Origin of the sequence: Actinospica durhamensis (genome assembly GCF_018139695.1) — a bacterium.
Lineage (GTDB): Bacteria > Actinomycetota > Actinomycetes > Streptomycetales > Catenulisporaceae > Actinospica > Actinospica durhamensis.
Map to the genome: position 1 here is coordinate 1 of NZ_JAGSOG010000025.1, position 53,405 is coordinate 53,405.

Consider the following 53,405-nt stretch of genomic DNA (forward strand, 5'->3'; position numbering starts at 1 on the left):
GGCTCCGGCATCCCCACCCCCCGCGTCGCGGACAAGGGCCTGCGCCGCGGCGCCCTCGGCCTGCTCTCGAGCGTGGTCATCGGGGTCGCCTCGACCGCCCCGGCCTACAGCACCGCCGCCACGCTCGGCCTGGTCATCGCCCTGGTCGGGATCCACGGCCCGGGCGTGCTGATCGCCTCGTTCGTCCCGATGCTGTGCATCGCGTTCGCCTTCCGGGAGTGGAACGCGCTCGATCCCGACTGCGGCACGACCTTCACCTGGACCACCCGCGCGTTCGGCCCGTGGGCCGGGTGGATGGGCGGCTGGGGCATCATCGCCGCCTGCGTGGTGGTCATGTCGAGCGTCTCGCAGATCGCCGCGCAGTACACGTTCCTGCTGTTCGGGGCGGACGGCCTGGCCGGGAACCAGGTCTGGGTGACCGTCGGCGGAGTGGCCTTCATCGCCCTGCTGACCGGCGTGTGCTACCTGGGCATCGAGATCTCCGCGCGCCTGCAGTTCGCGCTGCTGGCGATCGAGCTGTTGACGGTGCTCGCGTTCGCGGTCACCGCCCTGGTCAAGGCGTACACCGGGCACGCGCTGCCCGGCGGCTCGCACGCCTCGCTGTCCTGGTTCGACCCGTTCCACGGCTCGTTCACCTCGGTGTCCGACGCGTTCCTGCTCGCGGTGTTCATCTACTGGGGTTGGGACACCGCGCTGAGCGTCAACGAGGAGACCAAGGACTCCACGCGCACGCCCGGACGCGCCGCGGTGATCGCGACCCTGATCCTGGTCGCCGTGTTCGCGCTGGCCGGCACCGCGGTCCTGGCCTTCGCCGGACCGGGCTTCCTCGCGAACAACAGCGGCGACCTGTTCGGCGCGCTCTCCTCCGCGGTGCTCGGCAGCTGGGCCGGCAAGGTACTGATCATCTCGGTGCTGACCTCGGCCGCCGCCTCCACGCAGACCACGATCATGCCCACCGCCCGGGCCACCCTGGCGATGGCCGCGCACGGCGCGCTGCCGGCCCGCTTCTCGCGCGTCCACCCGAAGCTGCGCACCCCGGGCTTCTCCACCGTCGCGATGGGCGTGGTCTCGGCGCTGCTGTTCGTGCTGCTCTCGGCCGTCTCGACGAACGTGCTGTCCGACTCGGCCTCCGCGGTGGGCCTGCTCATCGCCTTCTACTACGGCATCACCGGCTTCGCCTGCACCTGGCACTTCCGCCGTACGCTGCGCGCCAGCCCCCGCAACCTGTGGCTGCGCGGCATCCTCCCGGCTCTCGGCGCGCTGGTGATGCTCGGCGCCTTCGTCTTCTCGGTCACCTCGTACTGGCCCGCGGACAGCAGCAGCTCGAGCTTCGCGGGCATCGGCGGCATCTTCCTGATCGGCGCGGGCTCGCTGCTGCTCGGCGTGGTGCTGATGCTGCTGTGCCGGCTGCGCCTGCCGGACTTCTTCGCCGGCCGCACCCTCAACGCCGCCACCCCCACCCTCGCCGACGCCGAACTCGACGCGATCGCGGTATCCGCCGCGATCCCCGGCGCCGACACCAGCACCAGCACCAGCACCAGCACCACCGTCAGTTCCAGGAGCACACTGTGACCCAGCACCCCGACCTCATCATCCGCGACGGCGCGATCCGCACCATCGACCCCGCCCACCCGCGCGCCGAGGCGATCGCCGTCACCGGCGAGCGCATCACCGCGGTCGGGACGAACGAGGAGATCACCGCGCTGGCCGGGCCCGGCACCGAGACGATCGGCGTCGGCGGCAGGACCGTCATGCCGGGCGTCGTGGACGCGCACAACCACATCCGTCTCGGCGCCAACACCCGCGCCGTACAGCTCGCCGGGGCCGAGACGCTCGACGAGATCCGGGCCCGCATCGCCGCGCACATCGCGGCGCACCCGGACGCCGACTGGATCGAGGGCGAGGGCTGGAACTACGCCGCGATCCCCGGCGGGACGCCCACCGCCGCGATGATCGACGAGGTCTGCCAGGGCCGGCCGGCCTGGCTGTTCTCCTACGACGTGCACACCGTCTGGCTCAACGGCGCGGGGCTGCGCCGCTGGGGCATCCACGCGCAGGGCGACACCGTCCCGTTCGGGCGCCCCGAGTACGGCCCCGACCGCCGCCCGACCGGATTCGTGCGCGACTTCGCCGTCCTCGGCATCCACCCGATCGGGCAGCGGGCGCTGGAGGCCGTGCTGCCCGGCTACGGCAAGGACGCCCAGTACGAGCGCGTGGTGGAGAACCTGCGCGCCGCGGCCCGGTTCGGCATCACCACGATCGTGGAGCCGCAGAACGGGATCGGGGACATCGCGCTGTTCCAGCGCGCCAGGGAGGAGGGCGAGCTGCGCTCCCGGCTGGTCGCCGCGCTCATGTTCTCCCCCGAATCAGACCCCGATGACCTGGACCGGTTCACCGAGGCCAAGCGCGCCTTCGACGACGACCGGCTGCGGGTGGGCCCGGTGAAGCTGTACATCGACGACGTGGTCGAGCCGCACACCGCCGCGCTGCTCGCCCCGTACCACAACCACCCCGGGCACGGGGAGACGTTCTGGGCGCCGAGCGAGTTCGCCGACCTGCTGCTGCGCCTGGAACGCAGGGGGCTGCAGGCCTTCACGCACGCCACCGGGGACCGCGGTATCCGGACCGTGCTCGACGCGGTCGCGCACGCGCGCGAGGTCCACGGCCCGCGCGACGCGCGCCACCAGATCGTGCACGTCGAGTGCCTGCATCCGGACGACATCGGGCGCTTCGCCGAACTCGGCGTGGTCGCGTGCATGCAGCCCCGGCACGCCGGTCCGGACCTGGTCGCCGAGTGGCGCGAGAACATCGGCCCGGAGCGCGAGCGGCTCGCCTGGGCGATGCGCAGCCTGGCCGACGCCGGCGCGGTGCTGGCCTTCTCCAGCGACTGGAACGTGGGCGAGATGGACCCGATGGTCGGCATCTACTCCGCGCTCACCCGCGCCGACCTGACCGGGCAGCACGCGTGGAACGTGGCCGAGACGCTGGACCTGGACCGGACCCTGCGCGCCTACACCGCGGGCAGCGCCCACTCGATCTTCGCCGAGGGCGATCGCGGAACCCTGACACCCGGCCGCTACGCGGACGTCATCACCCTGTCGAACGACCTCGACGAGACCGAGCCGCTCGGCATCCTCGAGACCTCGGTCGAGCTCACCGTCACCGGCGGCGAGATCGTGCACCGCACCCGGCTGTGACGTGAGTACCACCCGGCCGCCGGATCGAGCCAGGTCCGGCGGCCGGGATAGATCCGGCCGGATGGTGAGACGGCCGGCCCATCGGCTTGACTTCGGCCGCGCGCCCACGGGATCGTTCGGGTGTGCGTACGCAGCTTCTCGTACTCTGCGAGCGCGTCGGCTGACCGCGGTCCACCGGACTGCGTGACCATCGAAAGCCGACGCGCTACCCCTCGTTTGCCCTAGGGCACGAGGGGTTTTTTGTTGCCCTGATCCGTGCGGGAAGCCTCCTTCTCCAAGGTTCTCTAAGGAAGATCATGAATCAGTACACTGGTACCCCACCCGGGACGGAGACGATGACCGGGGCACACGCGCTGGTCCGGGCCCTGGAGGCGTTGGGCGCGGACACGGTGTTCGGCATCCCCGGGAGCTCGATCCTGCCCGCCTACGATCCCCTCATGGACTCGGCCGAGGTCCGCCACATCCTGGTCCGGCACGAGCAGGGCGCCGGCCACGCGGCCACCGGGTACGCCCAGGCGACCGGCCGGGTCGGCGTCTGCATGGCCACATCGGGGCTGGGCGCGACGAACCTGGTCACCCCGATCGCCGACGCGTACATGGACTCGGTGCCGATCGTCGCCATCACCGGGCAGGTCTCGTCCCACGCGCTCGGCAGGGACTCGTTCCAGGAGGCCGACATCCGCGGGATGACGATGTCGATCACCAAGCACAGCTACCTGGTCACCGACGCGGCCGACATCGCCCGCACGATCGCAGAGGCCTTCCACATCGCGAGCACCGGGCGCCCCGGCCCGGTGCTCGTCGACATCTGCAAGGACGCCCTGCAGGCCGAGACGGTGTTCCGCTGGCCGGTGGAGCTGCGGCTGCCCGGCTACCGTCCGGCGACCGCGCCGCACGCCAAGCCGATCCACGAGGCCGCCCGGCTGCTGGCCGCGGCGAAGCGGCCGGTCCTGTACGTGGGCGGCGGGGTGATCAAGGCCCGTGCGTCCGCCGAACTGCGTGTGCTGGCCGAGCTGACCGGCGCTCCGGTGGTGACCACGCTGATGGCGCGCGGCGCGTTCCCCGACAGCCACGAGCAGCACCTGGGGATGCCCGGCATGCACGGCTCGGTCACCGCGGTGGCGGCGATGCAGAAGGCTGATCTGCTGCTCGCGCTCGGCGCCCGTTTCGACGACCGGGTCACCGGCCGGGCCGACTCCTTCGCCCCCGAGGCCACGGTGATCCACGCCGACATCGACCCGGCCGAGATCGGCAAGAACCGATCCGTGGCAGTGCCGATCGTCGGCGACGTCCGTGAGATCATCAGTGCGCTGATCCATGCGGTGCGGCGCGAGCGGGAGTCGGCCGAGGACGGCCGGGCCTTCGACCACGCCGACTGGTGGGAACTGCTCGACACCCTGCGCAAGACCTACCCGCTGGGCTGCGACGCCCCCGCCGGGATGCTGACGCCGCAGCAGGTCATCGAGCGGATCGGACGCAGGGCCGGACCCGACGCGATCTACGCGGCCGGAGTGGGCCAGCACCAGATGTGGGCCTCGCAGTTCATCGGCTTCGAGAAGCCGGGCACCTGGCTCAACTCCGGCGGCGCCGGCACGATGGGCTACGCGGTGCCCGCGGCCATGGGTGCGAAGGCCGGGCGGCCGCACGCGGTGGTCTGGGCGATCGACGGCGACGGCTGCTTCCAGATGACCAACCGGGAGCTGGCCACCTGCGCCCTGAACGGGCTCCCGATCAAGGTCGCGATCATCAACAACGGCTCGCTGGGCATGGTCCGCCAGCTGCAGAGCCTGTTCTACAACGAGCGCTACTCGCACACCGCGCTGCACTCCGGCCCGGGTGCGCGCACCGGGCCCGTCGCCGGCACCCGGGTCCCCGACTTCGTGCGGCTGGCCGACGCCATGGGCTGCGTCGGGCTGCGCTGCGAGCGGCCCGAGGACCTCGACGCCGTGATCGACCGGGCGATGGCGATCAACGACCGCCCGGTCGTGATCGACTTCATCGTCCACGAGGACACCATGGTGTGGCCGACGGTCGCGGCCGGCGCGAGCAACGACGAGATCATGGCCGCGCGCGGCATCCGCCCGGACTTCGGCGACCTGTCCGACTGACCCGAACACCGACGAGCCGACCCACCGACGAACCCCTGATCGCACCGAGGCCATCAGCCTCCTGGTACCAGCAGGTCATTCCGGCGCCGCTCACCGGCGAGACTGGAATGACCTTTCTTCTTTCCCCCGCTCCTAGACTGTAGCCGTGAGCATCGCGTTGACCCTGCTGGAGGACGTGCGCTGGCGGGGAACCCCTGTGGTGGGCGAGCGCCCGCAGGCGCTGCTGGCCGCCCTCGCGGCGCACGACTGCCGCCCGGTGGGGTCGGCGGAGCTGATCGCGCTCGTCTGGGGCGACGAGGTGCCGAGCAACGGCGTGAAGAGCCTCCAGGTGCTGGTCTCGCGGGCGCGCAGCGCGTGCGGGGCGGACGCGATCGTGCGGGACCCGGTCGGCTACCGGCTGGGTGCGGCGCCGGACGAGGTGGACAGCGTCCGGCTGGCCGGACTGGCCCGGACGGCGGCGTCCGCGCTCGACGGGGACGCGGCACGGGCCGCCGCGCTGGCACGCGAGGCGCTGGCGCTGGCCGAGGGCCTGACCCGGGTGGCGGACGAGGAGGACGGGCCGCTCGCGCAGGTGCGCCGGGGCGCGGCAGCGGACGCGGCGTCCGCACGGGTGATCTTGGCGCGCGCTTCCAGCCGGACCGGGGCGCACGCGGACGCGCTGCCGGAGCTCGAACTGGCCCACGCCGCGTCCCCGCATGACGAGTCGCTGCTGGCAGACCTGCTGGCCAGCGAGGCGGCCGTGCGCGGCCCTGCCGTGGCACTCGAACGTTACGAACGTTACCGCCGGGAGTTGCGTGACCGGCTCGGCGCGGATCCCGGTGAGCCGCTGCGGCGCGCGCACCGCGGTCTGCTGGCGCAGGACCGCCCGGTGCGCCGCGGGGTGCGCTACGAGGCGACGGAGCTGATCGGCCGGGACGAGGATCTGGACCGGCTGCGTGCCCTGCTGGCCGGCTCGCGGGTGGTGTCCGTCGTCGGCACGGGCGGGCTCGGCAAGACGCGGCTGGCGCACGTGCTCGCCCGGGAGGCGACGCAGCCGATCGTGCACTTCGTCGAACTGGCCGGCATCACGGCCGCCGAGGACGTCGCGGTGGAGGTCGGTTCCGTGCTCGGCGTCCGCGACTCGGTGAGTGGTCGCAGGACTCTGACGCCGCAGCAGCGGGCCGACGTCAGGGCCCGTATCGCGCAGCGGCTCGGGCAGGCGCCGGGGCTGCTGGTGCTGGACAACTGCGAGCACCTGATCGAGGCGGCGGCCGAACTCGTGGTCTTCCTGGTCGCCGCGACGCCCGACCTGCGCGTGCTCACCACCAGCCGGGCGCCGCTGGCGATCGCCGGCGAGCGCGTCTACCCGCTCGGCGAACTCGGCGCGGCCGACGCGGCCGAGCTCTTCCGCGAGCGGGCCATGGCGGCCCGGCCGGACGCGCGGCTGGACGAGCGGGTCCTGGCGCGCATCGTCGACCGGCTCGACGGACTGCCGCTGGCGATCGAGCTCGCCGCGGCCAAGGTCAGGGTCATGGCGGCGGAGGAGATCGACCGGCGGCTCGCGGACCGGTTCGCGCTGCTGCGCGGCGGCGACCGGAGCGCACCGGACCGACACCAGGCGCTGCTCACGGTCATCGAGTGGTCGTGGAACCTGCTCGAACCTGACGAACAACGTGCTCTGCGACGCCTGGCGCCGTTCCACGACGGGTTCACGCTGGAGGCCGCGGAGGCCGTGCTCGGAGCCGGCGCCATCGACGCGGTGCGCGGCCTGGTCGACCAGTCCCTGCTGAACGTGCGCGAGACGCCGGCCGGGGTGCGCTACCGGATGCTCGAGACCGTGCGCGAGTTCGGCCAGATCCAGCTGACTCACGCCGACGAGCAGGTTGCGGCACGCGCCGACGTACGCCGATGGGCCGTCACCTACGCGACCGCACAGTGGCTGCACTTCACCGGTGAGAGCCAGTTCGCCGCGGTCGACGCGCTGGACGCCGAGGAGACCAACCTCGCCGACGAGCTGCGCGGCGCGATCGCGGACGGCGACCGCGCCGCGCTCGTACAGCTGCTCGCGGCCCTCGGCATGCTCTGGACCATGCGCGGCGAGCACCTGCGGCTGCTCGTCCTGGCCGAGGCGGTCTCCGACGCGCTGCGCGACTGGGTGCCGGAGCCGGAGTTCGAGGACGCCGCCCGCGCCGCCGTGGCCATCACCATCAACAATGCCCTGATGATCTCCGGCGACCGCAACGCGTCGCTGCTGGCCCTGTTGCGCCGGCTCGGCCCCGACGACGGCACCTCCGTCTACCTCTCCGGCCTGGTCCGGGTGCTGCTGGCCTACGGCCCGGCCGACGCGCCCGGATTCCCCGGCCGGCTCGCCGAACTCGCCGAGGACCCGGACCGGCACACGGCCGCGGCCGCCAGCCTCTGGCTCAGCCACCAGCGCGAGAACGAGGGCGATCCGATCGGCGCCCGCGTGGCCGCCCAGCGCGTGCTCGACCTGTCCCGGAGCGTCGACGGCCCGTGGCAGCGGGCGATGCCGCACTCCCTGCTGGCCCAGCTGGCCATGCAGATCGGCGATCGGGCCGCCGCACTGGCCCACGCCGAGGCCGCGCTGCCGGTGATGCAGCGGCTCGGCGCCCTCGACGACGAGATGCAGCTGCGCGCGCTGCTCGTGCTCGGCGCCGTCGCCGACGGCCGGCTGGCGGACGCGGAAGAGGATCTCGACCGGATCGAGAGCGTGCACGAGAGCGCGGTGCCGTTCGGCGCGACCGCGTTCCGGTACATCTGCCGGGCCGAACTGCTGCTCGCCTCCGGCGATCCCGCAGGCGGCCTGCGCCTCTACCGCGAATGCGCGGCCCGGCTGCGCGAGATCGAGCTGCCCGGCGTGATCAGGACGGGAACGGAACCGTGGAGCGCGTTCGGCGACGGGCTGACCCTGGCCGCGTACGCCTGGTACGCCACCGACGCCGACGTGGCGCAGGGACATGAGCTGTTCGCCGCCTGCCGGACCAGCGCACTCAAGGTACTGACATCGGATAACGCGCGCCTCGACTTCCCGGCCGTGGGCCTGCTGCTGTTCGCACTCGGCGCCTGGGGCCTGTTGCACGACGCCGCACCGACGCAGGAGGCCGTGCGGCTGCTCGCCCTCGCCGACCGGTTCGCCTACAGCCGGATGGTGCCGACGATGCAGTGGGAGCGGATCACGCCCCGGGCCGAGAAGGCGCTGCCGGGCCGGCTGAGCGAACTGCGGGCCGAATACGCCGACTGCCACGCCCCGGACCTGTTGACGCAGGCCTGGAACGTGGCGGAACGGCTGCCCGTAGGCGAGCGGGGCTAGAGCTGCTTGCGGTAGCTGCGCACTGAGAGCGGCGCGAAGACGAGGATCACGCCGAGGCAGGCCAGCAGCGTCCAGCCCGCCTCGGCGCTCACCACGCCCTGGTTGGCCAGGTCGCGGGTCGCCGAGACCAGGTGCGAGACCGGGTTCACCTTCACGAAGGCGGCGAGCCAGCCCGGCAGGGTGCTGACGGGCACGAAGGCGTTGGACAGGAAAGTCAGCGGGAACAGGATCAGCATCGACATGCCCTGCACCGACTTCGCGCTCTTCGCGATCGTGCCGACCCAGGTGAAGATCCAGGCGAGCGACCAGCCGGTCAGCACCGCCAGCAGGACCGCGCCGAGCACGCCGAAGACGCCTCCGCCGGGCCGGTAGCCGATGATCAGGCCCGTCACGAAGGTCAGCCCGGCCGCGATCACGTAGCGCACCAGGTCCGCGATCATCGGACCGGCCAGCGGGGCGATCCGGGCCATCGGCAGCGCCTTGAACCGGTCGAACACGCCCTTCTCCATGTCCTCGCGCAGCTGCACACCCGTGGCCATGCACGTGGTCAGCACGGTCTGCGCGACGATGCCCGGGATGAGCAGCGGCAGGTAGCTGTGCACGTCGCCGGAGACCGCGCCGCCGAAGAGGTAGGCGAACATCGCGGTGAACAGCAGCGGCTGGACCGTGACGTCCATGAACTGCTCGAGGTTGCGCCGCATCTTCTTCAGCGCGCGCCAGGCCATGATCAGCGTCTGGCTCAGGGTCTCGCCCACGCTGATGTGCGCGCGGGTGGCGGCCACCGCGGCGGCCGGATCCACCGGCCGCAGCGCGAAGTTCGGCGCGGGCGTCACGTCCGCGGTCAGAGTGCTCATCAGACCTCCAGCTTGGTCTTGGTGGTGGTGTCCAGCTTGGTCTTGGTGGTGGCGGCGTTGTCGTCTGTGGCTTCGTGCTCTGATTCGGCTCCGTGGCCGGTGATCGCGAGGAAGACCTCGTCGAGGGTCGGCTGCGCCACGCTGACCGAGATGATCGACACCCCGGCCTGGCGAAAGGCGATCAGCACGTCGGCGGCCCGGTCCGCGGTCTCCAGCGGCACGTTCATCCGCCCCGACTCCGGGGTGAGCACCGGCTCGGTGCCCGCGACCCGCCGCACGACCTGCCGCGCGACCTCCACGTCGGCGCCCGGGGCCAGCCGCAGCTGGAGGGTCGAGTCGCCCACCGAGGCCTTGAGCTCCTCCGGCGTGCCCTCGGCGACCTTGCGGCCCCGGTCGATCACCGCGATCCGGTCGGCGAGCTGGTCCGCCTCGTCCAGGTACTGGGTGGTGAGCAGCACCGTGCAGCCCTCGGCGACCAGGCCGCGGATGGTGTCCCACATCTGGCCGCGGGTGCGCGGGTCGAGGCCGGTGGTGGGCTCGTCCAGGAAGATCAGCGGCGGCCGGGTGATCAGGCTCGCGGCCAGGTCGAGCCGGCGGCGCATACCTCCGGAGAACTGCGAGATCGGCCGGTCCGCGGCCTCCTCGAGGCCGAACTGCTCGAGCAGCCGGCGCGCCGAGGCCCGCGCGTCGCCCGAGCGCAGGCCCTGCAGCCGGCCGAACATCCACAGGTTCTCGGTGGCCGTCAGGTCCTCGTCGACCGAGGCGAACTGCCCGGTGATGCCGATCAACTGGCGCACCCGGTGCGCTTCGCGAGCGACGTCCACCCCGAACACCCGCGCCCGCCCGGCATCGATCGGCAGCAGCGTGGCGAGCATCCGCAGCGCGGTGGTCTTGCCCGCCCCGTTCGGGCCGAGCACCCCGAAGACCTCGCCCTGCCGTACCTCCAGGTCGATCCCGTCGACCGCGCGGAATCGGCCGAACTCCTTCACCAGACCAGTTGCCTCAACGGCGGCGGTGGTTGTCATCTCATCGTGCTCCCTCACAGCGAAAGTGGACTGATGAGGAAGCTATGCGGCCGTGGATTCACCACGGCTACACCGCGGTATCACGCGGATTCGCCGCGAAACCTGCTGGTCAGCGAGCTGGATGGTCTTCGGGGTGTCGATTTCTTCGGCTACGGGATCAGGACGATCCTGCCGAAGACCTCACCGGCGTCCATCTTGTGGTGTGCCAACGCGGCCTGCTCCAGCGGCAGCAGTTCGTGCACGACGGAGTACAGCTCGCCGCTCGCGGCCTTCGCGAACTGTTCCGCGCGTACGGCGAGTCGATCCGACCCGGCCACGGTGTCCGAGCTGAAGGTGGCGAACGACATCGACCTCTGAAACGCCGCCATCAGCTTCATGCCGAAGTCCGCCGGCGGCGGCCCTGCGACGATGCCGACGGCCACCATCCGGCCGTTCGGCTTGAGCCGATCGAAGAACGTGGGCATGTGTGCACCGGCGACCACGTCGATGATGACGTCGTACTCGGCGGGAACGCCCGCTTCCGCTTCCGCGTGCGCCTGGCCGAGGCGGTCCAGCACGTGGGTCGCGCCGAGTTCGCGCAGTCGCTCGCCGCGCTCGGCCGACGAGGTCGTGACCGCCACCACGTCCGCGCCGCCACGGGCTGCGAGCTGGACCGCCATGATCCCGATGCTGCCGGCCGCGCCGCGCACCAGTACCGACTCGCCCGGAGCGAAACGGGCGTGGGCCAGACCGAAGTGGGCCACCACGCCGGAGCTGCCGAGCGTCACGGCGTCGACGGGCGAGAGGACCTCCGGGAGCGGGGCTGTCTCCCCCACCGGCGCGATCGCCTGCTCGACGTAGCCGCCGCTCACCCCGGTCGCCGCCCACACGCGCCGGCCGATCCACGACGCGTCCACGCCGTCGCCGACCGCGGTCACGGTGCCCGCCACCTCGCCGCCGGGGATGTGCCCCTCCTTGAAGCCGTAGGCGGCCAGGGCGCCGCTGCGGATCACCACGTCGACGCCGCCGACGCCGATCGCCTCGGTGGCGATCAGCACCTGACCTGCGGCCGGAACCGGGGTGGGCAGGTCGATCACCGCCAGACCGTCGGGGCTTCCGAACGCCTTGATCGCGACCGCCTTCATCATCGTCTCCTTATTCACGGGGGATCCGTCCACGGCTTCGGGACACCTCGGACGCTAACGGACGCCCCCGTCCGTTTGGCTAAAGTGAGAGTCATGACCGGCCGTTTGCCTCACACCCTGCGCGCCGACGCCCTGGACAACCGGGAACGCATCCTCGACGCGGCCCGCGCAGTCTTCGCCGCCGAGGGCCTCGGCGTGCCGATGCGGGAGATCGCGCGGCGTGCCGGAGTCGGCCCCGCGACGCTCTACCGCCACTTCCCGACCAAGGAGACGCTGGCGGTCGAGGCCTTCCGGGACCAGATGCGCGGGTGCCACGCCATCGTCGAGGAAGGGCTGGCCGACCCGGATCCGTGGCACGGGTTCTGTCTGGTGTTCGAGAAGATCTGCGAGCTGCACGCCCGCGACCGGGGCTTCACCGCGGCCTTCCTCTCGGCGTTCCCGCAGGCCATGGACTTCGCGGCCGACCGCGCGCAGACGCTGGCCGCGGTCGCCGACCTCGCCCGCCGGGCCAAGGACGCGGGACGGCTGCGCCGCGACTTCGTCCTGGACGACCTGATCCTCATGCTCAGCGCGCACGGCGGCATCGAGGCGAACTCGCCGGCCACCCGCCTCAAGGCCTCCCGGCGCTTCGCCGCGCTCGCGATCCAGGCGTTCCAGGCCCCGTCCCCGAGTCACGCGCCGTGACGTGATCGGCCCGGGTACCGCCCCGGTCCGGTCCGGCCGAAAATAGCTCCTTAATGGAGCTAACTATAGACTGGGGCCGTGCGCATCGTCTCCTCCCTCCGCCACCGCAATGCCCGGCTGTACTTCTTCGGGCAGCTCGTCTCCGTGATGGGCACCTGGATGCAGACGGTGGCCCAGTCCTTCCTCGTCCTCGACCTGACCCACAGCGGGACGGTGCTCGGCCTGGCGACCGCGGCCAGGTTCGTGCCGATCCTGCTGTTCGGCCCGGCCGGCGGGCTGTTCGCGGACCGGCGCGACAAGCGGCGCATCCTCTACGTCACGCAGGCGCTGTCCGGACTGCTGGCCGCGGCCCTCGCGATCCTGACCGGCACGCACACCATCCGGATCTGGTCGGTCGTGCTACTGGCCGTGGCCCTCGGATTCGTCAACGTCTTCGACAACCCGGCCCGGCAGAGCTTCATCACGGAGATGGTCCCGGCCGAGGACCTGGCGAACGCGGTGACCCTCAACTCGGTGGCGATGAACCTGGCCCGGGTCTTCGGCGCGGCGCTCGGCGGGATCCTGGTGGCCGGGCTGGGCCTGGCCATGTGCTTCGCCTTCAACGCCGTCTCGTTCGCCGCGGTGCTGGTCTCGCTGGCGGCGATGAACTCCGCCGCGCTGTATCCGTCGCGGCCGGTCAAGGCGCGCAAGGGACAGATCAGGGCCGGGCTGACGTACGTGCGCGGGACGCCCGAGCTGCTCGTGCCGCTGCTGATGGTCGGCCTGGTCGGCATGCTCGCCTGGGAGTTCCCGGTGACGCTGCCCCTGATGGCGAGCCGGATATTCCACGGCGGCGCCGGCACCTACGGCCTGATGACCTCGGTGATGGGGGCCGGGGCCGTCGTGGGCGGGCTCGTGTCCGCCGCCAGGACGAAGCTGCGGGCGCGGGCGCTGTGCGTGGCGGCGATCGGCTGGGGCATCGCGATCACGGTCGCCGCGATCGCCCCGTCCCTGTGGTCCGAACTCGTCGTCCTCGTGTTCGTCGGCTACGGCAGCATCACGTTCAACTCCTACGCCAAGACGACGCTCCAGCTCGCCGCCCTGCCGGAGATGCGCGGCCGAGTGATGGCGCTGTGGGCGCTGGCGTGGCAGGGTTCGACGCCGATAGGCGGCCCGCTCGTCGGCTGGATAGCCCAGGCCGCCGACCCGCGATGGGCCCTGGTCGCGGGCGGCGTGCCGACCCTGCTGTGCGGCATCCTGGCGCTGCCGACCCTCACCCGCATTGACCGCAAGGCCGCCGCGGCGACCCTCACGCTCGAGCGCGCCGCGGCCTGAGATTCTCCCAGCCTCCTGCGACGTTCCGCAGCCTCGACCTCAACGGCGGCGGTTGGCGACGTCCAGCGCGTCCGTGCCGATCTCCCACATGTTGTCCGCGATGTCGACGGTGACACCCGGGGGCACGATCGCGTCGATGCGGTCGAGCACGTCCGTGGTCAGTTCGATCCCGTCGGCGGCGAGATAGCCCTCGAGGTGTTCCATGGTGCGCGGGCCGATGATCGTCGAGGTGACCGCGGGGTGGCGCACGGCGAAGGCGACGGCCATCTGCACGAGCGTCAGCCCGGCTTCGTCGGCGAGCGCGCCGAGCGCGTCGGCGGCGTCCAGCTTGGCCGCGTTCGCGGGGGCTGCGGCATTGAAGCGATCCGGGCCGCGACGCAAGCGCGCTGCCGAGCCCGGCCCGCTGACCTCGCGGCCCTTGCGGTACTTGCCCGAGAGCCAGCCGCCGGCCAGCGGACTGTAGGCCATCACCCCCATGCCGTGCCGTTGGCAGGTGGACAGCAGGTCGTACTCGATCGCCCGGGTCAGCAGCGAGTAAGGGGGCTGCTCGGTGCGGAAACGGCCGTGGCCGCGGCGATCCGCGGTCCACTGCGCCTCGACGATCTGCGATGCGGGGACCTTGGACGCGCCGAACGACCTGATCTTGCCGGCCCGCACCAGGTCGGTCAGGGCACCGAGAGTCTCGTCGAGGTCGGTGCGCGGGTCGGGGACGCCGACCTGGTAGAGGTCGATCCAGTCGGTCCGCAGCCTGCGCAGCGAGCCCTCGACCCCCTCGACGATCCAGCGCCGGGACGCCCCGCGGTGGTTGGGGTCCTGGTCGAAGGGCGGCCCGAACTTGACCGCGAGCACGACGTTCTCGCGCCGTCCGCCGGCCAGCGCCGCGCCGAGGATCTGCTCCGACTCCCCGTGCGAGTACCCGTCGGCGGTGTCGATGAAGTTGATCCCGGCGTCCAGCGCCCGATGGATGATCCGGACCGCGTCGTCGTGATCGGAGTTGCCGAACGCGCCGAACATCATCGCGCCCAGACACATCTGGCTGACCGAGACGCCGGTGCGTCCCAGGGGTCGGTATTCCATGGCTGATCCTCCTCGAAGAGATCCGCCGCCCGGCCGGCGACGCTGCGGCCCAGGAGGTGTGGTGGGCGCGAGAGACGTCGGGAGCGGCGACTGCCGTGTGCTGCCGGCCTGGCCATACGGCCTCGGGTCCGGCATCATGGAAAGCGGAACCGTGTTCCGCTATCAACGATACGGAACAAGGTTCCGCTTAGCAAGGCGACTTGACGGAGGACGTTGCACCGTGACCGAGATCGACGGCGGCCCGGCGACGGCGCCGCGGAAGCGGGCGGACGCCCGGCGCAACGAGCAGACCCTGCTGGAGGCGGCGGCCGCGGCGTTCGTGGCTTCCGGCATCGACGCCCCGGTGCGCGACATCGCCACCCGGGCGGGCGTCGGCGTCGCCACGATCTACCGGCACTTCCCGACCCGGGCCGATCTCGTCGTCGCCGTCTACCGGCACCAGGTCGAGGCCTGCGCCGAGGCCGGGCCGGCCCTGCTGGCGGAACACGACTCGCCGTACGCCGCGCTGACCCGCTGGATCGACCTGTTCGTCGACTTCCTGGTCACCAAGCACGGCCTGGCCGAGGCACTGCGGTCGAACGCCGCCGAGTTCGCCACCCTGCACGCCTACTTCCTGGACCGCCTCGTCCCCGTCTGCGCCGAGATACTCGCCGCCGCCGGCCGGGACGGCGAGATCCGCACCGATATCAGGGCCCTGGAACTCATGCGCGGCGTCGGCAGCCTCTGCGTCGGCGCGAACCAGAGCCCTGACTACGATGCCCGACGTCTGGTCGCACTCCTGCTCGCCGGACTGCGCCTCAACCCTTCGGACACAGCTCCGACACTCGCCTGACCGTGGCCTGACCGTGGCCTGGCCGCGCAGCGACCTGCCTCAGGCGGAGGATCGAGGAGCGACGGTCCTGCGCGTTGGCGACGCGTACGCACTGGACCGCTGCGGCCGGCCAGCCGGGCGCTGACCACGTCGTAGAGCTGGGCATCGACGTGAACCAGGTCGGCGAAGACGGGGGTGACGTGGCTCACAAAACCTCACTTAGATTCCTGGGAATCATCTTCCGTGGAATCCGGTTGGGCAGGGATAGATGGACTCCAAGGAATCCATCCCACATCCCGACCGATGGAGGCCCGACATGTCCCAGCAGCAGCGTGACGCCCTCGACGCCCTGCTCCGCTCCGCCCCGCGTGCGCAGACGCGGCCCGCTCCCGAGCAGCAGCGCACCGGCTTCGCCGCGATCATGACCCGTCCCGCACCCGAGGGCGTGGCCACCCGCGAGACCGTCCTGGGCGGCCGTCCGGCCCTGGAGTTCAAGCCGGTGGCCGTGGCCACACCTCGCGGCCACCTGCTCTACCTGCACGGCGGCGGCTACGTCATCGGCTCACCGGAAACCCATACCGCCCTGACCGGCGAACTCGCGCGCCGGTCAGGCCTGCTCGCGACGTCCGTGGACTACCGACTCGCACCCGAACACCCCTTCCCCGCGGCCGTAGACGACGGACTCGCCGCCTACCGCGAGCTGCTGGCGGCCGGGACCGATCCGCAGGCCATCGTCATGGCCGGTGACTCCGCCGGCGCAGGCCTGAGCCTCGCCACCCTGCTCGCGGCCCGGGACGCGGGCCTGCCCCAACCGGCCGCCGTGGTCCTCTTCTCCCCCTGGGTCGACCTCACCCTCGACGGTGCGAGCATGCGCACCAAGCAGGACGCCGACCCCATCTTCATCGAAGACGACCTCCGCACCTTCGCAGACTTCTACGTCGCCGCAGGCGACCGAGCCCAGCCCCTGGCCAGCCCCCTGTTCGCCGACCTCACCGGGCTCCCCCCGCTGCTCATCCAAGTCGGCGCGAACGAACTGCTCCTCGACGACGCGGTCCGCCTGGCCGGCCGCGCCGGCGCCGACAACGTCGAGGTCACCCTCGAGATCGGCCCCGGCCTGCCCCACGTCTTCCAGCACCACTACGGCAACCTCGACGAAGCCGGCGCCGCGCTGGACCGCGCCGCCCACTTCCTCAACGCCCACCTGTCGAGCGCTCGCGCGGAGTTAGTGCACTGATCTAGGAATCAGCTGATCCCACCGATGCGCCAACCGAGGGGCGCCCCGTGAAGACGCAGACAATGACGATTGCCTTCTTATTCACGGGGTTGCCCATGGGCCGTATCTTCACACCATCGTCGGGGCCGCGACGCCTGCCACGCACGCTCGCGGCGTTGCCGGACCGCTTACAGACGACCGAGTATGCGCACGGCCCGGCGCCTTGCGAGGGCACGCGTCAGACGCCGCGGCCTGATCCGACGCTGGTCTGAAGACCCGGCCTAGCGGTGGTCCACCGACACGGCCCCGACCTCGACCATCTCATTCGTCAGCGTGCCCACCTGGTCGATGGCCACCGTGACCACATCGCCCGGCAGCAGCCCCTCACCCAGCGGCGGGACGATGCCGGTACCGGTGGACAGCACCGCTCCATCGGGGTACTCATCCCCCCGGAACAGCCACTGCGCCAGCTCCGTATACGTCCGCTTCATCGCCGAGGTACGGGCCTGCCCTGCGAACGCCACCGCGCCGGCTCGACGGATCTCCATCGTCACGGCCAGGTCCTCGGGCTCTGCGATGGTCCACCACGGGACGATGCCCGGCGAGAGTACGCAGCTGCCGGTGTAGAGCTTGGCCTGCGGCAGGTAGATCGGATTCTGTGCCTCGATCCCACGCGCGGTCACGTCGTTGCACACCAGCGCCCCGACGATTTCGGCGTGCCGATTGAGCACGAGCGCCAGCTCCGGCTCGGCCACCGAGTCATCGCAGTCCCGGCGGATCCCCGCGGGCTGTCCGTCCGTCACCACCCGCCAGGCCGGCGCCTTGAAGAACAGCTCAGGACGCTCCGCCTCGTACACGTCCTGATAGACCAGTTGGTGCCGAGACTCCTCGACCCGGGCCGAGCGCGACCGCAGATAGGTCACGCCCGCTCCCCACACCTCGGTCCGCCCGTCGATCGGCGCCAGCAACGCCACGTCCGACAACAGCCGACCGCTACCGGTGCCGCCACCACCACCGCCACCGGCGGCCTCCTCGACCAGCCGTCGCATCTCAGACAACGGATACTGCAGCAGCGTGGCCATGTCGGGCACCGGCAGCCGGTGCACGACGTCGCCGTCGAGCAGCCCGACCTGCGCCTGACCTGCGCCGGCATCCTCGACGTAGCGGACAAGATTCACGATGATCCCCAGCCCTCGGTCCTCGGTACAGACACCGTATCGCCTGTACCACTGCCGCCCCGCGGGTAGACGCCTGAGGGACTGGAACTCAACGCGCGACGGCCTGCGCGATCTGCGCGGCGGCCTGGGCGGGGGTGAGGTGTGTGGTGTCGATGACCTCTGCTTCGCGGTGGAGCCAGGTGCGGGCGGCCTCCGCGTAGGGCTCGAGGTACTGGAGACGGAACTCGGAGGGACCCATGATTCCGTCCCCTGCGATGCGGCCGCGGAGGGTGTCGTGGTCGGCGTGCAGGACGAAGTGCCGCACCGGAATGGCATGGTGGGCGAGACCCGCGCTGATCTCGCGCCAGTACGCCTCGACCAGCACCGTCATCGGCATCACCAGCGTGCCGCCGGTGTAGTCGAGCACACGGCGCGCGGTCTCGACGACGAGCGGACGCCACGGATCCCAGTGCTGGAAGTTGTCCGTGTCCGGCAGCCCCGGCTTGATGTCCATGAGCGTCTCGCCGACCTTCTCGGCGTCGAGGACACGCGAATCCGGAATCAGTTGCTGCACAAGTCTGCTGGTCGTGGTCTTCCCCGCGCCGTGGGTGCCGTTGAGCCATACGATCATGGCACCGCAATCTACCGCCGTCCACGCTCCCACGCTTGGCTCCGGTGGCGCCGCGGTGATGTCCGCTGCCCCCTCCTCCCCCGCCGCTGCTACTGCGACGCCTCGGGCGCCACGGAGTCCAGGTAGCTGCTGAACGTCTGCAGATCCCAGGACTGGTCGTAGCGCTGCCCGTTGACGAAGAACGTCGGGGTGCCGTTGGCGCCCGAGCGCAACGCACTTTCCAGGTCCGCCTCGACGCGCTTGCGGGTGGCACCCTGGACGAGGGCCTGTTCGACGGCCTCGGCGTCCGCGCCCGCCTGCCGCGCGTAGTCGAGCAGGGCGTCGTCCTGCAGGTTCTGCTGGTTCTCGTACAGCAGGTCGTGCATCGGCCAGAACCGGTCTTGCAGCGCGGCCGCCTCGGCGGCTTCGGCGGCGTGCTGGGCGTGCGGGTGCATGTCGGCCAGCGGCAGGTTGCGGAAGACGAACCGCAGCCTCAGGCCGAACCGGTTGATCAGCTCCTTGGTGACCGGGTAGGCCTGGCCGCAGTACGGACATTCGTAGTCTCCGTACTCCACCACGGTGATCGGCGCGTCGTCCGGACCGATCACGTGGTCCGCCGGGCCGACCGGCACGGTGAGCGTTCCCTGCGCCATCACAAAGCCTCCACTGCTCGCAGGGCGCCGTCGACCCCCGGGTTGACATCGACCGGGGAGACGTAGCTCCAGGCGATGGCGCCGGATCGATCGACGACGAACAAAGCCCGCTCGGTCGTCCCGTCCTCGAACCGGTAGACGCCGTAGTCGCGGGCGACCTGGCCCTTGGGATGGAAGTCGGCCAGCAGGGGGAACCCGAATCCCCGGTCCGCCCCGAACGCGGTGTGCGACCACGCGCTGTCGACCGAGATCCCGAGCAGCTTCGCGTCACCCCGGTCGAACAGGCCCGAGGCAGCCTGGAACATCGACAGCTCGTCCCCGCACACCGGACTCCAGTCGCCCGGATAGAAGATCAGGACCGCGGTCGAACCGAGCTCCGAGAGCGTCACGTTCTGGTCGGGGGCCGAGGCGAGCGTGAAATCCGGAGCCCGCGCGCCGGCCGACAGCGGACTGCTCGGTTCTGGCCGCTGGTTCCTGGTGGTCACAAGCCCTACCTCTCGACAGAACGGCGTGGTGTGAGCCAGGCCCGGCTGCTCTGGGACGACCTTGAGCTGGCTGCTCTGGGACGACCCTAAGAGCGTCCTGGTCATGCCGCATGTTCGGATCGGCGGCGGCTGACCGCCATCCGGCTCATCCTGGCCCCAGGTCAGCGAGCTCATGCCGCGCATCCGGACATTCGGACATCCACGCATCCACGCATCCGGGCATCCACGCATCCGGGCGCCCGCGCGCCCGGCGCGCCCGGGGCAGCCGGCACTGATCACCGAGCGGCTGCGGCGGGCGCCGGGCCCGGGTCGGTCCCGCGCCTACGCCGGGGTGGACGCCACGGCGGAGGCGAAGTCAGGGGCCACGCCCAGTTGGGTGAGCATGACGCTGAGGCCGACGTAGCAGTTGAACTCCTTGATCTTGCCGTCTTCGATGTACCAGAAGTCCGCGGTCGGGATGTCGAGCTTGGCGCCGGTCGGCGCGACGATGCCGGCGGGGGTGGGGAACGGTCCGGTGAAGGTGCCGCGGATGGAGAGTTCGACGGTGACGACGTCGCCGACGACGTGCACCCGGTGTAGTTCGCGGTGCACGTCGGGGGCGAGCGCGCCCATGAAGGCGACCAGGTCGCCGAGGTGCTCGCCGCGGTAGCTCTCGCCGGCGACGACGTTGTTGAAGACGCCGTCCTCGGCGAACAGGTCCTTGAAGCCCTCGATGTCCAGGACGCTGCCCTCGGCCGCGTGGTACGCCGCCCGGACCACGGCCTCTGCGTCGGTGCTCATGGCTCTCCCCTTCCAAGCTTCCAGCCTTGCGGAAATAAAATCGAACGCTTGATTTAATTGAAGCCCACGGGATGCCGCCTTGTCAAGCGGTCGTTTGAATATCTTGTCCGGCGGGTGTTAGCGCAGGTCAGCTGGGGAAGAGTAGCCGTGGAAGGCACCGGCGACGACGGGGGTGAGCAGGGGCTCGATCTGCTCGACGGGGGTGGAGGCCAGTTCGGCGCCGATGGGGGCCAGGGCGAGCCAGTTGAGCAGGCCGGCGGCGCAGCGGGTCCGGAAGGCCAGCTCTTCTTGCTCGACTCCGGGCAGGTTCGCCGCCAGCACCTTGACGGCGTCCTCCCGGCTGCGCGCGAACTTGCTGCTCAGCCGCTCCCACCCCTCGGGCGGATCGATCCCGACCCGCGCCACGGTCCGCATCACGGCCAGGTCGCGCCCCCCGGCCGCGAGCGCGTGCACCATCGGGCGGGCGAAGGCCGCGGCCACCTGCTCGAGCGTCGAGGTCGGCTCGAGGGAGCCGAGTGCCTGGATCTGGGCGTCGAGGTACTGCTCCAGCGCGTGCTCGATCGCCGCGTCGCACAGTCCCTTGAGCGATCCGAAGTGGTAGCTCACGGCGGAGACGTTGGCTCCGGCGTTGGCCGTGATCTCACGGAGCGTCAGGCCTTCCGGGCCGCGTTCCGCCAGCTGGTCCAAGGCGGCCGCGATCAGACTGTCCCGGGTCCGCCGACCGGCCTCACGACGTCCGTCCGCCCGTTCCGTCTGCATGGGAGGAACTCAAACAGACGCTTGACTTCAGTGTCAAGCGCCGAGCGAGGGCCGCGAGCGGGGTCGAGCGGGTGGTCGGGGCCGCGCGCGAGCACGAAGGCCGCGCCGACCGAGCTGATATGTCAGGATGCGAAGTATGGGATTCTTCGACGCATTTCCGGTGCCGGAGCCGCCCGAGCCGCCCCGGCGGGCTCCGGCGCGCGCCTGGCGTGACCCGGGACGCAACGTCATGCCGGTGACGCTCGTGGTGGACGGGCTGTTGGTGCGCAGGCCCGAATTCGCGGTGTTCCTCAACGACTTCCGGGTGTACCGGTCCGGGTTCGCATTCGCGGTCAATGTCCTGCGAAAGCCGCGGCGGCCGGGCGAGGACCATGACCGGCGGACCGAGAGTCCGTTCGATCATCCCCGCAGGGTCTTGGGAAGCGAGGCGAAAGTCCGACGGGATCTGCAGTTCGGGGTGCGGTTCGCCGATGGACGGGGCGCCGCGATCGGGCCCGGGCTGGTTCCGCCGCACGCGCGGGGCTCGCGGCCCGAGCCGCCCCTGATCAGCATGCGCGGCGGACACGGGGGCAACGGGTATTGGCAGCAGGCGCTCTGGGTCTGGGGGCTGCCCGAGGAGGGAGACGTCGATCTCGTCTACTCGTGGGCGGCCGAGGACGTCGCTGAGGCGCGGCTCTCCCTGGATGGTGATGCGTTGCGTGAGGGGGCCGGACGGGCTGCGGTGCTCTGGGAGGAGACCGAGGAACTGGAGGAACAGCTCGACGAACCCGAGGAGCCCGAAGGGCGACAGGAGTCGAAAGTCCGGCAGACGACGGCACAGCAGGCGAAGGAGGACGGGGATGCGGCGCGTTGAGCGGGTGCAGCGGCCCAGAAGGCTGGAAGCGGGCAGCGGGGTCAGTACGGCCGTCGCCTACGCCGGGCCGCGGCCCACGTGGGTGTCGGAGAACGAACGCGCCGTTCCGGTGGACATCCCGCTGGACAGGGTGCTGATCGACACGGCCGACCTCGTCGCGTTCGTCGCGGCGGTGCACGTCTATCCCTCGGGGTTCCTCTTCACGCTCAGCAGCCAGTTGCGACCGACCGCGTCCGCCGAGGCCGAGGAGGCCTTCGCGCAGGAGTTCTCGTTCGGCGGGCGCCACCACGTTCCCGCGGCGCAGGCGGAGCGCTCGCTGCGGGTCGGCGTGCGGTTCGCCGACGGCCGCGGCGCTGCGCTGAACCCGAACTTCCGCTGGCTGGGGCATTTCGATGCGGATCAGGCCGCGCTGCCGCTGGTGCGCACGGGCCGTACGTCCAGCGACACCGCGATGGCCGACTGCGAGATCTGGGTGGTGGGGCTGCCCGCAGAGGGGGATGTGGAGTTGTTCTATCGCTGGCTGACGCTCGGTGTGCCGGAGGCGTCGATCGCGATCGACGGCGACGCGCTGCGCTCGGCCGCGGCTCGCGCGGTGGTGCTCTGGGACGAGCCGGCGGCCGAGAAGCCGCAGCCGCCGGAGACTCCGGAGAACCCGGGAACGCCGGAGCCCCCGGCCTGAAACGACGGCCGGTGGCCGCGAGGGGTTATCGCTCGGTGTCGGCCGGGGGGCGGGCGAGGCCGGCGAGCAGGGTGTCTCCGACCGGGGAGACCTCGGCCGACCAGCCGAGGGCGGTGAGGCTGTCGCGGATGTCTTGTTCGTCGCGGAAGACCTTCACCACGCGGTACTCCCGGCCGTCCTCGAGGCGACGGGACACGCTGGGCACCGAGGCGTCGGCCAGTACCTGTTCGCTCGCGGCCTCGCCTCGGCCGGTGTCGAAGAACACGACGGCGCCGCCGGGGGCGACCGCCTGCGCGACCGTGTCCCAGAACGCGGCGAACCTGGCCGGCGGCACGTGGGAGAGCCAGAAGCCGAAGAACACCGTGTCGTAGCGGCGCTCCGGCCGCCAGGCGAACAGATCGGCCTCGGTGAAGGAGACCGCGTCGTGCGGCACCCGCTCGCGGGCCAGCGCCAGCGCCTCCGGGGAGGCGTCGAGCGCGGTGACCGAGCGGGCGCGCTCGGCCAGCCGTGCGGTCCACGCCCCGGTGCCACAGGCGAGCTCCAGCACGTCGCCGTGGATCGGCATCCGCTCGAGCACGGGGAGCAGCTCCCGCCAGTCGTCACGCTGTTCGTAGAGCAGGTCGTACTCCCCGGCGCGGGCCTGGTAGTAGGCGATCTGCTCCTGAATCAATCCCTCGTCTGTGCCGTCCATGCAGGTCAGCCTAGCCGCTGCGGCACGAGGCGGGTGAACCGGCCTGGGTCCGCGGCCGCCGGCAACGTCGGCAACGTCGGCAGCATTGGCAACGCACCCGCGACGCAGAATGATGAGATCTTGAGGACGGTAAGCGGTGAGGGTGAGGGTGCGATGACGGTGACGGCGGTGGAGTTGCTGGAGGCCGCGGGGGCGGCGCGGATCGAGCATCCGGGCGGCACGCTGCTGGACCACCTGAAGCGGGTCGAGGCCGTGCTCGATACCTGGGGCGCGCGACCGGCATTGGCTTCGGCCGGGCTGTGCCACGCCTTCTACGGCACCGACGGCTTCCCCACCTCGCTGCTGGAGCTGGAGCATCGGGCCGCATTGGCGGAGGCGATCGGGGCCGAAGTCGAGGACCTGGTCTACTTCTATGCCTCCTGCGACCGCAAGGCCAGCTATCGGGGGCTGGCCGAGCAGGACGGGCTCTTCCGCGACCGGTTCACCGGAGCCGAGTTCCCGCCCACCGCGCAGCAGCGCCGGGACTTCGCCGAACTGACCGCCGCCAACGAGCTGGATCTGGCCGCCGTCAACCCCGATATCCGTGCCCGGTACGGGTCGGGCCTGCGCACGCTGTTCGGTCGCTGGCGGCCGCTGCTGTCCGCACCGGCCTGGGCCCACTGCCGTGACGTGCTGGGCTGAATCGGGCCGAGGAACTCAGCCTCCTGCATTACGGTCGGCGGTCAGGAAGGTTCCCGCGCTGAGCGCGGCGGTGCCGGTGCACGGGGCGTCGGTCGGCGCGGCCCAGGCCCGCGTCACGGCCGAGTCCGAGGTGCCGGCCGAGCCGCCGCCGACCCAGGAGGCCTGGATCCAGCGGTAGCTCACGTAGATGCAGCCGCCTGCGGGCTGGGGCACCGCGAGTGCGGCGTCGGGCCGGTGCTGAACGGCGTCCGTGCCGGTGGCGAAGTCCGCGGCGGTGACGTCGGCGAGGCCGGGCGGAGCGGGCGGCGCGATGGCGCCGGCGGGGGTGCTGAACTCGAACAGGTGCACGGCCGCGGCCAGCGTCGTCGGGACGGTCTTCGTCGTGATCGTCGAGTCGTAGCGCGCCGCGGCGATCTGCACGCTGATCTGCCGCGTGGCCGTCGCCTGCGCGAGCCCGGTCGTGAGCGAGGACGGGCAGGTGACCTGCGACTCGGTGCCGCTGTAGCCGTAGTACCCGACGGTGTAGGTGAAACAGCCGATGCCCGAGGGCTTCATGTCCGTCTCGCCCTGCATGCTGTCGCGGACGCTGCCGCCGCCGAGGACGACGGACAGGGTGAGTTTCTGCGAGGACCCCGCGGCTCCGGACAGGCTCGCGTCCGTGACGTAGCCGCCGCCGTAGTTCGTGATGACCGCCATGACGTCGCCCTGGGTCTGCGGCCCGGACGCGGAGGAGTTCGAGAGCATCGTCGCCACGTATCCGGCTCGCGCCAGGGTGTTCTGGTCCGGAGTGCCGCTGACCATCATCGGAGCGCAGCCGCTGACCGACGCGGCGATCAGCCCCACGGTGGCGGCGGCGGCGAGTACGGCCGGACCTGTGGCGAGTCGTCCGAGTATCACGAGTCCCCCTTCGACGTACGGGGCCCGGTGTCCTCGCGATCACCGGGAGCCCGCAGCAAGTATCCAGGATCACGGGGGTCGCGCCGCGCCGCGCCCGGCCCGGCGGCGGATCCGGGGGGACGGGCCGGGCCGCCGGCGAGAACGTGAAAGCCCTGGGAGGAGCCGGTGGAGAGCGTGACAGATGCCTGAATCAGCTCTAGTCTGGGATCGGGATTCGGGGTACCGGTCCTTCAAGGCCGCGATCGGCCGGGAATCGCCATTCCTCCGGGGAGAACATGATGAATGAGCAGAATTCCGATGAATTCAGGATCGAGCGGGACCTCGTGCGCGACGCGCGGGATCTGCCGCTCTCACGTCTGGCGGACTGCGAGTACGACGCCGCGCGCACGACCGTGGTGGATCGGCTGATCCGCACCGAGGCCGCCCGCGTGGCCGTCTCGGCGTTCAGCTCGTCGATCTGATCGGTGACCTCACCGCAGGCCTGGCCGATCAGCCAGTATGTGCTGAAGGTGCACAGCCGCTGCGACCTGGCGTGCGACCACTGCTACATCTACATGCACGCCGACCAGGGCTGGCGCACCCAGCCGCACCGGATCGACGCGGACACGGTCGGCCAGGCCGGCGCGCGGATCGCGGAGCACGCCGCCGCGCACGCACTGGCGCGCGTGCACGTGATCCTGCACGGCGGTGAGCCGCTGCTCCTCGGCCAGACGGGTCTGGCCCGAGTGCTCGAGGAACTGGTGCGCCGGATCGTGCCGGTCGCGCAGGTCGATCTCAGCATCCATACGAACGGGGTGCTGCTCGACGCGGACCTGTGTGAGGTGTTGAGCGAGTTCGGCGTCCGGGTGGGGCTCTCGCTCGACGGCGACCGCGCGGCCAACGACCGGCATCGGCGTTACGCGGACGGCCGGTCCAGCCACGCGGCGGTGCTGCGGGCGTCGGCGCTGTTGCGCACGCCGCGTTATCGGCACCTGTACGCGGGGATTCTGTGCACAGTGGACATCGCCAACGAGCCGGTCGCGGTCTACCGGGCGTTGCTCGAGGAGAGGCCGCCGCGCATCGATTTCCTGTTGCCGCACGCCACCTGGGACGACCCGCCGCCGCGGCCCGAGTCGCCTGCGACTCCCTACTCCGACTGGCTCGGCCGTATCTTCGACCTCTGGGTCGCCGACGGGCGCCGCGTTCCGATCCGGCTGTTCGAGTCGGTCGAGGCCGGGCTGCGGGGCGAGCGCAGCCTGACCGAGGCCGTGGGCACCGACCCGGTGGATCTGCTCGTGATCGAGACGGACGGGACGTGGGAGCAGGTCGACTCGCTCAAGACCGCGTACGACGGCGCCGCCGCGACCGGCCTGAACGTGTTCGCGAACTCGGTCGACGAGGCGAGCGGGCACGCGGCGGTGGCGGCGCGCCAGCGCGGGACCGAGGCGCTGTGCGCGACCTGCCGGGCCTGCCCGGTCGTCGAAGTCTGCGGCGGCGGCCTCTACACCCACCGCTACCGGACCGGCTCCGGCTTCGACAACCCGTCTGTGTACTGCGACGATCTGCTGACACTGATCACCCGCGTCGACGCGGCGAGCACTCCCCCGCCGCGGCGGCGGAACGCGGTCGCCGCCATGGGGGCCACTGGAGCCACGGCCGGCGCCGCGGGCCCGGTGCCCGAGGACCTCGCCCGCATCGCGGCCGGCCCGGTCGGCGCGGACGTCGTCGGACGGATGGCCGAGACCCAGGAGTCGCTGACCCGGACGCTGTTCGCCCAGGTCGGCGCGATGACCGCGGGCGGCGCGGCGGGCGGTCCGGGGAGCGCGGCGGCCTGGGAGCTGCTGTGCGACCTTGACCAGCAGTCCCCTGAGTCGGTACGGGCGATCCACCGGCATCCCCATGCGCGCGGTTGGGCCGTGCGCATGCTCGACCCGGCCCCCGGCACCGACAGCACCAGGGACCTGATGCAGCTCTCGGCCTTCGCCGCGGCCGTCGCCGTCCGGGCCGAGGCCGACGCGGACCTCGCGCTGCCCGTCGAGGGCGGAAGGCTGTATCTGCCCACGCTCGGCACGGCGGTGGTCTCCGGCGAAGGCACGTCAGCACACTTCACGGTGCGCAACGGGAAGCTCGAGACCTGCGATCAGTGGATCTCCACCCGGATCGTGCGGACGGACGGTTACGATCTCGCGCTCGAGGAGTGGGACCCCTACCGCGACTGCTACGACGTACCGCCGGCGCAACCGCTGTCGCAGAGCGAGGATCAAGCCTGGGAGCAGTTGCTCACCGAAGCGTTCGCCCTGCTTCGCCGCACGGCTCCCGCGCACGCCGGACAGCTGCGTGCCGCGTTGCGTTCCGTCGTCCCGCTGGCACCCGATCCGACCGGCAAGGAGCGCAGCGCCACCTATCGGCACGCCTTCGGGTCGGTCGCCGTCGCGTTGCCCGACACGGCCGCGGCGCTCGCGCTGCTCCTGGTGCACGAGGTCCAGCACCTGCTCCTCGACGCCGTCCTCGACCTCTGCGATCTGATCGACCCGGCGTACGGTCGGCGGCTGAGGGTGGCGTGGCGGTCGGATCCGCGTCCGGCGACCGGAGTCCTGCAGGGGGCGTTCGCCCATGTGGCGATGGCCGAGGTCCATGCGGCCATGGACGGCACGGCTCCGGGAGCCGCGGCCTCGGCCCGGCGTTTCGCGACCTGGTCGGCGCAGGCCCTGGACGCGTTGCGCGCCGATCGCGCGCTGACGCCGTGGGGCGAGCGATTCGCGGGAGCGCTCGCCGATCGGGCACGTCGCGTCCTGCGCGAATCGAACTGACCGACGCCGATGCGGCGGGAACACGGAAACCACACAGTTCGGACGCGTATCGCCACCAGAGCCCTTACACTGCTGGCGAGGGGAGGTGAGCGGCCGATGGCACTGACCGCGCAGGCCATGCGCTCGGGCCGCGACTGGGAGCGCGAGATCCTGCGCGCGGTGGGCAGCTGCCAGGTGTTCGTGGACTTGCGTTCGAACCCTTATTCGCATAGCCCGTGGTGCGGCCGGGAGTGGACCGCGTTCACCCGCAGGCGCTGCTGGAGCCGCACCACCCGGGAGCGGACCGCGACCAACGCGGCGGTGTGGTGGCTCGCGCGCGAGGTCGAGGACAAGTTTCAGGAGTACTGGGTGGAGCCCGAGATCTCGGCGAGCCATCACGTGCTCACGGACATGTTCAGTGCGGGGGCAGCATGAGCGACACGGCTGTGGACACCCGTACGAAGACCTACTTCTTCCTCAGCTACGCGCACACCGCGCCGCTGGCCGACGCCCGGCAGGCACCGGTCGACCACTGGGTCAAGGCCCTGTTCGATGACCTCTCGGACGCGGTGCGCGAGGCCGGCGCGCGGTCCCCGTCCAGGGAGGTCGGGTTCTTCGACGGGCTGGTGGCGGCCGGTGAGGACTCGCGCGAGCGGATCACCGACGCGCTGGGCGAAGCCGAGGTCTTCGTGCCGCTGTGCTCGCGCGGCTACTTCTCGATGTCCTGGCCGGGGCGCGAGTGGAGCTGCTTCACCTCCCGGCTGATCGGACGGCCCGGCGAGCAGGTGCGGCGGCACATCGCGCCGGTGCTGTGGGCGCCGCTGTCCCGGTCGCAGCGCATGCCCGGCGACGTGGATCCGCTGCGGCTGGCCCCGGACCGGCGCGAGTACACGGACAACGGGCTGCGCGCGCTGAACATGCTCTCGCGCTACCGGCCGACCTACCGGGACGTGATCGGGCGGCTGGCCCGGGAGATCGTCACGGCGGTGCGCGAATGCCCGCTGGGCACCGCGAAGGTGCGCCCGGTCAACGCCTTCCCGAGCGCGTTCCACGGGCAGGACACCACGGAGGACTTCGCCGTCGTGGTCGCCGCCCCGACCACGGACACGCTGCCGGACGGACGCGAGGACGGCGCCTACGGCACCCGGGCCACCGACTGGCGCCCGTTCGGCGACCGGGAGCAGCTGAGCCTGGCCGACCACGCGGTCGGCATCGCCGAACGCCTGAGCTTCAGCACCCGGGTGCTGGCCGCCGCCGACGCCGGGCGCATCCCGGCGCACACGCCCGCGGTCGTGCTGATCGATCCGTGGGTCACCCGGGATCCGAAGCAGCTGGCCGACCTGCGGCGGATGTTCGAGGGCGAACGCGGGCGCTGGACGCTGCCGCTGATCGTGCTCGACCGGGCCGACCACCAGTCCGAGGGCGACCGTACCCGGCTGCTCGACGACGTGGAACGTGTCCTCGCCGACGCGGGCGCGTTAACCAGCGAGACCGCCCAGCGCGGTGCCCGCGGGGTCGCGAGCATGGAGGAGTTCGCCGAGGTGATGCCGGTGTGGGTGACGGAGGCGGAGCGGCAGTACATCACGCACAGCGGCGACCTGCGCCCGAGCGAGAAGGCCCCGCCGGGAGGCGGCCGGGGTATCCGGGAACCCGACGGCACACGAGAGCGACCATGACTGACACGCGAACCGGAGAGATCGTCACCTTCTACTCCTTCAAGGGCGGCACCGGGCGCACCATGGCGCTGGCGAACGTGGCGTGGATCCTCGCGTCCGGCGGCAAACGCGTGCTGACCGTGGACTGGGATCTGGAGGCGCCCGGCCTGCACGAGTTCTTCCACCCGTTCCTGCGCTCCGAGGTGGTGCGCGACACCCCGGGCGTGATCGATCTGATCGGCGAGTACAAGGCGGCCGTCCTGGACGGGGCCAGGGACGGGGCCAAGACCCCGCACCTGATCGAGGACGTCGCGGCCTTCGCCCGGATCGAGCCGTTCGCGGTCTCCCTGGAGTGGGAGTTCCCCGACGGCGGGACCCTGGACTTCATGTCCAGCGGGCGGCAGAACGACGACTACACCACGCAGGTCGGCAGCCTGGACTGGGACAACTTCTACGCCCTGCTGGGCGGCAGCAACCTGCTGCGGGCGCTGCGCGCGGAGATGAAGCGCACGTACGACTACGTGCTCATCGACAGCCGCACCGGTTTCAGCGACACCTCGGACATCTGCATCGGCCACCTGCCCGACACCCTGGTGGACTGCTTCACCTTCAGCACCCAGTCCATCCGCGGCGCGGCCCAGGCCGCGCACAAGGTCACCACGCAGGTGGCCGGGGACCGGAAGATCAGAGTCCTGCCCGTGCCGATGCGGGTGGAGAACGCGGAGAAGCGCAAGGCCGACGCGGGACGCGCGCTGGCCAAGGCGCTGTTCGCCGACCTGCCGACCGGGCTCGACACGGTGGCGCGCACCGACTACTGGAGCCGGGTCGAGATCCCCTACCAGGCCTTCTACGCGTTCGAGGAGACCCTGGCCGTCTTCGCGGACGAGGCGCCCGGGCCGCTGACGCTGCTCGGTGCCTACCAGCGGCTGGCCGACGTGGTCAGCCACGGCGAGGTCACCGCGCTGGCGAAGATGGATCCGCGGGTGCGCGAGCACTGGAGCGACCGGTTCGAGCGCCGCCCCTCCACCCGGGTCGAGGAGGTGTGGCTCGACTTCGAGCCCGAAGACGAGATCTGGGCCGAGTGGATCGAGGCGGTGCTGGTCAAGGCCGGGATCAAGGTGTCGGCCCCGCCGGCCGCGGACGCCGCCGACGCGGGCGGGAACGGCCCGGGCACCGACCCGACCGTGCTCGCCATCGTCTCTCCGGCGTACCGCGAGGCGCGCCGGGGCACGCGGGCGCCGAGCCGGGGGGCCACCGGGCCGCGCCGTCCGGCCGGCGTGCGCGCCCTCTACATCTCGGACCAGCGGCCGCTGGACCGGCTCGCCACCGTGGATTCGCAGTACGTGGTCAGGCTGGAGCCGGCCGAGGCGGCGTACCGCATCACCCGGCTGCTCGGCGCCGATCCGCTCTCCCCCGCGGCCCTGGCCGGGCTGGCCGAGCGCTATCCCGAGAACGAGCCGCGGGTGGTGGAGAAGCTGCTCGGCCGCAACGGCCGGTTCACCGGCCGGACCGAGGATCTCCGGGCCCTGCGATCCGCGCTGCGCTCCTCCCGCACGGCGGTGGTGGGCCAGCTGGAACGGGGCCAGGGCGCCGGCCCGGTCGCGGTGGGCGGCATGGGCGGTGTGGGCAAGACGCAGCTCGCCCTCGAGTACGCGCACCGCTACCGTTCCCAGTACGACATGATCTGCTGGGTCTCGGCCGGCCAGCCCCAGTTCGTGGACGCCGCCATGGTCGACCTGGCCCGGGTGATGACCGAGCGGATGGGCGCGAACGTCGGCGTGCAGACCGGCATCCCGGGCACCGAGATCGCGCAGAACCTGGTGCGGGCGCTCGGGCGCGGGGAGCCGACCGACCGCTGGCTGCTGATCTTCGACAACGCGGAGGATCCGGCCAGCGTGCGCCCGTTCCTGCCGCGCGGCGAGTGCGGCCACATCATCGTCACCTCGCGCGACCGCTCCTGGGGCCAGGAGGGCGCGCATCCGCTTGACCTGAACGTCTTCACCCGCCAGGAGAGCATCAGGCACCTGCGGGAGCGGGCGAAGCGGCCGCCGACGGACGAGGAGGCCTACCGCGTCGCGGAGTGGCTCGGCGACTTCCCGCTGGCCATCGACATCACCGTCGCCTGGCTGACCGAGACCGGCAACAGCGTGCAGTACCTGCTCGAGCACTACGAGCGCCACGGAACGCGTCCGGTGCCGGGTGGGCCGTTCGAGGGCGGCGGCCCGGCGATGTCGTGGAGCCTGGCGCTGGACCAGGTGGCGCACAACTCCCCCGCGGCCTACCGGCTGCTCGAGCTGTGCGCGATCATGTCCTCCGACGGCGTGGCGCTGGATCTGCTCTACAGCTCGGAGATGGCCACCGCGCTGACCCGGCTCGGGCCCGAGGCGGTCGAGGACGGCGACGTGGCCCGGCTGGTGCAGCAACTGAACCGGTTCGCCCTGATCAAGCTGGACCCGGCCGACCGGCAGCTGCAGATCCACCGGCTGCTGCAGGACGCCATCCAGCGCCGCACCTCGGACGAGGAGGCCGAGCGGATCCGGCGCGAGGTGCACTGGCTGTTGGCCGAATGGACCACCGAGGGCGACCCGGACGAGCAGCGCACCTGGGCCAGGTACCGGATGCTCTGGCCGCACCTGGACCTGGAGAAGGTGCGCACCGCGGAAAGCGAGCTCGAGAGCGTGCGCAATCTGCAGATCGACCGGGTCCGCTACCAGTGGATCCGCGGCGACCTGCCCGGCGCCCTGCTGACGGCGGAACGCGCCGAAGCCGTCTGGAGCGCGGCGATCGCGGCGAATCCGTCCGAGCGCGAGGTCCGGGTACTGCGACGCCAGCTGCTGCACCTGCGCTTCAACAAGGCCAACGCCCTGCGATCGAGCGGCCTGATCGAGGACGCCTACGGTCTAGACCGCGCGGTGCTGGAGGAGCAGCGGCAGCTGCTCGGGCCGCGGCACCGGCACACGCTGATGACGGCCGGAGGCCTGGCCGCGGACCTGCGGGCGCTGGGCAGCTACGACGAGGCGCTGCGGCTGTCCCGGGAGACCTACGACGCCTGGCTGGAGGACTACGGCCCGGACTACCGCCGCTCCGTGGACGCCGCGAACAACCTGGCCGTCTCGCTGCGCCTGGTCGGCTCCTTCGACGAGGCCCGCGACCTGGACGAGATCGCCTTCGAATGGCGCAACAGCGTCCTGTCGAGCACCCATGAGCGGACCCTGAGTTCAGCGAACTGCATCGGCCTTGACCTGCGCGAGTCCGGGCGCTACCAGGAGGCGGTCACCCGGCTGCGCGAAGCCTTCGACATCGCCCGGTACGCGGTCGAGCCGAGCGTGCGCGTGACGCTGCAGATCCAGGTCAACCTCGCCTCGTCGCTGCGGGCGATCGGGCAGGTGGAGGAGGCCGGGCGGCTGCTGGACGAGGCGAACGAGCGGTTCGAGGCGCAGTTCTCCGAGCGCGACCCGGACCGGCTGGTGTGTCGGCTGAGCGTGGCCAACAACCGTTACGCGGCCGAGGACGTCGAGGGGGCGGAGCGGGAACTGAGCTCCCTGCTGGCCCGGCTGCGCGGCGTGGACGGCTTCGGTCCGCTGCACCCGCTGACGCTGCTGGCGGCGAACAACCGCGCCGCGGTGCTGCGGGCGCTGGGCGCCGGCAGCCAGGCGCTGGAGGCGGCGCGCGAGACCAGGGACCTGTTCATCCAGGCGGTCGGGGACAAGCATCCGTACACCCTCGCCGCCGCCATGAACCTCGCGGTCTGCCTGGCCGAATCGGGCGCCCTGCAGGCGGCCAGGGAGCTGGACGCGCACACGGTCGAGGCCCTCTCCGAGCTGCTCGGGGCGGAACATCCGGACACCCTGCGCGCGCGGGCCAACCTCGCGCTGACCAGGATCGACCGGAACGAGCCCGGCGCCACCGAGGACCTGCGCGAGATCACCGCGATCCTCGGCCAGCAGCTCGGCCGCGTCCACCCCACCATGTCCGCGCTGCAGAAGGGGCGCCGCGCCCACCGGCTGCTGGACGGGCAGCCGATCTGACGCGGGCCCGACGCGACGGGCGGGCCCGGGCCAGACCGGGCGCCGCCGTAGCGGGGCTGGACGGTCACACGGCGTTCGCGTGACGGGGCGTCAGCGGCGGGAGTGGCGCCTGGCGTTGCGGCTGAGCCAGCCCAGCGCCTCGGGCAGGATCTCCATCGCCCCGAAGTGGGCGATGCCGCTCTCGATCCGCACCGCGACGCTGTCGGCGTCCATCCGCGTCTCGCGCAGCCGGTCGGCCAGCCACTCGGTGTGCGCCACCGGCACGAACCGGTCGTCCATGCCGTGCCACAGCAGCACCGGGCAGGTGACCCGGCTGAGTTTGAAGCCCCAGTTGCTGCGCAGCGCCAAGGCGTCGTCGATCCAGCCCTGGCCGCCGTCGCGCACGGCCTCGGCGTAGGTGTCGGTCAGCAGCGTGCGCAGGGCCGGGCTCTCCACGACGCGCCGGTCCGACGGGGCGAGATCCCCGCGCAGCTGGGTGATCATGCTGGCCGGGTTCTCGGCCACCTCGTTCGCGCGGGCCTGGAGCACCGCGGTGAGCACCAGTTCGCTCTCGTCCGCGACCTGGCGGTCCGCCGCGGAGTACGCCTCCTGATTCGAGTCGACCATGCCCTCGAACCACTCGAGCCCCTGGGCGTCCGAGGGGGCCGAGCCGACCAGCACGGCGGCGCCGGTGACCCGTTCCGGGGCATACGCGGCGACGGCGAGCGCGTGCGGACCGCCCGCGGAGCGCCCCACCACGGCGTACTCCTCGATCCCGAGTTCGTTCGCGATCGCGACGACGTCCGCGCCGGCGTCGAAGACGGAGCGGTGCCGGCTGCGTGAGGACTGTCCGTAGCCCGGCCGGTCGTAGGACACGAGCCTGATGCCGAGCCGGTAGAGGACGAAGTCGCGCGGACGCGGCCCGAGCCGGCTGCCCGGCATGCCGTGCATGAGGAAGACGGTGAGGGCATGGGGATCCGGATCACCGACCACGTCGACGGCCAGGCGCCGCCCGTCGGCCGAACGCACGACGAGCGTGGGTTGCGGTGCGTCCCGCTCGTCGTCAGCCATCGTGTGCTCGCCCTTCCACGGCGTCCCGCCCGGATCGCCGGAGGCCGCGGCAGCCTGCGCGGAGGGAGGCTGGCCACCCCCGCGTGGAGCACACGCCGTACCCGGCATCGGCTCCCGACCGAAATAAGGACCCGCGGGTGCAGAATACTGCGACACGGGCACGGCAACCAGGTTCCCCGGCCGACATTAACCCAAACGTGGCATTCCGACGCGCCGGCGATCACTGCTCAGGCCTGCTCCGGCTGCTCCGGTAGGGCAGGCGCGGCGGATTCGGCCAGCTCAGCGGGCTCGGCTCGGTCAGCGCGGTCCGTTGGGGCGAGGATCAGGTCCGCCGCGCCCACCCCGGCCGGTTCGGCGAATCCGAGGGCGTATTTCATGACCTCCCGGCTGACCCGCTCGAGCTCGCGCAGGGACGCCTACGTCCGCTCCGCGCGCTCGGCGTCGGCCAGCAGGACCTGGGCCAGCATGCCCAGCGTGGTCCAGTCGACGGACCGGCTGCGCCGGATGCTGCCGAACGTGGTCACCTCCACCCAGGTGCGCTCCTCGCCGCCGCCGTCGCCGTGGGCGCGCTGTTGCAGCGCCACGAGTCGGGCCAGTTCCGCCTCGTCGATCTTGGCCGAGAACAGGTGCACGCGGTGGATGGAGAGCGTCGCGGCGGACTGCCGGCTGCCGTGGGAGACGAGCCGGTCCGCGTCGAGGGAGAATCCGGTCTCCTCGGCCAGTTCCGCGCTCGCCTGTGCCCGCTCCCCCCGCTCCACGCCCGAGCCGCTGGGCAGTTCGTGCACGTATCCGTCCGCGGTGGCGGCCGGGCTGCGGAACTCACGGATGAGTACGACGGCTGATTCGTCCAGGGTGGGCCCGGGCCGGTAGAGCGCCACCGCGCTGACGTCCGGCCGGGAGATGACGACCTCGTTGTCCTTGACCCGGTTCTCCGCGGCGATGAACACCGCCACGCTCAGCACCCAGATCAGGGGCCTGCTCTCCGGCCCGACCCCCAGCGCCCACAGCAGCCGCGCCGCGCGCAGGCTGTTTCCGGCGCCGAGCTGGGCCAGGTACCAGCGCTGGAACTCCTCGGTGCGCCAGATCTCCCGCGGCACGCCCGCGGGCGCTCGATCAGGCTGCGAAGAGTCCTGCGGTCTCATTCCGGCACGGTAGCACCGCAGCGGGCACGGGAACCGGCCCCGCCGCGCTCACGGCGGCGAGGCCGGCGTCGTCCCGGTCGGCACCCGTTCCGACCTGGGACGCGCGCCGCCTCGGCCGGGAACCCGGGCGGGGACCGGTCGAGGCGGCGCGGGCCTGTCGCGCTGCCGGCTACTGCCGGACCAGCGCCGCGTCGACGCCGGGGCCCGGGGAGCCGAGGCCGGTGACGGTGTCGTAGCCGGTGCGCGCGGTGCACTCGGCGGCCGGGCACGGGCCGTTGCTTCCGCTGGTCACGTCCAGCAGATGGGTGCCGAGGCCGTAGACCGCCCGGAACACCGAGCCGTCGGCCGCGTCCAGGTGGCCCAGGCCTGCGGCGGCCCGGTCCTGGTCGGCCGCGGCCAGGATGGCCGCCCAGATCGGCGTGGCCAGGCTGGTCCCGCCCACCTCGATCCACTCCGCTCCGGTCGCCGAGTACGCGTAGTAGACCGCGACTCCGGTTTGCGGATCGGCGAGCGCGGAGACGTCCGGCGCGCCGCGGTAGGCCGAGGTCTCGAACCCGTCCTGGTAGGCCGGGCGCGGCTCGAAGAAGGAGATCCCGCCTCCGGTGCCGCTCCACGCGCTCTGGCTCTCCAGGTTGCCGGAGGCGTCGAGCTGCTCGCTGGTGCCGCCGATGGACAGCACGTCCGGGGCGGTCGCGCCGTAGCCGACCGGGTTGCCGTCGTCGCCGGCCGCCTCGACGCACACGGTGGTGGCGGTCTCGCAGTGGCCGTTGTAGAAGTCCTGGCCGGAGAACTCCCCGCCCCCGCCCCAGCTCATCGAGATGGCGGCCGGGTCGAGCGCGGCGGCGGCGTCGACGGCGCGGTACATGTCGGCGTTGTCCGAGGCGGCCGCCTCCACCAGCACGATCTTCGCCTGCGGGGCCACCGCGTGCACCCACTCGACGTCGAGCGCGGTCTCCATGTCCCAGTTGTCGGACTGCGGCTGCATGTCGGGCATCTGATCGACGGTGAAGTCCACGCACGGCGTGCCCGCGGCGACGGTGTCACAGGTCTGCGTCAGCCCGAACTGCTTGCTGAACCCGTTGAGCTCGGTCTCGATCAGCGGGTGGTCGTAGGCGTCGACGATGGCCACGGTCTGGCCCGCGCCGCTGCCGGTCAGGTCCAGGTTGGCCTCCAGCTGCGCCGGGACGTAGCCGGGGATCGAGTCGGATCCGCCGAAGTCCGGCCCGCTCTCCTCGCCGGTCGGGGTGAGTACCGCGTCGTCGTGGACGCGGCCGTCGCCCCAGCCGGTGCCGGAGACCGGGTCGCCGATCGTCATGCCCCGATCGGCGTGCACGGCGGCGTTCTCACCGATCGCCCGCTTGGCCGAGGTCTTGCCGCCGGGCGTGCTCGCGGCCGTGGGCGTGCCGATCTGGTTGACGGTCACGCCGTGGATGGACAGGTCGGGGTTGTAGTAGCCGCCGCCGTTCCAGGACCAGTTCAGGTCCCACAGCGTCTCGTCCTGCTGGAAGCCGAGCACGGTCGAGCCCTCGACGGTGAACTGCTGCGAGTCGTCGATGGCGGGGGTGTCACCGAACTGCGTCGGATAGTCGTCGTCGGTGTCGAACAGCTGCGACGGGGCGTAGGCCTCGATGCCCGGGCCTGCGGTGAGGAACACCGCGGAGCCGTCGGCGGAGGTGGCGAAGGAGCCGTCGAAGTTGTTCGGGAAGGTGTTCAGGTCGGTCCAGGTCTCGTCCGTGCCCAGGGTGCTGAGTTCGGCGAAGTGGGTCTGGACCAGGCCGACGCCGGGGGCGGCGGAGAAGCCGATGTGGGTGAAACTGCCGCCGTCGGAATAGGTGGACAGCAGCGCGCCGGTCTTGGCGTCACGCAGCTCCACGTCGGTACCGAAGGGCCTGCCCTGCCAGGCGAAGGCGACCGCGTCGCCACTGTCACCCGGAATGTCAGGGCTCGCATAGACCGCGCCGAGTAGGTCGGCGCCGCCGGTCGCCCCGGACGGGGTCTGCGACCAGGCGAGCCGGCCGGTGGCGGCCTTGATCGCGACCGCCGCGTAGGACGGCGAGGCGTCGCCATAACCGGTGCCGTACTCGGAGATCACCTGGCCGTTGGCGTCGGAGACCGCGTCGGCGAAGCGGACGGTGTCGCCGGCCGGCGTGTAGCGCCACAGCACGTTGCCGCTCGGGGCGTACGCGGTCAGCGACGTGGTCGGCACGATGATCTCGAGGCCTGACTTGGTCTGCACCGCCGTCGCGGTCCAGGTGAGCACGCCCGGGGTGGCGACGGCCGTGAGGACCCGGCCGGTGCGGACGTCGATCAGGTCCCACCCGCCGGAGGAGGAGACGAGCACCTCTTGGCCGCCGTCCACGGACTCGATCTGGTGCACCGAGCCCTGCACGGTGGCGGTCCACAGGTAGTGCGGGGTGCCGCCGGTGGTCGGGGTGCCGTCGAGTGCGAACACGCCACGGCTCTGGCCGCCCACGATCAGGTCCTTCGCGCTCCGTCCGTCCCCTCCACGGACAGCGGCTTGGACGCCGGTGTAGAGATCGCCCATCAGCGGCTCGACGCCTTCGGCCGAACCGTCCGTGATGCGGTAGCGGTAGGCCGTGTCGTCCGCCGCGACGGACAGCACGGTGTCGCCTTGGAGCGCGGGCACGAGTCCGGTCGCGACGGCGCCCTGGTGGTCCCAGGAGACGGCGCCGGTGCGTGAGTCGAGCGACATGAGCTGGGTGTCGTCGGGCCCGTCCGGGTTGTCCTCGGTGTCGACCCTCGGATCCTGCGTCGCGATGATCAGGCTGCTGTGATGCTGCGGCGCGATGACCGCGCCGCCGGCCACCGGGACGTCCCCGGTGAACTCGTCCGGCACGGACGTGGCCCAGTCCACCGCGCCGGAGGCGGCGAACGCCAGCGCGGTCGAGCCGGTCGCGTTGCCGTCGGCGTCGAAGCCGAGATCCGTGGCGTAGTACGCCGGCGCGCCGCGGTCGCCGTCGCCGACCGCCAGCGTGGTGGGCAGGGTGCCGTCACGGGTGGCCAGCACGCTGCGGGCGCCGCCGCGCGGGTTGAACGCGGTCAGCTGCCAGGAGACCTGGTCGGTCGGGTCGGTCTCCTCGGCCGCGACGATCCGCCCGTGCACCGCGTCGTCGACGAGGATGCGCGGATAGCCGGGGGTGGCCGTGTCGAACTGGAGCTTGCCGGTGGCGGAATTCAGCAGGATGACATGGCCGTCGGCCGGGCGCGGGTCGCCGAGGCCGACGGGTGTGTCGGTCCAGGCCGCGGCGACGCCGAAGGAGGTGGACACCACCGAGCTCCAGCGCGCCCACGGCACGTTGTCGGTGTAGGTCCAGCGGGTGGTGGCCGCGGCCGTGTGCCCGGTGGCGTGGAAGGTGAGGAAGGACAGGTCGGAGCGGCTGTCACCCTGGACCGAGTCGGGGTTGACCGACCAGTCGGGGCCGGTCTCGTCGCCGACCAGCAGACCGCCGTTCGCCGCGACGAGCTGGGTGACCGTGCCCGGGTAGACGCCGTGCCAGAGGGTGTGCCCGTCCCGGCCGGAGAGGACGGTGACGAAGCTCGCCTCGCCGGTCAGCGGCGAGTCCGGCAGGGTGAACGGGAACGCGGCGTTCAGGCCGACGCTGTAGGCCACGGCGATGTCCGCTCCCCCGTCGCCGCCGCCGAAATCGCCTACGGCGAAGGTGTCGTCGGAGACCTGGGTGGCCGGGGAGACCGGGTCGTAGCCGGCCGACATGCTCAGCTGCGGCGGGATCGTCAGGTACGAGGAAGAACCCTTCAGCCCCCAGTCCGCGATGAGCGACTGCTCGGTGCGGGTCCAGGACGGCTGTCCGGAGCCGGTGACCAGCGCGACCTGGCCGGAGGTGTCGACCCGGTACCAGGAGGAGGACCCGGGCAGCGTGCCGGTCAGGCTCAGCCCGGTCGGGGTCTCGATCTGGTTCGTCTCGGTGATCGTCTCGGCCGAGGAGTACGGGTCCTGCTGCGGGTTCGACGTCGAGGTGGACGACTTCGAGGTCGAACTCGACGAAGCGGCGTTCTGCTCCGCGCTCGACTCCTTCGCCAGCGGCGCGGCGGCGGAGGCGGCAGCGGTGGCGCGTTCGGCCGCGGTGCCGTCCGCCGAGACCCCGACGGTGAGCTGCTTCGACAGGGCCCTGACCTGAGCGGCGGTCAGCCGGATCACGGGCGCGGATGCGGCGGAGGCGGAGGCGGAGGACGCGGACGCGGCGAGCGGGCTCGCGCCGAGGGTGGCGGCGAGGCAGAACGCGATCCAGCCGGATCTGCGGCTGGTCGGTCCCCGGTACGGGGTGCGGGCAGGCAAGACTACCTCCGAGACGAGGTGACACCGGGAGTGGGCCCGGACGGTGCACTGACCATCCGGATGCTGCCAGCGCGGGGCACGGCGCCGGAAGCGCTTGCGCTGTCCAGCTCCGGCCGTTGACCGGAATCGGACACGCCGCGGACGTGCTACTGTGCCGCTCCCGCGAACGTGGCGAACGCGGCGGACGTGGAGCGAACACGGCGGACGTGACGGCGCGCAGGGACGGGGGACACGGCATGCTGGAACCGGCCGGTATATCAGGCTTCGAGGAGACGGTGCTGCGCGCGCTGCTGGGCACCGAGCGACGGGCGGTGGCCGAGCTGGCCGAGGATCTCGACGCCGCGCCGGACGCGGTACGCCGGGCGGTGCGCCACCTGACGGACCTGGGCGTGGTCGAGCGCGACGGCTCCTCGGTCGCGGCGCTCGATCCGAGGCCCGCGCTGCAGGGCGCGGTGCGCCAGCGGCGGGCCGAGCTCGATCAGCTCACCCGGACCGTGGACGAACTCTCCAGCGCGTTCCACGACCGGGCGGCCCGCGGGATCGTCTCCCGGCTGATCGAGCCGGTCGAGGGCCGGGCCGCGATCGCCGCGAAGGTGGACGACATGCTCGCGCGGGCCGACGAGGAGGTGCTCGCGTTCGACACTCCGCCCTACGTGGTGCACCAGTACGGCGACGCGGACATCGAGATCGAACTGCTCTCCCGCCGCATCACCTGCCGGGCCGTGTACGCGGCCGAGGTGCTCGACGTCCCGCCACGCGCCGAGCGGATCAGGACCCTGGTGGAGCTGGGCGAGCAGGCCCGGGTGGTGCCGGTCGTGCCGATCAAGATGATCGTGGTCGACCGGCGCGAGGTGCTGCTCCCGCTGTTCACGGCGGGGCAGGGCCCGCAGCAGCACGCCGTGGTGGTGCACAACTCAGGCATCTGCGACGCACTGGTGGCGCTGTTCGAGGCGGTCTGGGCGCGAGGTGTGCCGCTGTTCGCCCCGCAAGGGCAGCGCGAGGACGGACTGCCGCCGGAGGACCGGGCGATCCTGCACCTGCTCAACGCCGGACTCAAGGACGACGCGATCGGCCGGCAGCTGTCCCTGAGCGAACGCACCGTACGACGGCGCGTGGCCGAGATCTCCGAACGCCTCGGCGCCTCCACCCGCTTCCAGATCGGCGCCCAGGCCGTGCGCAGGGGCTGGATCTGAGTCGGTCCGCGGGTCGGTCCGGGAATCGGTCCGCGCGGGCCGGTCCGCGCAGGTGGTCGGGCCTCGGGGCGGCTCGGGTAGACTGGCCGACGGTGTGCCGGGAAGTCTGGTCGGCCCGGGAAGGTCCGCGTGAAACCGCGTGGGATCCCGGCGATCGGAGCGGGGTGCCCGCGGATGCACAGTGCCGCGATCGTGGTCGCGCTGGTGGTGGCCAGCGCGCTGGTGGCCGCCTTCGCCGACCGCTGGAGCATTCCGGCGCCGTCGGTGCTCGTGCTGGCCGGGCTCGGCGTCGCACTGGTGCCCGGTGTCCCCGTGGTGCATCCGAGCCCCGAGGCGATCTCCCTGTTCGTCCTGCCGCCGCTGCTCTACGCCTCCGCGCAGGACATCTCCACCCGCGCGCTGCGCACGATGTGGCGTCCGGTGCTCGCGCTGACCCTCGGCCTGGTACTGGCCACCGCGCTCGCGGTCGGCGCGCTCGCCCGGGAGATCAGCTCCCTGACGCTGCCGATGGCGTTCGTGCTCGGTGCGGTGCTCGCCTCCACCGACCCGGTCGCCGTGACCGCGCTCGGGCGCAGGCTCCCGCTGCCTCCGCGCATCCAGGCGCTGGTCCAGACCGAGAGCCTGTTCAACGACGCCACCTCGCTCGTGCTCTTCCAGGTCGCGCTCGGCGTCGCGGCGGGCACCGCGGGCGTCGGCGGCGGGGTCGACTGGCTCGGGGCCGGATGGCGCTTCGTCGTGCTGGCCGGAGGCGGCATGGGCGTGGGGGCTGGCCTGGCCGTGCTGGTGATCGCGTTGCGTGCCAGGACCGCGGATCCCCAGCTGGCCACCGTGTTCGCCCTGGCCACCCCGTACGCGGCGTACCTGCTCGGGCAGGGCGCCGGGGTCTCCGGGGTGACCGCGGTGGTGGTGGCGGGCGTCGTGGTCGGCAGCGCGGGCCACCGGATCACCGACGCGCGCATACGGCTCCAGGTGCACGCGGTCTACGACGTGGTCGTCTTCCTGCTCGAGTCCGCGGTCTTCGCCCTCATCGGCCTGCAGCTGCCCGCGCTGGTACGCGATCTTCCGCCCGGGACGGGCTGGTGGCCGGTGCAGGCCGCGGTCCTCGCCGCGGCGCTGATCCTGGTGCGGGTGGCCTGGATGCGCCCGACGGTCGCCCGGGCCGGACCCACCCGCGACTTCCCGGCCTGGCCGGTCACCCGGGTGCTGGCCTGGGCCGGCACCCGCGGCGTGATGCCGCTGGCCGCGGCCCTGTCCATCCCGATCGCCGCGGCTGACGGGCGCGTGCTCGCGGACCGGCCGCTGGTACTGGTGCTGACCACCGCCGTCGTCGCCGTGACCCTCACCGTGCAGGGCCTGACCCTCGGCCCGGTCGTGCGCACCTCGGGCCTCGCCGTCGACCCCGGGCACCTGGCCGCGAAGGCGACCGAGGTGCGGGCCGCGCTCGACGAAGCAGCCCTCGACTATCTCGACTCGCTGCCCGCGGACGAGAACGTGCCCGGAGAGGTGCTCGACCGGCTGCGCCGCCGCCACACCGCCGCACTCGCCGCGGCCGGGGACGGCGGCTACCCCGCCGACGCGTTCGCCCGGCTGCAGCTGCGGGTCCTCGACGTCCAGCGCACCGAACTGCGCCGGCTGCACACCGGCGGGCGGGTCAACGACGCTCTTCAGCGCCGCATCCAACACGAGCTCGACCGCGTCGAGGCCGGCCTCGTCCGGTAGCGCGGCACCGGCTCGCGTCCGGGTGTGCACATCCGCGAAACACGGCGATGTTCCGGCCGCAATCGAACGGCCGTATTCCAGTCTCAGTAGGGCTTTCGGGCGCGGGGCCGCAGGATCGACCGAGGAGCTGGTTGCCGTGAACACCGCCGACGTGCTCGCCATCACCGCCGAGGACCTGGCCATCACCCGGCTCGGCGAACGCGGCGTGGACACGCCCCTGGGCGAACTGCTCGGCGGGCGGGAGGACACGGTGCACTACGTCACCGAGACCGACCGGGTGCTGCTGGACGACACGCTGGGGGTGGCCGTGCGGCGCGAGCCGGGACGGGCGCTGCCCGCGTTCAACCCGGGCGGCCCGCGCGCCAAGCTCTACTTCGAGCCCACCGGCGTGACGGCGGCCATCGTGACCTGCGGCGGCCTGTGTCCTGGGCTGAACAACGTCGTGCGCGGGCTGGTGCTGCAGCTCGCCAACGCCTACGGGGTCAAGTCCATCCTGGGCTTCCGCAACGGCTTCCTCGGGCTGGCCCAGGACTCCGAGCCGCTGGTCCTCACCCCGGACAACGTCCGCGACATCCACAAACGCGGGGGCACCATCCTGGGCACCTCGCGCGGTGATCAGGACCCTGCGGTCATGATCGACACGCTGCGGCGGCACGAGGTGCACATGCTCTTCGTGGTCGGCGGCGACGGGACGCTGCGCGGTGCGCAGAAGCTCGCGGACGAGGCGCTCGCGCGCGGCATCGACCTCGCGGTCGTCGGCATCCCGAAGACGATCGACAACGACATCCCGTGGATCGATCAGAGCTTCGGCTTCCAGACTGCGTTCGCCCGCGCGGCCGAGTCGATCGCGGCCGCGCACACCGAGGCCGGCTCGACCCTCGGCGGCGTCGGCCTGGTCAAGCTGATGGGCCGGCACAGCGGCTTCATCGCCGCGTACGCCACCCTCGCGAACCACGACGTCGACTTCACCCTGATCCCCGAGGTCCCGTTCAGCGCGGAGGGCCTGCTGGCCTGCCTGCACGCGCGGGTCCAGCGGCAGGGCCACGCGGTGGTCGTGGTCGCGGAGGGCGCGGGCCAGGATCTGCTGCCGCCCTCGGCCGAGACCGACGCCTCCGGCAACGCCCGGCTCGGCGATATCGGGGCCCTGCTGCGCCAACGCATCACCGGCCACTTCGCGCGCACCGGCACGCCGCTCTCGCTGCGCTACGTCGATCCCGGATACGCCATCCGCTCCGTGCCCGCCAACGCCTTCGACGCCGTCTACTGCACCCGCCTCGCCCAGGCCGCGGTGCACGCGGGCATGGCCGGATTCACCTCCATGGTCGTCGCCCGCTGGCACGGCCGCTTCATCCACCTGCCGATCGCCCTCGCGACCGCGAGCCGCAACCAGGTCGACCCGCACGGCGACCTGTGGCTCTCCGTCCTCGAGGCCACCGGCCAGCCGCGGCAGTTCTGACCGGGTCGCGACTCAGGACGGACGGCGGACGATCAGCCGCTGACAGTACGCCGCGAGTCCCGCGCAGACGACGACGCAGATTCCCGTCGTGGTCCACTGCAGGGTCTGCATGGACGAATCCGCTTCCTGATTCAGCTGGCCCGGCAGCGCCCAGAGGCACAGCTTGAAGGCGAGCACGACGAGAAAGGCCAGCACCGGGGCCGCGCCGGTGCGCCACAGGGTGAGCCCGGCCGCCGCCCCGACGAGCAGTCCGACCAGGGACAGCGCCACGGCGGCCGGGCCGATCGCCTCGAAGATCTCCCGGCCGAGGAAGATCTGCTGGCGGTGCGGATCCAGGCTGTAGTCCCAGGTGAGCGCGGCGGCGCAGGGGGCGACGCAGAGCACGATCATCAGCGCGGGCACCAGCAGCTTGGTGCGCACCCAGGCGACCCGCGAGACGCTCTGGGTGCAGACGAGCGCGAAGGTGCCGTCCGAGAATTCGCGTTCGAACAGCTGCGTGCCGAACGAGGCGCCGGCCAGCAGCGGGGCGATGGAGAGCAGGAACGCGGCCACCGAGAATCCGGCGTCCGGGGCGACGGAGTCGGGGTCGAAGCCCGCGGCCTGCGCGCTGAGGTAACTCGCGTAGGTCGTGTGCAGGTACACCAGGTATCCGGTCAGCAGGAGCGCGCAGATCGTCCAGAAGCGGAAGGAGGCGCGGTGCTGACGCCAGACCAGCCAGGTCAGGCCGTGCAGCCGGGGGCGGGTGCGGCCGGGCACGCGCTCGGCGCCCGGCGCGGTGGGGGCGAGGCTGCTCACAGGGCGGCCGCCTTTCGGATCGGGTCGGCCACCGCGTCCGACTGCGCTTCGATCAGCAGCGGCGGGGCCAGCGGGTTGCGCATGTAGCCGAGGACCACGTCTTCCAGCGTGGGTGTCGAGGCGATCCAGTCCTGGGGCAGGTTCGAGCCCGGGCGGATCAGCGCCGTGACGGTCCGCCCGGCGGCGCGGGCGCCGACCACGGTGTGACTCCAGCCCTCGAGTACCACCGCCGGTGCCTCGTCCTCGTCGCGGGCGGAGGTGATCAGGTCGTGGGAGGCGATGAGCTCCTCGGTGCCGCCCGCGAGCCGCAGCCGGCCGCCGTCGATCATGATCAGGTGGTCGCAGAGCGGTTCGAGCTCGGCCAGGATGTGCGAGGAGATCACCACGGTGGTCCCCCGCTCCGCCGCGTCCGCCATGATCGCGCCAGCCACCTCGTGCCGGGCCAGCGGATCGAGGTCCGCCATGGGCTCGTCCAGCAGCAGCAGATCAGGACGCTTACCCAGGGCGAGGGCCAGCGCCAGCCTGGTGCGCTGCCCGGGCGAGAGCGTACCCGCCGGCCAGGTCCGCGGCAGGCCGCCGATGAGCCGCTCGGCCGCGCGCTCGTTCCAGCCCGGGTTGAGTTCACGGCCGATGCGCAGGTGCTCCTCGACGCTCAAGTAGGGGTAGAGCGCCCGTTCCTGCGCGACGAGGCCGATGGACGGGAGTGTCCGCGGGTCGCCCGCGGCGGATCCGAAGACCTCGATCGCGCCCTCGCTCGGCGCGAGCAGGCCCGCGGCCAGGGCCAGCAGGGTGGACTTGCCCGCCCCGTTCGGTCCGACCAGGGCACAGATACGCCCGGCCGGGAGCCGGAAGGTGCACTCGCTCAGTACCGCCGGACCTCGGCGGTAGCGCTTGCCCAGTCCGTAGGCCGCGAGCGCGATGCCGGAATCGTCGTGCGTCATGTCCTGCCTTTCTCAGCCGGCTCGCCGTCGCGCGGTCCCGGGGCGGGGACCGACGGCGCAGCGGGGACCACGCTTTCGACGTGGCGCGGGTAGTCGTCGAGCACTGCGGCGAACATCGCGGAGACGTCCTCGTGCCCGAGTCCGGCCTGCCGGGCCAGCGCGGCCCAGTCGGCCAGCCGCGAGCGCAGCGGGGAGTCCGCGGTGGCCTGCGGGCCGGCCAGCGAACGGCGGACGAAGGTGCCGAGCCCGGGCCGGGGTTCGACCAGACCCTCGCGCTCGAGTTCGCGGTAGGCCTTGAGCACCGTGTTCGGGTTGATCGCGGTGGCCTCGACCACTTCCCTGGCCGTGGGCAGCTTGTCGCCGGGCTGCAGCAGCCCGAGCCGGAGCGCCTGCTTGGTCTGCTGGACGATCTGCATGTAGGTGGTCACCCCGCCGTGCCGATCGATGCGGTACTCCACCACCCACCATCTTCAACTAATCGAATAGTGAAAGCACTATGGCGTCAGACCGGCGTGCGGGTCAAGCCCCTGAGGGACTACGGCTGGTAGGTCTGCGGATCGGCCTGTGCCCAGATCGGCACGCCGAAGGCGTTGTCGGCGCCGCCGTGGTTCCCGACCCCGCCGATGTAAAGCTCCTGGTACGCGGCGAACTCGCCGGGGCGCGGATCGGTCGGGTCGGGGTCGATCACGGCGCTCACCTGGAAGGGCTTGCCGTTGTCGTCGATGTTCTCGACCACCGTGTGCCCGTCATCGAGCACCGTCATGTTCAGCGTGAAGGAGCAGTAGTGCACCTCCGTCGTGGCGATGACGTTGAACGTGTACTGCTCCGCCTGGTTCAGCGAGACGGTGTAGGTGCCGAAGAAATCGGCGCCTGCGGTGGCCTCCCCGTTCGGCGCCGGAGCGATATAAGAGGGCCTTGAGCCCGGCTCGTCGAGATTCAGCAACAGCTGCGTGGAGGTGTCGTTCCCGGACGGCGGGGAGTAGAACAACGTGCCGTTCAGCGGATCAGAGCAGGTGGCCACGGGCTGGATGTCGATGATCCGCACCTGATGGCTGCGATTTCCCTCCACCACGATCTCGATGTCCGTGCGCTCCGTGTCCACCGCTCCGTGCGACGCGAACCAGGCCTCGTACGCGGGCGTGTCCTGGTCGAGCGAGTTGATCTGGTCGAGGTCGTCGGCGGAGAGCACGAGCGGTTGGGCGGCGACGTGTGTGTCGCCGAGCTCGGGCACCGGGTCCACCAGATCGATCTTCGCCGGCGCACCGGTGGCCGCGGCCGGCTGCTGGGCGGTGATGTGCGCGACTGCGTCGTTGCCGAGGCCGGTCGCGATCGCGACGATCAGCGCCCCGACCCCGGCCGTGGCGATTGCGCCCGCCCACGCGAGGATCCGCTTGCGATTGCGCGGTTTCTGCGGCGTTCCCTCCGGCCGGGGTCGACGCGCACCGGCCACGCGCCGGTTCGGTCCGGGCGAACCGTAAGACATGACAGCCCCCTCATACACCCGCACTCTTCTCCCCGCACCGCCGACCGCGACTCTCGGCAGCGCACGCTCCTGCCGAGAGTCTGGCATCCGATGCCGTGATCGTTCAGGACATTGCCCCGATATCCGCGCGAACCGGTGCCGCCACGACGTTCGTGCGCACCTTCCCGTGCCGCAGGCGCAGCGCGGTCAGGTGCCGGGCCAGGAAGGCCGCGGCGAGGAGCAGGACGCCGTAGACGAGCCAGCCGAGCGATCCGGCCTGCACCAGCGCGACGGAGAGTACGCGTCCCGCGATGTTCACCAGCGCCATGTTGAGGTCGAACGCGGCGAGGTACTGGCTGTCACGGCCCGGCGCGGACAGTTCGGAGCCCAGCGTCCACCAGGCCGGACCCTCCAGCATCTCGCCGAGCGTGAGCATGCCTCCGGCCAGCAGGACGGCCACCGCGCCGAGCCCGACGTGCGCTCCGGACAACGCGATCAACCCGGCCATCGCGACGAAGGCGGCGGCGGCCCCGCCGAGAGCCCGCAGTGCGGCGCGCGGCGTGCCGATGCCGCTCGCCACGCGGTGCTGGAGCGCGATGACGGCCAGGGTGTTGATGATCACGACGGTGCCGATGGTCCAGCGCGGAACGGTGCCGGTGCGCAGCACCCACAGCGGCAGGGCGATGTCGAGCACGACGACCGAGCTCATGAACACCGCGGAGCAGCAGATCAGGCCGAGGTAGCTGAAGTCCTTGAGCAGCGACCAGTCGAGCCGATCCGGACGGGCCGCTGCCGCCGCGGCGGGGATCTTGCGCACCAGCACCGCGCCCGCGGCGAAGGACACGGCGTTGACGACCAGTCCGGCCGAGAGCAGGACCGGCTTGTCGATCCCGAGCATCAGCGCGCCGGCGGCCCCGGACGCCAGGTAGCCGACGTTGCGCACGGCGCGCACGGCCGCCATCAGGCTCGTACGGTCGCGGGAGTCGAGCGCGGCCGTCATCAGGCTCTGCAGCAGTCCCCCGCCGCCGGCGCGCAGCGCACCGATGAGCGCGCTGAGCAGGAGCAGCAGGACGAACTGGTGGGTCACGGCCAGCGCGAGGAACGCCACGCACTGCCCGACCCGGGTGGCGACGCAGAATCCGCGCACGCCGAACCGTGCGGCGAGCGCGCCGTTCGGCACCGCGCACAGGATCTCCACCGCCCCGCCCACGGTCAGCACGGCCACCAGCCGCGCCCCGCTCAGGTGCGCGACCTGCACCAGGTAGAACGGCAGGCACATCGCCGCGAGACCCGTGCCCGCGGCGTCGACCAGGCCGTTGAGCCCGAGCACCCGGCTGGTCCCGCGGGTACGGAGCATCTCCCACCAGCCCAGCATCGCCAGGAAGGATTTGAATCGACCGGACACGCGCATCACCCTGTTCACGTTCGTGGGAGTCCCGTGCGCGCGCCGCGGCATCCGCGGCGCGGCGCATCACATCACGTGGCGAACGTATGCGCGCTGAGATCGAGGCGAAATCGATTCGGTCGCGGGCGAATCCTCGGGCGCCCGGGTCAGGGTGGATCGGGCCCGGTCAGCTCGCGGCGCGCAGCCGCGGACCGCCGGACAGGTCCTCGACCAGCGTGCGCCCGACCGGCTCGAGCCCGTACAAGACCCGTCGCCCCACCCTCTGCCGCGAGACGACGCCCGCCTCGTGCAGGCCGGCGAGATGCGCGGAGACGGTGCTGGCCGCAAGTCCCAGCTGGTTCGCCAGGCCGACGGTCGTACTCGGGCGGGAGAGACCGCGCAGCACCGAGGCCCGGCCGGATCCGAGGAGCAGAGCCAACCGGTCGGCCGGGACTGCGGCGGCCGCGGCCCGCTGCGTACTCGATCCGTCGGCGAGCACGACCGCGCCGCGCGCCTGGTAGGAGACCGCGAGGGTGTCGGGATCATCCGTCGAGCACATCAGCGCGCCGGCCGAGAAGATCAGCGGGATGAGCGCCAGACGCCGTCCCGCGCTGGGAAACGCGAACTCGGGGGACTTCACGAGCGTGAGCGTCGGCGCCTCCCACAGCACCCGGTCGTGCAGATCGCCGAGGAACGCCTCGGCTCCCCGCGCGGCCAGCACCCGGGCCCGCACCAGGACCTCCTCCTCCAGCGCCGAGCGCATCCGCGGCCAGTACGACGCCAACGCGCCGTCCCAGTACGCTGCGATCGCCTCGGCCAGGCGCTCGAGCGCCGCACCCGGCTCGTCCCGGAACACGGCCATGGCCGGCGCCAACGCGGGCGCCCGGCCGAGCTGGTGGCGCATCAGCGCGTGATCGGTCTCGCGCAGCGCCGCGAGCTCCTGCTCGATCGTGGGGCCCGCCTCGGACGGAACCGGGCAGAAGAAGTCCGGCAGGTACGCGCTCGTGGCGACCAGCTCCAGCAGGCCGTGCGGGTCGGCGCCGTACGCCTCGCGGGCCCGCCGCGCCCAGCCGGAGTACGGGAACGGCGCTTCGTCGGGATAGCGCGCGAGCAGGCGCAGGCTGCACAGCGCCTCCCACAGCGGACTGATCACGATGCGGGTGCGCGCGACGCTCGACTCGTCCAGCTCGATCCTGATCATGCCGTGATCGTAGCCGCCCGCAACGATGAGACGGGTGCGGTCCTCCCCGTGGGCGACGAGAGGACCGTACCCGCCTCAGCTGTTCAGATCGTTCAGATGGTTCAGCTCGTTCGGATCGTTCAGCCGGCCGCGGTGGCGCAGCTGGCGGTGCCGGAGGTGCCGTTGGTCTGCTCGGTCGCCATCGTGGGCGAGGACTCGGTGCCGAGCGCCGGCGTGGAGGTGAGCTTGAGGTTGTTGGTCTCGCCGGTGAAGCCCTCCTCGACGCAGCTCGGGGCGCCGGAGGCGGTGTCCGTCAGCGAGGTCTGCGCCTCGATCGTGCTGCCGCTGCCGAAGTTGGCGGCACTGCCTCCGCCGTCTCCGTACACGCCCCACTCGGCGGTGTTCCAGTTGGTGGCGAGGTCGATCTTGGTGTCCTTGTTGGTGACGGTGACCGCCGTGCCGGAGCCGATGGACAGGGAGACCGCGTCGTTCCCGCCCGAGGCCGCGGTGCCGGTCAGGTTGACGGTGGCCAGCTGCTTGGCGGTGACGGCGCTGACCTCGGTGGCGGAGCTGTTGGTGTAGCAGTCCGGCGAGTAGCTGTACCAGCCGGAGGGGCAGCTGGCGTTGTAGTCGATCAGCCAGTACTGCATGAAGATCTCACCCGTGCTGCCACCGTTGAAGGTGTAGACGAACTGCTGCCAGGCCTGGCAGCTGGACGGGGAGCTGGCGCCGGAGCAGGCCGGGCTGCCGGTGAAGAACTGGCTGTTGAGCTGGAGCGAGAACGAGTTCGAGACCTGCGAGCCGCTGCCGTCCACCGCGCCCTTCTCGGTGATGCCCGAGCTCACGTTCGTGAAGGTGCCGGTGGCCTTGGTGATCAGGCCGGAGACCACGGCGGAGTAGTCGGTGCCGTCGCCGACGGTCTGCGGGGCGGCGTGGGCGGCGGCCGCGTGGGACGCGGCCGGGGCGAACGGGATCTCCGGCGCGGCCACGCACGCGACGGCGTGCCAGGACAGCGACGGGTACGAGGCCTGATAGCAGCCGGCGCCCTGCTCGGTGGTGTGGGCGATGGACTTCTGCCACTGCGCCGTGGCCGCGGTCACCGCCCCCGGGTTCGCGGTGGCGGCCTGGGCGGGCGCGGCCGAGAGCAGCGCGGGGCTCAGCGCCATCCCCGCGACCGCCACGGCCAGCGTCAGTCTCCTGAGAATGTATGCGTACACGTGGGTTCCTTTCCGCTTCTTCATCAGCCGGGCGGCAGCACCCGGTTGAATTCGAATACTGATGAAGCGGAAGGGGAACCGGAAGGTCGGCCGCGTGGCGGAACCCCGCCATGGCGGGCTCCCGCAAGCCTGCTGACGAGGCGAAACGGGCATGCCTCGACACCCGGCGGGCCCTCGCGCGAACGCGGTGGCCCGCCGGGTGTCAGGCGGTGGTGCTAGGTCGTGTCTTCAAAGGTTCGCCGGGGCCGCGACGCCTGCCACGCACGCTCGCGGCGTTGCCGGACCGTTTACAGACGACCGAGTATGCGCACGGCCCGGCGCCTTGCGAGCGCACGCGTCAGACGCCGCGGCCTGATCCGACGACCCTTTGAAGACACTCCCTAGGTCGTGCTACCGGACGTCAGCAGGCGCCGTCGTCGTTCCAGGCACCGGAGGCGCCGCCGGGCACCTCGTTGTAGTTCCACTGGTTCGCGGTCCAGTCGTGGCCGTTGTACGAGACTTCGTTCCCTGAGGTGTACGCCGTGGAGGAGCTCCACGCCGCCGCGCAGGTACCGCCGGAGCCGCCGGTGGTGGCGGAGGCCGACGGGCTCGGCCTGGCACTGGCACTCGCGCTGGCGCTCGGCGAGCCGCCGGTGGAGGTGGAGCCGCTGGTGAAGCCCTGGAAGATCTGGGTGAACTGGCCCGTGTTCTGGGTCAGGCCGCTGCACGAGGAGCTGGCGGAGGTGCTGCCGGAGCAGCCGCCGTTGTCGCGGCCCTCGGACCAGAACGAGGTCCACGCGATCCCCTTCGAGGCCGCGAAGGACTCGACCGTGGAGGCGTCGGCGAGGGTGAAGATCTCACCGGAGCTGTCGTTCTGCCCGATCATCGGGGTGACCCCGAGCATGCCGTAGGCGGTCGAGCTCGAGACGTTGAAGGTGCCGGCGACCTGGCTCGCGACGGCGGTGATCGCCGAGTCCGCGGCCGTGCCCATCTCCGTGCCCGAGGTCCCGTAGTCCATCGCCATGACGTTGACCACGTTGGGCGTGAAGCCGTTGGCGGCGGCCGCCTGGATCACGGCGAGGCCCTCCGAGGTCAGGCCGGTGGAGAGGGTGGGGACGGTGTAGGAGATGAACAGCGACTTGCCGTTCGCGCTGCCCCAGGACCGCACCAGGGCCAGGGCCTGCGCGGTGCGGGCGAGGTCGGCCGAGTTGTCCTGCTCGCTGGACTCGATGTCGAAGTCCAGGTGGGTGACGCCGAGCGTGGTCACCACGCCCTCGACCTGGGTCGCCATCGCGCTCGCCGAGGAGCAGGTCGCGCCGAGGTCGGTGCCGTCGCTGTCGGTTGTGTACCCGCCGAAGGAGACGCTGACGTCGCCGCCCGCGGCCTGCAGGGCGGAGATGTCGGGCGCCCAGGTGGACTCGCTCGGCAGCGACCAGGCACAACCGCTGCCGTCGACGAAGGCGAGCGTGTAGTACTTGGTGCCATAGGACGACGCCCAGCTGGTGAGCGGGTTGCCGGAGTAGTAAAGGCCCGTGTCGACGTAGGGGGCGAAGACGTGGGCCGGCCACGCGGAGGCCGCGTGGGCCGAAGTCGCCGTGGTCACCGCGAGCGCGGCGGCCATGGCGCCGGCGCCGGCGGTCGCCGCGGCGGATCGGACGAATGCCTTTTTGTTCACTGTGTGCTGCTCCCGGTTGGCAAGGTGGGTGGCCAACGTCCGCAGGGGGACGGACGCGTCGGGTTTCCGGACCGCGGCCAGGACTCACGTGGGAATGGTCTGGACCACATGTCTCGGTGGGTACACAAAACTCCTGCGACGCCGACCTGTCAAGAGGGGTCGCGCGCGGGAGGACCGGATCGGGGTGGTGGCCCGATTCCGGCGTGGCGGCATGCGTTCGGACCCGGTGGCCGCGACGCGTCGCGGCCACCGGTCCCGGGTGGCGTGCTGTTCCCAGGCCTCGAACGTCAGCCGCAACTGCCGTCGCTGTTCCAGGCACCCGAGGGGCCGCCGGGCACCTCGTTGTAGTTCCACTGGTTCGCGGTCCAGTTCTCACCCTGGTACGAGACTTCGTTGCCCGACACGTACGCGGTGGAGTTGCTCCACGCGGCCGCGCAGGAGCCGCCGCTGCCGCCGGTGGTGGCGGAGGCGGACGGGGTGGGGG

General features: G+C 71.8%; 44 protein-coding genes. 19 read left to right on the forward strand and 25 right to left on the reverse strand.

Annotated elements, in window-relative coordinates; translation table 11 throughout:
• The 4 genes from KDL01_RS08060 to KDL01_RS08075 form a co-directional block, all read left to right on the forward strand.
• On the forward strand, nucleotides 1-1,572 hold a 1,572-nt coding region (locus KDL01_RS08060; protein ID WP_212527737.1), incomplete at its 5' end, for an APC family permease.
• Complete coding sequence (locus KDL01_RS08065) at nucleotides 1,569-3,197, forward strand: amidohydrolase (RefSeq protein WP_212527738.1); 1,629 nt, start codon at nucleotides 1,569-1,571, stop codon at nucleotides 3,195-3,197. The genes KDL01_RS08060 and KDL01_RS08065, both read left to right, overlap by 4 nt.
• 296 nt (nucleotides 3,198-3,493) lie before the next feature.
• Nucleotides 3,494-5,305, forward strand: coding sequence for an acetolactate synthase large subunit (locus KDL01_RS08070; RefSeq protein ID WP_212527739.1), 1,812 nt, complete (start codon nucleotides 3,494-3,496; stop codon nucleotides 5,303-5,305).
• 145 nt (nucleotides 5,306-5,450) lie between these two features.
• Nucleotides 5,451-8,615 (forward strand): ATP-binding protein, encoded by a 3,165-nt coding sequence (locus tag KDL01_RS08075; RefSeq protein ID WP_212527740.1) that lies wholly within the window; start codon nucleotides 5,451-5,453, stop codon nucleotides 8,613-8,615.
• On the opposite strand, the gene KDL01_RS08080 is transcribed toward KDL01_RS08075, so the two are convergent.
• The 3 genes from KDL01_RS08080 to KDL01_RS08090 all read right to left on the reverse strand — a co-directional run bounded on the left by KDL01_RS08080 (nucleotide 8,612) and on the right by KDL01_RS08090 (nucleotide 11,618).
• A complete protein-coding gene (locus tag KDL01_RS08080) occupies nucleotides 8,612-9,469 on the reverse strand; it encodes an ABC transporter permease (RefSeq protein WP_212527741.1) in 858 nt (285 codons plus the stop codon). The genes KDL01_RS08075 and KDL01_RS08080 overlap by 4 nt on opposite strands.
• Nucleotides 9,469-10,494 (reverse strand): ATP-binding cassette domain-containing protein, encoded by a 1,026-nt coding sequence (locus KDL01_RS08085; RefSeq protein ID WP_212527742.1) that lies wholly within the window; start codon nucleotides 10,492-10,494, stop codon nucleotides 9,469-9,471. The genes KDL01_RS08080 and KDL01_RS08085 overlap by 1 nt, the downstream gene beginning before the upstream one ends.
• 149 nt (nucleotides 10,495-10,643) lie before the next feature.
• Nucleotides 10,644-11,618 carry a zinc-dependent alcohol dehydrogenase family protein gene (locus KDL01_RS08090; RefSeq protein WP_368861534.1) on the reverse strand — a complete coding sequence of 325 codons (975 nt, stop codon included), beginning with the start codon at nucleotides 11,616-11,618 and terminating at the stop codon, nucleotides 10,644-10,646.
• Between the two features lie 93 nt (nucleotides 11,619-11,711).
• Here KDL01_RS08090 and KDL01_RS08095 point away from each other — a divergent pair, with 93 nt between their 5' ends.
• Nucleotides 11,712-12,302, forward strand: coding sequence for a TetR/AcrR family transcriptional regulator (locus tag KDL01_RS08095; protein ID WP_212527743.1), 591 nt, complete (start codon nucleotides 11,712-11,714; stop codon nucleotides 12,300-12,302).
• Nucleotides 12,303-12,380: 78 nt separating this feature from the next.
• The gene (locus KDL01_RS08100) at nucleotides 12,381-13,616 is read left to right on the forward strand and encodes an MFS transporter (RefSeq protein ID WP_212527744.1); all 1,236 of its coding nucleotides are present in this window, start codon (nucleotides 12,381-12,383) and stop codon (nucleotides 13,614-13,616) included.
• Between the two features lie 39 nt (nucleotides 13,617-13,655).
• Here the strand turns inward: KDL01_RS08100 and KDL01_RS08105 are convergent, their stop codons facing one another.
• A complete protein-coding gene (locus KDL01_RS08105) occupies nucleotides 13,656-14,693 on the reverse strand; it encodes an aldo/keto reductase (protein WP_212527745.1) in 1,038 nt (345 codons plus the stop codon).
• Between the two features lie 220 nt (nucleotides 14,694-14,913).
• Between KDL01_RS08105 and KDL01_RS08110 the strand changes: the two genes are divergently transcribed.
• Nucleotides 14,914-15,525, forward strand: a complete 612-nt coding sequence (locus KDL01_RS08110; protein WP_307846175.1) for a TetR/AcrR family transcriptional regulator — start codon at nucleotides 14,914-14,916, stop codon at nucleotides 15,523-15,525.
• 295 nt (nucleotides 15,526-15,820) lie between these two features.
• Entirely contained in the window at nucleotides 15,821-16,738 is a 918-nt protein-coding gene (locus tag KDL01_RS08115; RefSeq protein ID WP_212527747.1) for an alpha/beta hydrolase, read from the forward strand.
• A 260-nt stretch (nucleotides 16,739-16,998) separates the two neighbouring features.
• On the opposite strand, the gene KDL01_RS08120 is transcribed toward KDL01_RS08115, so the two are convergent.
• The 6 genes from KDL01_RS08120 to KDL01_RS08145 all read right to left on the reverse strand — a co-directional run bounded on the left by KDL01_RS08120 (nucleotide 16,999) and on the right by KDL01_RS08145 (nucleotide 21,161).
• Entirely contained in the window at nucleotides 16,999-17,895 is an 897-nt protein-coding gene (locus KDL01_RS08120) for a fumarylacetoacetate hydrolase family protein (protein ID WP_212527748.1), read from the reverse strand.
• Between the two features lie 88 nt (nucleotides 17,896-17,983).
• A complete protein-coding gene (locus KDL01_RS08125) occupies nucleotides 17,984-18,505 on the reverse strand; it encodes an AAA family ATPase (RefSeq protein ID WP_212527749.1) in 522 nt (173 codons plus the stop codon).
• Nucleotides 18,506-18,594: 89 nt separating this feature from the next.
• Nucleotides 18,595-19,137 (reverse strand): DsbA family protein, encoded by a 543-nt coding sequence (locus KDL01_RS08130; protein ID WP_212527750.1) that lies wholly within the window; start codon nucleotides 19,135-19,137, stop codon nucleotides 18,595-18,597.
• Entirely contained in the window at nucleotides 19,137-19,622 is a 486-nt protein-coding gene (locus KDL01_RS08135) for a redoxin domain-containing protein (RefSeq protein WP_212527751.1), read from the reverse strand. Before KDL01_RS08135 ends, KDL01_RS08130 begins: the two co-directional genes overlap by 1 nt.
• A gap of 321 nt (nucleotides 19,623-19,943) precedes the next feature.
• Nucleotides 19,944-20,402, reverse strand: a complete 459-nt coding sequence (locus KDL01_RS08140; protein ID WP_212527752.1) for an ester cyclase — start codon at nucleotides 20,400-20,402, stop codon at nucleotides 19,944-19,946.
• Between the two features lie 117 nt (nucleotides 20,403-20,519).
• Nucleotides 20,520-21,161 carry a TetR/AcrR family transcriptional regulator gene (locus KDL01_RS08145; protein ID WP_212527753.1) on the reverse strand — a complete coding sequence of 214 codons (642 nt, stop codon included), beginning with the start codon at nucleotides 21,159-21,161 and terminating at the stop codon, nucleotides 20,520-20,522.
• A 136-nt stretch (nucleotides 21,162-21,297) separates the two neighbouring features.
• Here KDL01_RS08145 and KDL01_RS08150 point away from each other — a divergent pair, with 136 nt between their 5' ends.
• Nucleotides 21,298-22,014: a hypothetical protein gene (locus KDL01_RS08150; RefSeq protein WP_212527754.1), complete on the forward strand. Its 717-nt coding sequence runs from the start codon at nucleotides 21,298-21,300 to the stop codon at nucleotides 22,012-22,014.
• Nucleotides 22,001-22,693, forward strand: a complete 693-nt coding sequence (locus tag KDL01_RS08155; RefSeq protein ID WP_212527755.1) for a hypothetical protein — start codon at nucleotides 22,001-22,003, stop codon at nucleotides 22,691-22,693. The genes KDL01_RS08150 and KDL01_RS08155 overlap by 14 nt, the downstream gene beginning before the upstream one ends.
• 25 nt (nucleotides 22,694-22,718) lie before the next feature.
• Here KDL01_RS08155 and KDL01_RS08160 read toward each other — a convergent pair whose 3' ends face one another.
• Nucleotides 22,719-23,384 (reverse strand): class I SAM-dependent methyltransferase, encoded by a 666-nt coding sequence (locus KDL01_RS08160; RefSeq protein ID WP_212527756.1) that lies wholly within the window; start codon nucleotides 23,382-23,384, stop codon nucleotides 22,719-22,721.
• Nucleotides 23,385-23,537: 153 nt separating this feature from the next.
• Between KDL01_RS08160 and KDL01_RS08165 the strand changes: the two genes are divergently transcribed.
• Complete coding sequence (locus tag KDL01_RS08165) at nucleotides 23,538-24,065, forward strand: DUF6817 domain-containing protein (protein ID WP_212527757.1); 528 nt, start codon at nucleotides 23,538-23,540, stop codon at nucleotides 24,063-24,065.
• 15 nt (nucleotides 24,066-24,080) lie between these two features.
• Here the strand turns inward: KDL01_RS08165 and KDL01_RS08170 are convergent, their stop codons facing one another.
• Complete coding sequence (locus tag KDL01_RS08170) at nucleotides 24,081-24,962, reverse strand: hypothetical protein (RefSeq protein ID WP_212527758.1); 882 nt, start codon at nucleotides 24,960-24,962, stop codon at nucleotides 24,081-24,083.
• A gap of 278 nt (nucleotides 24,963-25,240) precedes the next feature.
• On the opposite strand from KDL01_RS08170, the gene KDL01_RS08175 reads away from it, so the two are divergent.
• The 5 genes from KDL01_RS08175 to fxsT are packed head-to-tail and all read left to right on the forward strand — an operon-like array spanning nucleotide 25,241 to nucleotide 33,413.
• Nucleotides 25,241-25,423: a hypothetical protein gene (locus tag KDL01_RS08175; protein WP_212527759.1), complete on the forward strand. Its 183-nt coding sequence runs from the start codon at nucleotides 25,241-25,243 to the stop codon at nucleotides 25,421-25,423.
• Nucleotides 25,424-25,426: 3 nt separating this feature from the next.
• Nucleotides 25,427-27,751: an FxsB family cyclophane-forming radical SAM/SPASM peptide maturase gene (locus KDL01_RS45155; protein ID WP_212527760.1), complete on the forward strand. Its 2,325-nt coding sequence runs from the start codon at nucleotides 25,427-25,429 to the stop codon at nucleotides 27,749-27,751.
• 9 nt (nucleotides 27,752-27,760) lie between these two features.
• Nucleotides 27,761-28,165, forward strand: coding sequence for a TIR domain-containing protein (locus tag KDL01_RS08185; protein ID WP_281415306.1), 405 nt, complete (start codon nucleotides 27,761-27,763; stop codon nucleotides 28,163-28,165).
• Nucleotides 28,162-29,406 (forward strand): TIR-like protein FxsC, encoded by a 1,245-nt coding sequence (locus KDL01_RS08190; RefSeq protein WP_212527762.1) that lies wholly within the window; start codon nucleotides 28,162-28,164, stop codon nucleotides 29,404-29,406. The genes KDL01_RS08185 and KDL01_RS08190 overlap by 4 nt, the downstream gene beginning before the upstream one ends.
• Nucleotides 29,403-33,413, forward strand: coding sequence for an FxSxx-COOH system tetratricopeptide repeat protein (fxsT, locus tag KDL01_RS08195; RefSeq protein ID WP_212527763.1), 4,011 nt, complete (start codon nucleotides 29,403-29,405; stop codon nucleotides 33,411-33,413). The genes KDL01_RS08190 and fxsT overlap by 4 nt, the downstream gene beginning before the upstream one ends.
• A gap of 90 nt (nucleotides 33,414-33,503) precedes the next feature.
• Here the strand turns inward: fxsT and KDL01_RS08200 are convergent, their stop codons facing one another.
• From KDL01_RS08200 to KDL01_RS08215, 4 genes are all read right to left on the reverse strand, one after another.
• A complete protein-coding gene (locus KDL01_RS08200; protein WP_212527764.1) occupies nucleotides 33,504-34,463 on the reverse strand; it encodes an alpha/beta fold hydrolase in 960 nt (319 codons plus the stop codon).
• Between the two features lie 227 nt (nucleotides 34,464-34,690).
• A complete protein-coding gene (locus KDL01_RS08205; RefSeq protein ID WP_212527765.1) occupies nucleotides 34,691-34,840 on the reverse strand; it encodes a hypothetical protein in 150 nt (49 codons plus the stop codon).
• A 39-nt stretch (nucleotides 34,841-34,879) separates the two neighbouring features.
• The gene (locus KDL01_RS08210) at nucleotides 34,880-35,605 is read right to left on the reverse strand and encodes an NUDIX hydrolase (protein ID WP_212527766.1); all 726 of its coding nucleotides are present in this window, start codon (nucleotides 35,603-35,605) and stop codon (nucleotides 34,880-34,882) included.
• A 169-nt stretch (nucleotides 35,606-35,774) separates the two neighbouring features.
• A complete protein-coding gene (locus tag KDL01_RS08215; RefSeq protein WP_212527767.1) occupies nucleotides 35,775-39,920 on the reverse strand; it encodes a PQQ-binding-like beta-propeller repeat protein in 4,146 nt (1,381 codons plus the stop codon).
• A gap of 236 nt (nucleotides 39,921-40,156) precedes the next feature.
• Between KDL01_RS08215 and KDL01_RS08220 the strand changes: the two genes are divergently transcribed.
• The 3 genes from KDL01_RS08220 (at nucleotide 40,157) to KDL01_RS08230 (ending at nucleotide 44,288) form a co-directional block, all read left to right on the forward strand.
• Nucleotides 40,157-41,113, forward strand: a complete 957-nt coding sequence (locus KDL01_RS08220) for a LuxR C-terminal-related transcriptional regulator (RefSeq protein WP_212527768.1) — start codon at nucleotides 40,157-40,159, stop codon at nucleotides 41,111-41,113.
• A 174-nt stretch (nucleotides 41,114-41,287) separates the two neighbouring features.
• Nucleotides 41,288-42,832: a Na+/H+ antiporter gene (locus KDL01_RS08225; RefSeq protein ID WP_212527769.1), complete on the forward strand. Its 1,545-nt coding sequence runs from the start codon at nucleotides 41,288-41,290 to the stop codon at nucleotides 42,830-42,832.
• A gap of 136 nt (nucleotides 42,833-42,968) precedes the next feature.
• On the forward strand, nucleotides 42,969-44,288 hold the full coding sequence (locus tag KDL01_RS08230) for an ATP-dependent 6-phosphofructokinase (RefSeq protein WP_212527770.1): 1,320 nt from the start codon (nucleotides 42,969-42,971) through the stop codon (nucleotides 44,286-44,288).
• Nucleotides 44,289-44,300: 12 nt separating this feature from the next.
• Here KDL01_RS08230 and KDL01_RS08235 read toward each other — a convergent pair whose 3' ends face one another.
• The 9 genes from KDL01_RS08235 to KDL01_RS08275 form a co-directional block, all read right to left on the reverse strand.
• Nucleotides 44,301-45,083 (reverse strand): ABC-2 membrane transporter-related protein, encoded by a 783-nt coding sequence (locus KDL01_RS08235; protein ID WP_212527771.1) that lies wholly within the window; start codon nucleotides 45,081-45,083, stop codon nucleotides 44,301-44,303.
• On the reverse strand, nucleotides 45,080-46,024 hold the full coding sequence (locus tag KDL01_RS08240; protein WP_212527772.1) for an ABC transporter ATP-binding protein: 945 nt from the start codon (nucleotides 46,022-46,024) through the stop codon (nucleotides 45,080-45,082). Before KDL01_RS08240 ends, KDL01_RS08235 begins: the two co-directional genes overlap by 4 nt.
• A complete protein-coding gene (locus tag KDL01_RS08245) occupies nucleotides 46,021-46,485 on the reverse strand; it encodes a GntR family transcriptional regulator (protein ID WP_212527773.1) in 465 nt (154 codons plus the stop codon). Before KDL01_RS08245 ends, KDL01_RS08240 begins: the two co-directional genes overlap by 4 nt.
• Before the next feature lie 74 nt (nucleotides 46,486-46,559).
• Nucleotides 46,560-47,507, reverse strand: coding sequence for a hypothetical protein (locus KDL01_RS08250; protein ID WP_212527774.1), 948 nt, complete (start codon nucleotides 47,505-47,507; stop codon nucleotides 46,560-46,562).
• 103 nt (nucleotides 47,508-47,610) lie between these two features.
• Nucleotides 47,611-48,891 carry an MFS transporter gene (locus KDL01_RS08255; protein ID WP_212527775.1) on the reverse strand — a complete coding sequence of 427 codons (1,281 nt, stop codon included), beginning with the start codon at nucleotides 48,889-48,891 and terminating at the stop codon, nucleotides 47,611-47,613.
• 166 nt (nucleotides 48,892-49,057) lie between these two features.
• Entirely contained in the window at nucleotides 49,058-50,071 is a 1,014-nt protein-coding gene (locus KDL01_RS08260; protein ID WP_212527776.1) for an ArsR/SmtB family transcription factor, read from the reverse strand.
• Between the two features lie 119 nt (nucleotides 50,072-50,190).
• Nucleotides 50,191-51,267, reverse strand: a complete 1,077-nt coding sequence (locus KDL01_RS08265; RefSeq protein ID WP_212527777.1) for a hypothetical protein — start codon at nucleotides 51,265-51,267, stop codon at nucleotides 50,191-50,193.
• Between the two features lie 400 nt (nucleotides 51,268-51,667).
• Nucleotides 51,668-52,921 carry a chitinase gene (locus KDL01_RS08270; RefSeq protein ID WP_212527778.1) on the reverse strand — a complete coding sequence of 418 codons (1,254 nt, stop codon included), beginning with the start codon at nucleotides 52,919-52,921 and terminating at the stop codon, nucleotides 51,668-51,670.
• Nucleotides 52,922-53,208: 287 nt separating this feature from the next.
• Nucleotides 53,209-53,405 (reverse strand): carbohydrate-binding protein (locus KDL01_RS08275; RefSeq protein ID WP_368861533.1); only part of this gene is annotated, 197 nt, incomplete at its 5' end.

Bases quoted from the DNA above. Each gene is read 5' to 3' on its own strand.
- KDL01_RS08240 (WP_212527772.1), bottom strand. From the start codon at position 46,024: ATGACGCACGACGATTCCGGCATCGCGCTCGCGGCCTACGGACTGGGC.
- KDL01_RS08225 (WP_212527769.1), top strand. From the start codon at position 41,288: ATGCACAGTGCCGCGATCGTGGTCGCGCTGGTGGTGGCCAGCGCGCTG.
- KDL01_RS08155 (WP_212527755.1), top strand. From the start codon at position 22,001: ATGCGGCGCGTTGAGCGGGTGCAGCGGCCCAGAAGGCTGGAAGCGGGC.
- KDL01_RS08095 (WP_212527743.1), top strand. From the start codon at position 11,712: ATGACCGGCCGTTTGCCTCACACCCTGCGCGCCGACGCCCTGGACAAC.
- KDL01_RS08260 (WP_212527776.1), bottom strand. From the start codon at position 50,071: ATGATCAGGATCGAGCTGGACGAGTCGAGCGTCGCGCGCACCCGCATC.
- KDL01_RS08105 (WP_212527745.1), bottom strand. From the start codon at position 14,693: ATGGAATACCGACCCCTGGGACGCACCGGCGTCTCGGTCAGCCAGATG.
- KDL01_RS08200 (WP_212527764.1), bottom strand. From the start codon at position 34,463: ATGGCTGACGACGAGCGGGACGCACCGCAACCCACGCTCGTCGTGCGT.
- KDL01_RS08250 (WP_212527774.1), bottom strand. From the start codon at position 47,507: ATGTCTTACGGTTCGCCCGGACCGAACCGGCGCGTGGCCGGTGCGCGT.
- KDL01_RS08070 (WP_212527739.1), top strand. From the start codon at position 3,494: ATGAATCAGTACACTGGTACCCCACCCGGGACGGAGACGATGACCGGG.
- KDL01_RS08205 (WP_212527765.1), bottom strand. From the start codon at position 34,840: ATGAAATACGCCCTCGGATTCGCCGAACCGGCCGGGGTGGGCGCGGCG.
- KDL01_RS08190 (WP_212527762.1), top strand. From the start codon at position 28,162: ATGAGCGACACGGCTGTGGACACCCGTACGAAGACCTACTTCTTCCTC.
- KDL01_RS08080 (WP_212527741.1), bottom strand. From the start codon at position 9,469: ATGAGCACTCTGACCGCGGACGTGACGCCCGCGCCGAACTTCGCGCTG.
- KDL01_RS08115 (WP_212527747.1), top strand. From the start codon at position 15,821: ATGTCCCAGCAGCAGCGTGACGCCCTCGACGCCCTGCTCCGCTCCGCC.
- KDL01_RS08145 (WP_212527753.1), bottom strand. From the start codon at position 21,161: ATGCAGACGGAACGGGCGGACGGACGTCGTGAGGCCGGTCGGCGGACC.
- KDL01_RS08085 (WP_212527742.1), bottom strand. From the start codon at position 10,494: ATGACAACCACCGCCGCCGTTGAGGCAACTGGTCTGGTGAAGGAGTTC.
- KDL01_RS08210 (WP_212527766.1), bottom strand. From the start codon at position 35,605: ATGAGACCGCAGGACTCTTCGCAGCCTGATCGAGCGCCCGCGGGCGTG.
- KDL01_RS08090 (WP_368861534.1), bottom strand. From the start codon at position 11,618: ATGAAGGCGGTCGCGATCAAGGCGTTCGGAAGCCCCGACGGTCTGGCG.
- fxsT (WP_212527763.1), top strand. From the start codon at position 29,403: ATGACTGACACGCGAACCGGAGAGATCGTCACCTTCTACTCCTTCAAG.
- KDL01_RS08130 (WP_212527750.1), bottom strand. From the start codon at position 19,137: ATGGCGCAGGGAACGCTCACCGTGCCGGTCGGCCCGGCGGACCACGTG.
- KDL01_RS08150 (WP_212527754.1), top strand. From the start codon at position 21,298: ATGGGATTCTTCGACGCATTTCCGGTGCCGGAGCCGCCCGAGCCGCCC.
- KDL01_RS08160 (WP_212527756.1), bottom strand. From the start codon at position 23,384: ATGGACGGCACAGACGAGGGATTGATTCAGGAGCAGATCGCCTACTAC.
- KDL01_RS08185 (WP_281415306.1), top strand. From the start codon at position 27,761: ATGCGGCGGGAACACGGAAACCACACAGTTCGGACGCGTATCGCCACC.
- KDL01_RS08220 (WP_212527768.1), top strand. From the start codon at position 40,157: ATGCTGGAACCGGCCGGTATATCAGGCTTCGAGGAGACGGTGCTGCGC.
- KDL01_RS08140 (WP_212527752.1), bottom strand. From the start codon at position 20,402: ATGAGCACCGACGCAGAGGCCGTGGTCCGGGCGGCGTACCACGCGGCC.
- KDL01_RS08175 (WP_212527759.1), top strand. From the start codon at position 25,241: ATGAATGAGCAGAATTCCGATGAATTCAGGATCGAGCGGGACCTCGTG.
- KDL01_RS08125 (WP_212527749.1), bottom strand. From the start codon at position 18,505: ATGATCGTATGGCTCAACGGCACCCACGGCGCGGGGAAGACCACGACC.
- KDL01_RS08165 (WP_212527757.1), top strand. From the start codon at position 23,538: ATGACGGTGACGGCGGTGGAGTTGCTGGAGGCCGCGGGGGCGGCGCGG.